Below are 55020 nucleotides of genomic sequence, written 5' to 3'. Positions count from 1 at the left end.
CGTGGGCGACCAGCAGTGCAAAGGGTCGCTCGCCCCATTGCGGATCGGCGACCCCGACCACTGCCACCTCGCGCACGCCGGGATGGCGACTGCATAGGTCCTCCAGCGCCAGCGAAGATACCCACTCCCCACCTGTCTTGATCACATCCTTGATGCGATCGCGAATATCGATGCCGCCCATGCTATCCAGGGTCGCCACATCGCCGGTGTGCAGCCAGCCTCCGGCCCACAGTTCGGCGCTCTTTTGCGACTCGCGATAATAGCTTTCAGTCAGCCAAGGCGCCCGCAGCACCAGCTCGCCCTGGGTTTCGCCGTCAGCAGGCAGGAAGTGACCTTCGCTGTCGACGATCGCGGCTTCCACCAGCACGCCGGGGGTGCCCGCCTTGATCCGTTGCGTAATGCGTTCGTCTTCGCTGCCAGCCATCAACTCGTCATTCAAATGCGCCACGGAGACCAGCGGGCCGGTCTCCGACATGCCATAGGCCGCGGTCAGCTGGATGCCCTTGGCCTTGGCCGCCTCATACAGCGAGCGATTGAGCGAGCTACCACCAATGAGAATATTCCAGCCCGTGAAGTCGGCATCCTTGGCGGCCTTCGCGTTGAGAACCATCTGCAGAATCGTTGGCACGCAATGGGAGAAATTCACCTTTTCCCTGCGCCACAGCTCCACCAGCAGTTCCGGGTCGTAGCGTCCGGGGTAAACCTGTTTGACCCCGAGCATGGTGGCGGCGTACGGCACGCCCCAGGCATGCACATGAAACATCGGCGTGATGGGCATATAGACCTTGTCGGTGCCCAGCAACCCTTCGACGCTCCCCAGGATCGTGGCGACCGCCAGGGTGTGCAGCACCAATTGCCGATGGGTGAAATACACCCCTTTCGGGTTGCCGGTGGTACCGGTGGTATAGAAGGTGGTGGCTACCGAGTGCTCGTCGAAATCCTCGAACCGATAGGTCGGGCTGGCTTGGGCCAAAAGCGCTTCGTATTCACCCACCAGGTTCGGCAGTTCGGCAGACCCGTCTGCCGTATCGGTAAGCAACAGTGTCTTGCCGACCGTGGCCAGTCTGCTGGCAATGCTGTTATAGAGCGGGACGAACTCGCTGTTGACCAGCACGAACCTGTCTTCGGCGTGATTCATGGTGAAGAGGATCTGGTCGGCCGACAGACGCACGTTAATGGTGTGGATGACGGCGCCGATCATGGGGATGGCAAACATGCATTCCAGATAACGGTGGCTGTCCCAATCCATGACCGCCACGGTATCGCCCGCCTTCACCCCTGCTTCGGTCAACACGTTCGCCAGCCTGCAGACCCGCTCGTTGAGCGTCAGATAGCAATAGCGCGATTGATCCCGGTAAACGATTTCCCGCGTTTTGTCATAGCGGCTGCCGGATATCAGCAAGCTTTTGATCAACAGCGGGTACTGGTACGCGCCGTCGGCTGGCGCAATGACGCGTGTCTGCAGCATGGGAATCCCTTTTCAAGATGCATGGCGGTGCTGAAAATATGCACTCTAGAGCCTTCCCTCGCCAGCCAAATCAGCCAAAGGAATGATTCGACCGTTGAGCGACAAGACAGCCATCACACAAGATGGAAGAGCACAACGGTCTCATGCGGCTTTGCGCAGCGGATCTCGAGGGACTTGTAGCGCCGATCCTTAGCAAGATCAATCAAGCCATGGGCCGACACTTGCAGCAGTCCGGTTTGCCGGAGGTGCCGTTCGACAAATTGCCTGCACCGGCAAACCGTGCTGCTACAGAGGTTGCACCGACGCCGGATCAATGCATCTCGGTCAACGCCAGTTTCACGCCCAAGGCCACCAGCACGCCACCCATCGCGCGGTCGAACCAATGGCCCATCCGCGCAAAACCGGCGCGCACGCGCTCCTGGCTGAACAGGCGTGCCACCAGGCAAAACCACAGCCCTGTTGCCAGCGCCAGGTACACCCCATAACCGGCCTGCACCAGCAGCGGCGTATGCGGGTTGATCACCACCGTGAACAGCGACAGGAAAAAAAGCGTTGCTTTGGGATTCAAGCCATTGGTGACGAAGCCTGCAGTGAAGGCGCCTCGAGCCGTGCGCTCACCTTTGGCCAGATCAACCGGCGCATCCGAAGCCTTGGCTGGCTTGGAGCGCAGGGCCTTAAAGCCGATGTACAGCAGATAAGCAGCTGCCGCCCACTTCAACGCATTGAACAGCACGATGGATTGGGAAACGATCAGGCCGATGCCCAGCAGCGAATAGCCGACGTGCAGGAAAATCGCCGTGCCCACGCCCATGGCAGTGTAGGTTCCGGCCTTGCGGCCATGGGTCACGCTTTCACGCACCACCACCGCGAAATCCGGGCCGGGGCTGGCAACGGCAAGCAGATGAATCAGGGCAACGGTAAAAAACTCCGTCCAGTACATCGTGGGTCTCCTGGCGTTTTGGCGAGCGACAAGCTCTGGTACGCTCGCTACCTTACGCCTCCCATTCACCGAGCAAAAGGTACAGCTGATGTCGAGTCAAAACAGAGCAGTCTTCCTGGATCACACCTCTTTGGATCTCGGCGATCTGGACCTTGCACCCTGGCGCGAAACCTTCAGCGAACTGGTGCTGCACTCCAGTACCCACCCTGATCAAGTGGCTGAACGACTGCAAGGCGCTCAGGTAGCGATCACCAACAAGATCATGATCAATGCCGCCACATTCGCCGCATGTCCTGAGCTCAAGCTGGTGCTGTTGACTGCGACAGGAGTCAACAACATCGACCTCGACTCGGCCCGCAAGCACGGTGTGGTAGTGAGCAACTGCCAGGGATATGGCACACCGTCGGTGGCGCAACACGCCTTGATGCTGCTGCTGGCGATGGCGACGCGCCTGCCGGATTACCAACAAGCCATCCACCAAGGCCAGTGGCAGAAATCGAAGCAATTCTGCTTGCTGGACTTCCCGATTGTGGAGCTGGAAGGCAAGACGCTGGGGCTACTGGGGCATGGTGAGCTGGGAGGAGCCGTGGCGAAGCTGGCCGAGGCATTCGGCATGCGCGTCGTTTCGGGGCAAATCCCCGGTCGCCCTGCCCGCCCTGACCGCGTGCCTCTGCAAGAACTGTTGCCTCAAGTGGACGCTTTGACCCTGCACTGCCCGCTCAACGAACACACCCGCGACATGATCGGTGCCCATGAATTAAGCCTGATGAAACCCAGCGCTTTCATTGTCAACACCGCCCGCGGCGGCCTGATCAACGAGCAGGCGCTGGCCGATGCCTTGCGCAACGGTCACCTCGGCGGCGCGGCAACCGATGTGCTGACGGTCGAACCACCGGTCAATGGCAACCCGCTGCTGTCCGGCGATATTCCGCGATTGATCGTGACCCCGCACAGCGCCTGGGGCAGCCGGGAAGCCCGCCAGCGCATCGTCGGACAGATCAACGAAAACGCCGAGGCGTTCTACGCCGGCAAGCCGATCCGGGTGGTCAGCTAAAGAGCGGGCCTTGCAACGTTCCTGCAGCGGTCCGGCCACACAACGTTCCGTTTGCCGATGGCGGCGTCATGAAAACGCTACCGTTGGCTAGCTGCGCCGCTGCAGCCCCACAAGCCACTGACCTGCTAAACTGCGCCCTTTTTTCAGGAGCCGATGATGGACCCGCGCAGTGAAGTGTTACTCCGTCAGGCCGATTTGTTTCAGGGCTCACTGCTACTGACCGGCCTGCCTGCCGACGATCTGCTGGGCACACTGCCCAATGCGCGGGGCTGGAGCTGGCATGCCGGGGATTTCGCCGCGCTGGACGCCCGCTTCAGCGAACGCACTCACTTCGGCACGCACGCGCCCACTGCGCCCTTCGACGCCGCCGTGCTGTTTCTGCCTAAAGCCCGCGACCTCACCGACTACCTGCTCAACGCGTTGGCTTCCCGTCTGGCGGGCCGCGAACTGTTTCTGGTAGGTGAAAAGCGCGCAGGCATCGAAGCGGCAGCGCGTCAACTGAGCGCCTTTGGCCGCGCACGCAAACTCGACAGCGCGCGCCATTGCCAACTCTGGCAAGTGACGGTGCAAACCCCCGCGTTAGCTGTAGACCTGACCACCCTCGCCAAGCACTTCGAGATCGAGATGGAAGGCGGGCCGCTGAAAGTCGTCAGCCTGCCGGGAGTGTTCAGCCATGGTCGCCTGGACCGCGGCACCGCTCTGTTGCTGGACAACCTCGATCGCCTGCCGACGGGCCACTTGCTCGACTTCGGCTGCGGCGCAGGCGTACTGGGCGCTGCGGTCAAGCGTCGCCACCCGGACATGAGCGTGACGATGCTTGATGTCGATGCGTTTGCCACCGCCAGCAGTCGCCTGACATTGGCTGCCAATGGCCTCGAAGGCGAGGTCGTCACTGGCGACGGCATCGACGCTGCGCCCCTGCATCTGGACGTGATTCTGACCAATCCGCCCTTCCATACCGGTGTCCACACCGATTACGCCGCGACGGAGAAGCTGCTGAGAAAATCGCGTGAACATCTGAAAAAAGGTGGCGAACTTCGCTTAGTCGCCAACAGCTTTCTGCGTTATCAACCGCTCATCGAACAGCATCTGGGCGTATGTGCCGTCATGGCCGAAGGTAATGGCTTTCGTATTTACCGCGCCAAACGCAGCTGAAATTAACGCTTGCCGAACTGCATTCCCGAAGGCAGAATCCGCTCCGTCCTAGGGGAGTAGTCTCCCACGAGCACCTCGCTCGTCCGGCACGCATCAACATACTTGGCCCTCAGGCCATGGTGCGTGCGACCCCAGATCTGCCCAGACGGATCGGTGGTTTGACAAGACCTATGACACGAACATCCTGACCCGGGGCGGGGAGGTTGTACGTGTCATAGCCGTGTTGACCCGCCCCTTAGGAAAATCCTGATGCTGGAATCCCTGCTGGTCCCTACCGCGGTCGTCGCACTGGCCGAAATCGGTGACAAGACCCAACTCCTCGCGCTCATTCTCGCCGCACGCTTTCGCAAGCCTTGGCCGATCATTGCCGGTATTGTCGCTGCGACCCTGGCCAACCACGCCGCCGCCGGCGCAGTGGGCGCCTGGTTCAGCAGTTTTCTCTCCGACGCCGTGTTGCACTGGATTCTGGCCGCGAGCTTCACTGCCACCGCGCTGTGGACCCTGGTGCCGGACAAGATGGACGACGACGAAGCCAGCACCGCGCGCAAATTCGGCCCCTTCATGACCACGCTGATCGCGTTCTTCATCGCTGAAATCGGCGACAAGACGCAGATCGCCACGGTGATGCTCGCGGCGCAGTATTCCTATCTGTGGCTGGTCATTCTGGGCACGACGCTGGGTATGCTGCTGGCCAACGTTCCGGTGGTACTGGCAGGTAATTTCGCAGCGGAAAAACTGCCGTTGACGCTGATTCGTCGCCTGGCGGCGGGCGCGTTTTTCATCTTGGCGATCGTCGCGGTGTACAAAGCGATGCAGGTGAGTGGGTGGGTTTAACACCCAATCACCGCACTCGCCTTAGCAGGCGGGCTTGCTGGCGGCAGCGTCTTCAGATACGTCGCCGCCGGTAAGCCAGGCTGCTACAGGTTCAGCGCCCGGACTGCGACCTCAGCCCTTCGGCGCCTGCTCATACAACGGCATCACCTTCGGAATCGCCGCCTGTAATGAGGCGATCCGGTTGGCTGAAGCCGGGTGGGTGCTCATGAACTCAGGCTGCGAGGCTCCGGCTTGGGCCTGCATCTTCTGCCATAGCGTGATCGCGGCATTGGGGTTGTAGCCAGCCCGGGCCGAGAGCTCCAGACCCAACAGATCCGCTTCGTTTTCGTTAGCCCGGCTGTTCGGCAAGGTCAGGCTGTAATTGACCACGGTATCGGCCAACGCAAGGCTGTCCTGGCCCAGCCCCAGCAGTGAACCCGCGCCGTTCCTGGCCATTTCGATGCCATAGGCCTTGGACATGGCTTCGCGACCGTGCTCGCGCAGGGCGTGAGCGATTTCATGGCCCATGACCGCAGCCAGCTCATCGTCGCTCAGCTGGAGCGTGTCGATCAGCCCGCTATAGACAATGATCTTGCCGCCGGGTCCGCAGTTGGCGTTCAGTTCATCACTCTTGATCAGATTCACTTCCCACTTCCACTGCGCAGCATCGGCACGCAGTTTCGGCGCCTGGGCGATCAAGCGGTTCGCCACATTCTGCACGCGCTTGGCTTGTGCACTGTCTTTGTCCAGCACGCCCTTGGTGGTGGCCTCGGTGACGGTCTGCTGATAGGACTGCGCGTACATCTGATTGACCTGATCGGTCGATAACATGCTGAACATGTATTGCTTACGTTCGACGCCCACCGAATCTCCGCTGGTGGTATTGACCGCCTGACAGCCCGCCAGCAAAGCCGCGCTCAAGCCACACAGAGCAAAGGTCTTGCGCATTATGTATCTCCCTGGAAACAAGGCGCCTATCCTAGGCGGTACGCCTGAGGAGCGCCAGATAGCAGCCGTTTGCCACATAAATGCGTGCCTGGAATCTGCACGTTTGTAACAGAGAGGAAATGTCCTGGATCGTTCATTCCGGATGTCCCAAGCCACAGGAAACGGTGAGCAAAAACACAACGAAATTGACTTGAGTGAATCCCGAATGGCCAGGCCGCCAGCCAGGTTGCCGGCGCAGCGAATGAGCCGAGCCGCGCCAGTGCCGAACGGACCAAACCGGCAGAACAGCCACACCGGTCGATCAATCTGTTCAGGCGTAATGAAAATGCTGAGGTGGGCACATAACGCTGAACACTAGCTTGTAACAGGCTTGCCGCTAGTAGCGCTTTTCACTGACCCACCCCGCCAAGAGACTACAAGAAACAGCTTGCGCAATTTAGAGGGGCGTCAGGCACTCTGGCGCATTGAGCTTGGGATCATTCACCAGGTTGGCCAGCGGCCGCTCGCGCAACGGCATCTGCGGCGCGGCAAGCAGGGACTGCAGGGTCGGCAGCGAACTCTGGGGATCGAGCCACGCGGCCTGGCCGTCGGCGTCAAGGATGAGCGGTCGGCGCTGACTCATGGCCGGCTGCGTGACTACCGCCACACTCAGATAGGTATGACCTTGCACCGGATACGCTTCCCATATCGCTGCAAAGTACAATGCCGAGCCTTCGCCGGGCGTCAACCAGAATGGCCGTTTGCGCACTGTTCCGCGCCACTCGTAAAAGCCGTTGGCGGGCAGCAGGCAGCGACGCTCGCGAAAGGCCTGCCGAAACATCGGCTGCTCGGCCAGTGTCTCGGCACGCGCATGGGCCGGTGTTCTCGACATATCGGTCAACCACGGGGGTGTCAGGCCCCAACGCGCCCGTGCCAGCGCCCGACCGCCTTCCTCGCCCGGTATCTGGCGCAATATCAGCACCGAATCGGCGGGGGAAATATTCCACTGTGCCTGCTGGTCCACAGGGAATCCGGGCAAGGCCGCGAATGCAGGCGTCCAACGAAACAGCGCATAACGTCCACACATGGGCTCAGGGCAACTCTTCTGAAAGGCGAATCGAGCGACGCCGCACCGGTTTCAGCACAACAACACATCGGGGTAACTGTCCGGCTCCTCGCCAGACAACACAAAAGCGCCATTGTACTCAGTGATCAGTTGCCGCGCCCGCTCAGCCTGATCGTCGTTCACTGCAAGCCCGAGCAGCCCGAACACTGGCAGCTCGCCGACGCCGCCCAGCAGATGACGGCCAGTGATGTGCGAGTCGATGCCTTCGCTGGCGAGCATCGACTGCAGCAGCTCGCCTTCCATCATGTTTTCCGGCTCATAGATTCTGCGCATCATTCGTTCTCGGCACGAACTTCCAAATCCCATTGCTCACCATTGGTTTCAAGGTGAAATTCGATCGGGCGACAGCACACGTGGCAGTCTTCGATGAAATGATTGTCACCTTCCGAAAGATCCAGCACGGTTTCCCCCGACTCGCCGCAGTAGGGGCACTCGTAAGGCGCTGCAGGTTGTATATCGTGCATCACAGTCTCCGAGTTCAGTTTTGCGTATAATCGCTGACTTGTTCGCAGGCCGGGTTTTCATTCTCAACTCCAGCTCGACCTGCCATTACCCTAGCCGTTTCCAACAAGAGAGCATGATGGGCGAATTCGATGCCATCCGACCGTACGACGACAGCGAAGTGAAAGCCGTACTCAATCGGCTGCTGGGTGACAAGGCCTTCCTCGCTATCCTGACGCACTTCCGATTTCCACGCCTGGCTGGCACATTGGGCTGGATCCTGCAGCCGGCAATCGCCCGCAAACTGCGCCGCCAGTTCGCTGGCATCGATTCGGTCGCGGCGTTGCAGGACAAGGTCGAACATTACGTGGACCATACGATCGAACGTGCCACAGATGGTGTGACCTACACCGGCGTGGAGCAGTTCAAGTCGGGCGTGGCCTATCTGTTCCTGGCCAACCACCGGGACATCGTGATGGACCCGGCGTTCGTCAACTACGCGGTTTACCACGCAGGCCTGCCGACACCGCGTATCGCCATTGGCGACAACCTGTTGCAGAAGCCCTTCGTCAGCGATCTGATGCGATTGAACAAGAGCTTCATCGTGCATCGCTCGATCACCGGACGCCGGGAAAAGATGGCGGCTTATCAGTTGCTGTCGGCCTACATCAACCACTCGATCCGCAACGACTGCCAGTCGATCTGGATTGCCCAGGCCGAAGGTCGCGCCAAGGACGGCGACGATCGTACTGAGTCGGCGATCCTCAAGATGTTCCACATGAGCCGCAAGGATGAACCGTTCGGCGAAGTCATTCAGTCGCTGAACCTGACCCCGGTATCGATCAGCTACGAATACGATCCCTGCGACCATGCCAAGGCCCGCGAGCTGTATATCCGAGCCACCACCGGCGGCTACACCAAGGTAGCCGGCGAGGACGACGTCAGCATCGCGTTGGGTATCACCGGTTACAAGGGGCGGGTGCACGTGAACTTCGCACCGCCGATTACTGAAATGTTTGAAGACACCAAGCAGTTAGCGGCGCAAATGGACCGGCAGATCCTCGGCGGTTATCGCCTGTTCCCCGTGCACTATCTGGCGTACGCGCAATGGACCGATGCTGATCCTAGCCTGAACGTGCCGACCGCCGCCGAGGTGTTCGCGGCCGATGAGCTGGAACGCGCGCAGGACGAATGGCAAAGACGGCTGGATGGCTGCCCCGAAGAGCATCGTCCGTATCTGGTGCTGCAGTACGCGACGCCGGTGCGTAATCAGTATCGGGTCAAGGCGGGGCTGGCACTTTAACCAGCGAATGCAAAACGGCGCCTGATACGCGCCGTTTTGCATCGCCCCACGCCAACCTTCGCGCGTTCAACGATCCGCGGCCGCATCAGATTTTCGTGCTCACCCACGACAACAGCAGCGCAAATGCCAGGCACGCGCTCCCGAGCCGGTAACTCTGGCGAATCATGCGCAACGTCGACACGTCCATCAGGTGCATCGGCTCATCGATCGGTGCCTGTGCGGTGAGGTGGTTGAGATGCTTGGTCTCGCGCTGCTCGTGACTGCGTGTGGTGTGCAGCACCCAGACACCGGGACCCGCCGCCAGCAGCGCGAACAGATTGATGATCATCCCGGGGGAATGCTGAATGAGCGACATGGAGCCTCGATAGTGCGGCATAGGAGCGCCGCGGATTCGGTGGGTCTGCCGAGCACGGTATCGCCTGTCACCTTAACGTCACCTGAACCGGTCACGGCGCAGCGCTTCATGAGCCCCGCAGACGACCAAAGCTCCCCTCCTGCACGCCCACCCCGGCGATCTGTCACGGGCCCCGAATCATGGCGCACAAAAAAGCCCTGACATCTCTCGATGCCAGGGCTCGGTCGAATGCTCGATTACTGGCCTAACGTACGGCCGATGGTCTGATCCTGGAAAACGCGGGTCAATGCATCACTAAGAACATCGCCGATGAGCTTGGTGTTGGTTTCCTCGTTCGGCGCCATACCGAAGCGCTGATCCAGGGAAGCGGCGTAACGCCCGCTATAGCTGCGGCCGTTGTTCTGGACATCAGCGCGGAAAGTCGAGCTGATGCTCGCCTCGGTCACGTACAGGCCTTCCTTGGGCGACTGATATTTCAAGTCCGCAAGGGTGACCGTCAACTGAGGACCGTTGCCCCCTTGAACCGGGGTAAAACCCAGCAGGCGCACAGCCGCTTCGGCCTGGGCCTGGAGCTGCGGAACCAACTGCTGCCCGTCAACGCTGATCGAACTGGTTTCAGGGTACAGACCGCCACGGGTGCCGAGGGTCGGCGAAGGGCGACCGTCAACGACTCGCACCACCACTTGCTGGCCGTGCCCGACAGCCGTCAGTTGGGCATTCAGCTTGGGTTGCGGGTTAAGTGATTGCGGACTGTGGGCACATCCCACCAGCGTCAGACTGCCGACTGCTAGCAAACCGAACAAAACACGACGCAACATGCTCATCTCTCCATGGGCCAAGGCACAAATTGTGCGGCAGTATAACGACCTCCCGAGGCCGCTCACTAGCGTAAAGATACGACAAAGTGCCGCTCCTCGCGTTCCCGGTCAGGCCGGTGGCCCAGATCATCGCTGCACCACCCATGCGCCTTTTTGACGTTAGCCAGAAACCGCAACGTCACGGCGATGTCATCACCGTCCGACATACTTTCACGACAGCCCAAACCCGGAGCGCTCGCTGTGCACTTTCTCTGGTCCTTATTCTCACCGCAAAGGCATCACCGTTATTACGCCTGTCTGGACGCACAGGGTATTTGTCTGTCGTTCAGGCACTGCCCCAAGGCGCCGCGCGGCCACGGATGGGTGGAAATCAGCAAACCAAATCTGAGCTGGCTGCACCAGCCTCTGCCTGCCGATGCCCGTGTCAGTTTGACGATAGGTTCGATTAGCGACCGGCAATTGCTCGGCATCTGACCGGATAGCGAATAAAAGTCATTTTTTCTGGATCATTTCTGCGCGTTTCATCGCTATAATCTTCCCCCGATTATAAGGACGTCTCCTGATCGGGCCTCGCAGCACCGCTGATACCGGGTATCAGCTCCTCCGTATCGCCCACAGAGAGCCTTCCACACAGACATGTGCAACCCGGTGTGGCCGCTTTGCAGGCGTGAAAAACCTCGACTCGCTCGAACCTTTCGCACCCACCATGGCCCACATTGAGTTCGAACCTGATCTGTCGGAGCTGCCATCGCGCAGCCCCTTTTTTGAGGTTCGCGTCTCCAAAAGAGCGTGAAAAAACGGGTTTTCACAACTTCACAAGAGTGTGGCAAGCAAATGAATAGTTACGCGTTTGTAAATGCACCGTTAGCGTCTGACCCAGCCCCCTTGCACAGGACCGACCGCAGCGCAGCCTCCACAACCAGAGCCTGAAGCCTGTCCACTACGGATTTGGTTGCATGACCGCACGTCTTGACGATGGTCGAATGGCTGTCTGGGCCGAAAAATGAGTTCATGCTTTCTACAAAAGCATCGACCAGGCCCTCTCAAGGCGTGCGCTGAAATGCAAAAAATTGCGAAGAATCGGACATGACGCTCCCGGCCGGGTGGTACGAGGCACTGCGCGAAAACGCGCCGCCCGCCCCCCGGCAACTGACCTCGGGAACCCATGCCGTCAATTTGGTGCTGCAGATTTTTTGGAGACGCGTTAATGGCGCATAACGAAGCAGTCGACGTAGTACTGGTCGGGGCAGGCATCATGAGTGCCACCCTCGCCGTACTGCTCAAGGAGCTCGACCCGAGCCTCACGATCGAGGTTGTCGAGCTGATGGACTCCGGTGCCGCGGAGAGTTCCAACCCCTGGAACAACGCAGGTACCGGCCATGCCGGCTTGTGCGAGCTGAACTACACGCCGGAAGCGGCCGATGGCTCGATCGACACCAAAAAAGCAATTCACATCAATACCCAGTTCGAGGTCTCGAAGCAGTTCTGGGCCTACCTCGCCCGCAAAGGCACCTTCGGTTCTTCGCGTTCATTCATTACACCGGTCCCGCACCTGAGCTTCGTGCAGGGCGAAAAAGGCATGGTGTACCTGAAAAAACGCTACGAGGCGCTGCACAAGCACCACGCCTTCGCGTCCATGGAATACACCGAAGACAAAGTCAGGCTCGCTGAGTGGATGCCGCTCATGATGCCGGGACGTCCGGCTGACGAACCGATTGCTGCGACGCGCGTCATGCACGGTACCGACGTCAACTTCGGCAACCTGACCAACATGCTGCTCAAGCACCTCTCCAGTGCACCCGATGCGCAGGTCAAGTACTGCAAGCGCGTCACTGGCCTTGCCCGTAAAGGCGCTGGCTGGAGCGTGACCATCAAGGACGTCAACAGCGGCGGCACGCGTGAGATCGACGCCAAATTCGTGTTCCTGGGCGCAGGTGGCGCGGCACTGCCGCTGCTGCAAATGTCCGGCATCGAGGAAGGCAAAGGTTTCGGCGGCTTCCCGGTGAGCGGGCAGTGGCTGCGATGCGACAACCCCGACGTGGTCAGGCAGCATCAGGCCAAGGTCTACAGCCAGGCGGCGGTAGGCTCGCCACCGATGTCGGTGCCGCACCTTGACACTCGCGTTGTCGACGGCAAAACCTCACTGCTGTTCGGCCCGTATGCCGGTTTCACCACCAAGTTCCTCAAGCACGGCTCACTCATGGACCTGCCGCTGTCAATCCGCGCCGCCAACATTGCGCCAATGCTGGCCGTGGCTCGGGACAACATGGACCTGACGAAGTACCTGATCAGCGAAGTGCGGCAGTCCATGGAGCAACGTCTGGAAGCCCTGCGTCGTTTCTACCCGCAGGCCAAAGCCGAGGACTGGCGCCTGGAGGTAGCCGGCCAGCGCGTGCAAATCATCAAGAAAGACCCGAAGAAAGGCGGTGTCCTGCAATTCGGCACCGAACTGGTTTCGGCGAAGGATGGTTCCCTCGCAGCATTGCTGGGAGCCTCTCCAGGGGCCTCGGTGACCGTTTCGATCATGCTCGACCTGATCGAACGCTGCTTCCCGGAAAAAGCCAAAACGCAATGGGCCGCCAAGCTCAATGAAATCTTCCCGGCTCGGGAGAAAGCGCTGGAAACCGACGCGCAGCTGTATCAGCGTGTCAGTGCCGAAAGCGATGAGAGCCTGGATCTGGTTTCAAACAGTCCGACGGCAAGCTTCGCCTGATTCAGAAAATGTTTTGAATCGGTGAAAAACTGAAAGCCCCGCCCACGCAGCGGGGCTTTCAGTTTCTGAAAGGCAGTCAGCCCATTTTGAAGCGTACCGTGTAGGCGGTCATGGACCGACGGCCTTTGATGACCGACGCGCTGCACTGCGCCGCCACGGCGCCTGAAGAACGCGCGCTGGCGAACTTTTCTGGCGACGGGTCCAGGCTAAACCATGAGAACGTTGCCTTATGGCCTAATGTGAACTCGCATTCTCGCGCACCGTCTCTCATGCGCATTAGAGCCCGATCGTTACGTGGGTTTTTTAATGCTAAACCGAACGATGTCGTTGGGAAGTCATGCGGCATGACAGCACCTGAAAAGTCAGTGCGCAACGGCAACCAGGATGCTGCTACCAGGTAGAGATCGGCGCCCGAGTCATTCCACATCTCCACGGTTACATCCATTTTTTTGGGGTATGCGGCCTGAGCCAGCAGAGCAGTGAACATCGTCGCTATTAGCAGCATCGTGCCGCTTATAAATCGTTGTACTTTGGTCATCTTGAATCCCTTTATTGATTGCCGACACGCACCCGCTCAGTAGATCGGCTTGCTGAGCGCAGTCAGTTCAGGCGGGTGAACGTCGGATGACAAAACGCATATCCATGCTTCTTTCGTAGTCCCAGTTATCCAGCTTCAAAGAGCAATCGGCTTGCCTCTTGCCTGCGCTCGATGCCTGGAGCGTTGCGCGCGGGCCTGTCAGCGTCACTGCACCTCTCACATAACTCTGAGTACCGTATTTGACGTCGTACAAACAGGCCACTTCGCCCTTTGTACGACCGGTCGACAGCACAAACTTCACTGCACCGCGGTAGGCGTGAGCAGGAAAGTTGAATTTAATGTGTCCCTTGGGATCGACCACCAGTTCATCTTCCGGGAAGTTCCCTACGTCCCAACTGGGCGACAGCAGCTGTACGGGGCGGCTAAGAAAGTTCTTGATCTGGCCGTTAAAAACCATTGTCTGCGAAGCGTGAGCGCCGCATATAAACAATGTTGACATGACGGTGATCAGTATTTTTCCATACATAATTTGAATTCCATTTCAGCGGTATTGTTAGAACCTGCACGTATCGTTAATAAACCTGCGCATCCTCAATTTCAGACACGCCGGTTATTTCATGGACACTCGAATATCGTAGCCCTTTCCTTCGGCCTTTTTTACGATACTGGCAAGGCAGACAGCGTGAAAGTTGCCCACAGAGCTCGCCTTTGACCAGGTATAGACTTCGTAACGGGATATGATCCATGCCCCCATCCGCCGCACGCCAAGGCCCCCGGAAAAACGGCAGGTCTTCTCGCCCGTGCTGTATTTGAAATTGATCCTGCCTTTGCGCTCGTCCCACACATGCACGCGAAATGCTCCGGTATGATGCTTGGGAATCATGTAGTCAGTCGCATTGAAACTGCCCAAGGGCCAGGTCGCTGCGGTGAGTTTAAGATCCTCCCGGGTCTCGTTCACGAGGGTAACATCGAATTTCAACGGGTCTGCAGCCTGCGTCCAGCTGGCACACAGTGTAAGGAGTACCAGCGAGGCAACGGGAGAGATATATTTATTCATCATAGAATTCCATTTCGACAAAACATCCATTAGTCACGCAAACATGCGCACCAGGAGTATGAATCGAACAGAAAATTTGAATGCAGTGAAGTTATAGATGGGAAGTGCAGGAAATTTCTGAAACAGATGTAATCGAGGCCATTCTATGGAGTGAAGCTGCAGATTGGATCTCAAGTGCCCGTCGCCAGGCACCGCTAGACTTAATCAGCCTCGAGACTTATTAACCAACTCAATGTATTCCTGCGAATTGCGCTGGTCTTTGATAAGTTCGACGAATGAGTTGCCGTGTTCGTCCTTGCCATCCAGATCGTAGCCAGCTTGCTTGAAGAACCCCAGAAATCGTTCGAAATCATCAACGCGCAGGCCGCGATAGGCCTTGATCAGTTTATGCAGCGACGGGGAAGTCGCATCGACCGGCTCGAAATCCAGGAACAATTTGATCTGGGCATCGCCGATCTCATCGCCAATCACCTGCTTCTTATCTTTACGCATTGCTGACTCCAACTGACTTCGCGGGACATTTCACGGGCAGGCAGTTTACCCTCCGCCCGGCTGCGGGCTCAACGCGCGCGTACGCTGGCGGTGTGCAGGTCGGCCCAGACGTGTCCATTGGCATAACTGAGGAACTGGCAATAAACCTTCTCGCTGCGCAGCAGATCGATCAGCACGCGGTATTGGCTTGCCGGGTAATACAAGGTCAGGGTTCGGCTGGGCTCATCATAAGCCGGCTTTTTCAGGCTTTTGCTTTCGCCATCGAAATGAATCATCACCTCGGAAATGGTCGCGCCCTTGTTCATGGGCTTGCCTTTGAGGCGCAGGCTCAGCGGAGAGGTGACGGGAATGGGTTGCTGGTTCGACTGGCGCTGGCTGCCAGCGACGATTGTGTAATCGGTGACCTGCAGCAGTTGCTGCTGCTCAGGCTCGCCTTCACGCACGGACAACTCGTCCGGCGGCAGATATTGAGCATGCATGGGTTCAGCGAGTGCGGGAAGCGGCAGGGCCAACAGCAACATCAACGCAGCTTTACTACGAAACGATAACCTCATGGGCGCCTCCCGAAAAAAGTGGAAAGCACTCTAGCACGTGAAAAGCCGTGCTCACGCACTGCGTCTAACGACATGGCATCTCTAGTGGCACGGCTTGCCTGCGCCAGCGTCCCCGCTGGCGTCGTTAGACAGGTTGCTACGGCGTGAATATGCGCGCGATCACATGCCTTTTACGGCAAAAATCCCGGCCGCATTACGCCAGTAGCCTTTGTAATCCATGCCATAACCGAAGATGTAGCGGTCGATGCACGGCAGGCCGACGAAATCCGCTTTCAGGTCAGGGCGCGCCTTGCGGTCATGATCCTTGTCTATCAGCACGGCAGTGTGCACTGCGCGGGCGCCTGCATGTTTGCAGAAGTCGATAATGGCGCCCAGGGTGTGACCTTCGTCAAGAATGTCGTCGATGATCAACACGTCGCGATCGATGAACGAGACTTCTGGCTTGGCTTTCCAGAACAGCTCGCCGCCGCTGGTCTGATTACGATAACGGGTCGCGTGCAGGTACGACGCTTCGAGGGGGAAGTTAAGGTGCGTAAGCAGTTTGCCTGCGAAGATCAGGCCGCCATTCATCACGCAAAAGACCACCGGGTTGCGGTCGGCCAGTACGCCGTTGATTTGTTCGCCAACGCGGGCGATCGATGCCTCGACTTCGTCGTTGGTGTAGAGGCAGTCAGCCTCGCGCATGACTTGACGGATATGCTCGAGATCGGCGGACATGGCGCGCTCCAGGGGGCTGTTTAAGGAAAAGCGGGCAAAGGTACGCATCCGTTTCCATCAGGGCAAGTTTTTCTGGACTAACGTTGCACAGAGCCTCCACGGCCAGTAGCGGTGCTGGCCCATGCGGCGCAAGAAACAGGCTCGGAACGCTCATTTGGACTCCGGATTCGATAGAGGTCAATGACCATTGCTCAGCTGTTTTATAACGCCGCTTCGCCCGCCGACATTATCGTAAAGACGCTGCGTCCCAATTAATGTAAGAAACGCGAACCTCACCGGTAAGACAAGTAACAGCTGAATAGATTAATCTAAGCCGTTTTTTTTGCCCGCCCGCTGGAGCCTTTCCTTTATGCCCATTCGTGAGATCCGCCATCCGCTGATCCGTCACAAGCTCGGTCTCATGCGCCGCGCTGATATCAGCACCAAGAATTTCCGTGAACTGGCGCAGGAAGTCGGCTCGCTGCTGACCTATGAGGCGACCAAGGACCTGCCGCTGGAAACCTATGATATTCAGGGTTGGGCCGGAACCGTTCAGGTTGAAAAGATCGCTGGCAAGAAGATTACCGTAGTGCCGATTCTGCGCGCGGGCATCGGCATGCTGGAAGGGGTCCTCAGCCTGATCCCGGGCGCCAAGGTCAGTGCCGTTGGTGTTGCGCGTAACGAGGAAACCCTCGAAGCGCACACCTACCTGGAAAAACTTGCACCCGAAATTGACCAGCGTCTGGCGCTGATCATCGACCCGATGTTGGCCACCGGTGCCTCGATGGTCGCCACCATTGACCTGTTGAAAAAGGCCGGCTGCCGCGATATCCGCGCCATGGTCTTGGTCGCTGCACCGGAAGGTATCGACGTGGTCGAGAAGGCTCACCCGGACGTTAAACTCTACACTGCCTCTATCGACCAGCGCCTGAACGAACACGGCTACATCATTCCAGGCCTGGGCGATGCCGGTGACAAGATTTTCGGCACCAAGCAGAAGGACGCCTGATGAAGCAGGATGAGTTCAACGATCCACTGTGGCGTACCGTGCTGTCAGGCGCGCAAATGCTGTTCGTGGCCTTCGGGGCCCTCGTGCTGATGCCGCTGATTACCGGCCTCGATCCTAACGTTGCGCTGTTCACCGCAGGCCTGGGCACGTTGTGCTTTCAACTGGTGACAGGCCGTCAGGTGCCGGTGTTTCTGGCTTCGAGCTTCGCCTTTATTACGCCCATCATTCTCGCCAAGGGCCAGTTCGGCCTGGCCGCGACCATGGGTGGGGTGATGGCAGCAGGATTTGTCTACACGTTTCTGGGCCTTGCGGTGAAGATCAAAGGCACCGGTTTCATCGATCGCCTGCTGCCACCGGTGGTGATCGGCCCGGTGATCATCTCCATTGGTCTGGCAATGGCGCCGATTGCCGCGAACATGGCGATGGGCCGGACCGGCGACGGCGCCGCGGAGTTGATCCCGTATCACACCGCTATCGTGATCTCGATGGCAGCCCTGTTGACAACGTTGATCGTGGCGGTGTTCGGTAAAGGTATCTTCCGTCTGGTGCCGATCATCTCCGGGGTGCTGGTGGGCTTTGCCCTTTCGTTCTATTTCGGCGTAGTCGACGTAGCGAAAATTGCAGCAGCGCCGTGGTTGGACATTCCGCACTTCACCGCGCCGGAGTTCAACTGGCAGGCGATTCTGTTCATCGTCCCGGTAGCCTTGGCGCCAGCGATCGAACACATCGGTGGGGTGATTGCGGTCGGCAGTGTGACGGGACGTGACTATCTGAAGAAACCGGGCCTGCATCGCACTTTGCTGGGCGACGGCATTGCCACGACGGTTGCCGGCGCCTTTGGCGGCCCGCCTAACACCACGTATGCCGAGGTGACGGGCGCGGTGATGCTGACCAAGAATTACAATCCGAAGATCATGACCTGGGCTGCGATCTTCGCCATCAGCCTGGCATTCATTGGCAAATTCGGCGCACTGCTGCAAAGCATTCCGGTACCGGTGATGGGCGGCATTCTGTGTCTGCTGTTTGGTTCCATCGCGGCGGTGGGGATGAACACGCTGATTCGCCATAAGGTCGACCTGACCGAAGCGCGCAATCTGGTGATTGTTTCGGTGACCCTGGTGTTTGGTATCGGTGGTGTACTGATCGGCACAGGCAATGGGCCTGATGATTTCGGGATGAAGGGCATTGCGCTGTGCGCGGTCACCGCCATCGTGCTGAATCTGATCCTGCCAGGCAACGACGCCTGGAAGAACAAGCACCTGGATGATCAACTGCCATAAGTTTGATGCTTTTTAAAAAGAAGGGCCTCTTGATGAGGCCCTTTTTTATGCTTAAGCACACCTTCTTCCAATACGGCTTGGCAACGCTGGCGCGCCGGCGGCAAGCCGTGCTGCTCAAGAAAAACGCTACGTCAGACCATCGCCGGCGCCCGTTCGCACAGCGTGTTCAACGCTTTGGCCCAGTTCGGGTCGTCGTTGAGGCATGGGATCAGCACCAGTTCCTCGCCGCCCGCTTCCTTGAATTGCTCCGCCCCGCGATCGCCGATCTCCTCCAGCGTTTCGATGCAGTCGGCAACGAACGCAGGGCACATGACCAGCAGCTTTTTCACGCCCTTCCCTGCCAGTTCGGCTAGGTGAGCTTCAGTGTAGGGTTCGATCCACTTGGCTCGGCCCAACCGCGACTGGAACGACACCGACCACTTGCCGTCAGGGATACCCATCAGCCTCGCGAACTCGGCAGATGAGCGCATGCACTGCGCGCGGTAGCACACCGCGAGAACCTCCGGCGGCGCCTTCGCACAACAATCGCCATCCTTGAAGCAGTGATTTGCAGTCGGGTCGAGCTTGGTGATGTGCCGTTCAGGCAGGCCATGAAAGCTCAGCAGCAGGTGGTCGTAATCCTGTGCCAGATAGGGCTGAACGCTCTGTACCAAGGCTTGCAGATACTCGGGCTGATTGAAGAAGGGTGGCAACAGGGCCAGCTCGAAACTGAGCTTTTTATCGCGAATCACACGTCTGGCTTCTTCAACGACCGTGGTCACGGTGCTGTCGGCGAACTGCGGATAGAGCGGGGCCAGGGTAATTTTGCGGATGCCCTGGGCGGCCAGACGCGTCAGCACCGTTTCGATCGAAGGCTCGCCGTAACGCATGGCCAACTCCACCGGTCCCTGCTTCCATTCCTGCGTCATGGCCTGCTGCAGACGCTTGCTCAGCACCACCAGCGGCGAGCCCTCGTCCCACCAGATCGAGGCGTAGGCATGGGCCGACTGCTCAGGGCGTTTGATCAGGATCAGCGACACCAGCAGACGGCGCACAGGCCAGGGTAGATCAATGACATAGGGGTCCATCAGGAACTGATTGAGGTAGCGGCGAACATCCGCAACTTCGGTGGAGGCTGGCGACCCGAGGTTAACCAGCAGCAACGCGTGATCGGTCATGCAACACCTTGATGTCAATGGCGGCCTAAAAGATTTTCCAGGGCCGCGTGCAGATCGGTGAATCGGAAAATGAAGCCAGCTTCCTGCAGCCGGTTAGGGTGCGCGCGCTGACCGCCCAGCAGCAGGATCGACAGCTCGCCCATCAAAAGGCGCAAAGCGATCGCGGGCATGGGCATGAACGCCGGCCTGTGCAGGATCGCCGCCAGGGTCTTGGCGAAATCGCGGTTACGAACGGGTGATGGCGCGCACGCATTATAAGGACCCTGAGCATCATCACGGTTCAACAGAAAATCAATCGCGGCGATTTGATCATCGATATGAACCCAGGGCATCCACTGGCGTCCGCTGCCGATCGGCCCGCCCATACCCAGTTTGAAGGGCGGCAACAGGCGCTGCAGCATGCCGCCTTCACTGGCGAGCACAAGACCGGTGCGCAGCAGCACTACGCGAATCCCCAGGACCTGGGCTCTCTGGGCAGTTTCTTCCCAGGCAATGCACAAGCGACTGGCGAAGTCTTCGCTGACAGGCTGCGAGGACTCGTCAAGATCGCGCTCGCCCCCGTCGCCGTACCAGCCCACCGCAGATCCCGAAATCAGCACGGCGGGTTTCTGTTCGCGGCGTTCGAGCCAGGTGATCAACTGCTCAGTGAGGGTGATGCGGCTATCCCATAGCAGCATTTTGCGCTTGCGGGTCCAGGGACGGTCGGCAATCGGCGCACCGGCCAGGTTAATCACAGCATCGACAGGTTCGGCGCCCAGGTCGTCGGGGTGGGCGATGCCGCGAACGCTGGAACCGCAAAGACGGGCCACTTGGTCAGGCTTGCGACTCCAGACCGTCAGTTGATGGCCCTGGTCGAGCCAGTGTTGACACAGGCGGCGCCCTATCAAGCCCGTACCGCCGGTCAGCAAGATGTGCATGAGTGAATTCCTCGCGTGGCGTCCAGCGCTAATCAGTAGTCTATTTCTTCACAAATAATGCGCTTGTGAGCCAAGCGTAGGCCACGCTCTGGAGAACGACGCAAGCGGTGTACGTTCGATTGATCCGTTCGCACATTTGAACGATTCTGGTGAAACGTCACACTCACGGTTAATCGCCAGGCGAACAGCGTCCTGCACGTCGAAGGACGATAAGTTATACCGAAAAACAGAATTGTACAGGTTTTAACGACGGCGTAGTCTGTGCAGACAAGGTAACGAGGCCCCTATGACTGTACCCATCGCAATCATCGGTACCGGTATCGCCGGACTCTCTGCCGCCCGCGCATTACAAGCCGCCGGGCATGGCATTCACCTATTCGACAAAAGCCGTGGCAGCGGCGGACGCATGTCAAGCAAGCGCAGCGATGCGGGCGCTCTGGATATGGGCGCGCAGTATTTCACTGCACGCGATCGCCGCTTCGCTGCTGCGGTTCAGCAATTGCAGGCCGAAGGCCATGTCGCTGAATGGAAACCCAGGCTCTACAACTATCACGCTGGCAGGTTGAGCCTTTCTCCGGACGAGCAAGTGCGCTGGGTCGGCACTCCGCGCATGAGCGCCATTACCCGCGCCATGCTCGCTGATATGCCGGTTACATTCTCGTGTCGCATTACCGAAGTCTTCCGTGGCGAAGAACACTGGAGCCTGCTCGACGCCGATGGCCGCAGCCACGGCCCGTTCAGTCACGTAGTCATTGCTATCCCCGCCCCGCAGGCAACCACGTTGCTTGCCGCCGCCCCGAAACTGGCCAGTGTGGTGGCAGGCGTCAAGATGGAACCGACCTGGGCTGTTGCCTTGGCATTCGACGCCCCACTGGACACCTCGCTGGAAGGCTGTTTCGTGCAGGACAGCCCTATCGATTGGTTCGCCCGTAATCGCAGTAAACCGGGACGCGACAGCAAGATGGACACCTGGGTGTTGCACGCCACCAGCGCCTGGAGCCGTCAGCACTTGGACATGCCCAAGGAACAGGTTATCGACCATCTTCACGGCGCCTTTGCCGAGCTTATCAACTGCGCAGTGCCTGCACCGGCATTCACCCTCGCCCATCGCTGGCTGTATGCACGACCGGCGGGCGGGCGGGAAGTCGGCGCATTGACCGACCCCGATCTGGGTCTGTATGTGTGCGGCGACTGGTGCCTTTCGGGCCGCGTCGAGGGCGCCTGGCTTAGTGGTCAGGAGGCTGCACGTCGCCTGCTGGAGCACCTCAAGTGAACCGTCTAAACCCGCGCAAACTGCTGCTGTCGAAATGGACGGCAGCATGCCCCCACAATCGCGAAAAGCATTTTCTGGTAACCGAACTGTACTGCGATGAAGAAGGCACAGTGCTGGAACTGGAACTACAGGCTGTGCTGACCAAGCGAAATGAACGGATAAGTTGGCAACTGCTGCAAGACGAGCAGAAATGGGTAATGGGCTGGAAATGATGCCGGCCCACCCACCCTGCAGGGACGACAACACCGCATGGGACGCTGAACAAATCTGCGCCCGCTGACAGCCGCGTTACTGGGCCATCCTCTCGTCTGCTCTGCTTACCTTTTCAGCATCGCGCTACAAAACTTATACAAATCATTTGACTTGTATAACTCCAAACCTATGATGAGTAGAAACCTGTACAGCCGTATGCAGTTGTACAAGACGTTCATCGAGGTTTGCCATGCCCCTGACCCCAGATCAATCGCCGGTACACCGTCCGAAACCTAAACTCGGCGTCAGCGCCTGCTTGATGGGCGTTGAGGTTCGGTACAACGGTGGGCACAAGGAATCGCACCTGCTGACTCGAGCCTTGAACGAACACTTCGATTTCGTGCCTGCCTGCCCTGAAGTCGCCATCGGCATGGGCATTCCCCGTGAAACGATCCGCCTGGTGGGCGATCCTGAATATCCCCAGGCAGTGGGCACGGTGCGCCCCGACATGAATGTCACGCAGCCTCTGGCTGAATATGGCAATCACATGGCTCGCGAGATGGATGATATCTGCGGCTACATTTTCATGCAGAAATCACCCTCCTGCGGTTTGGAAAGGGTCAAGGTCTACCGTGAAAACGGCGCGCCTTTCGACGGTGGAGCACGCGGTATCTATGCCCAGGCCTTCTGCGCCCGCCAGCCGGATCTGCCGGTAGAGGAAGACGGCCGCCTGAATGACCCGGTCCTGCGTGAGAACTTCATCACCCGCGTGTTTGCTTATGCCGCATGGCAGCAACTGCTCAAAGACGGCATCACCCGCCGTGCGCTGACCGACTTTCACTCTCGCTATAAGTACCAACTGATGGCCAACGACCCGATCCAGTACAAGGCGCTGGGCAATTTGCTGGGCAATATGGGCCGCAACGACCTGACCGACATCGCACCGCGCTATTTCAGCGAGCTGATGAGCGCGCTGAAGAAACCGGCCACCCGCCGCACCCACACCAATGTGTTGCAGCACATTTGCGGTTACCTGCGCGACACCATCAGCGGGGCCGACAAACAGGAAATCCAGACGGTCATCCATCAGTACCACGAGGGCATCGTTCCGTTGGTGGTACCGCTGACTCTGCTCAAGCATCACTTCCGACAGCACCCGGACCCCTATATCGCCTTGCAGGTGTACCTGCAACCGCATCCGGAAAACCTAAGCCTGCGTAATGCGATCTGACATGAAAAATACCCACTCCGAACCGTTCAATGAAGCGCAGGACTACGCTCACGCTCTCGAAGAAGGCTGGTTACCGATACGCGAAGTCGCCCGTCTCACCGGAGTGAACGCGGTAACCCTGCGCGCCTGGGAACGGCGTTATGGCCTGATCGTGCCTCATCGCACCCCCAAGGGGCACCGCTTGTACAGCACGGCCCATGTCGACCGGGTGTTGACGATTCTTACCTGGCTCAATCGCGGGGTATCGGTGAGCCAGGTCAAGCAACTGATCGATCACCAGCAGCCCCCGCCGCCAAGCCTGGAAAACGACTGGGATCAACTGCGCCAGAACTTGCTGGAAGCGATTACCACGCTCTGCGAACGGCGCCTGGATGACTCCCTTAATCAAGCCATGTCGCTGTATCCACCGCGCACCCTGTGCGAACAGCTGTTATTGCCGCTGCTGGCTGCTCTCGAACAACGCTGGCAGGGCCAGTTCGGCGCGCAACTGGAGCGCGTGTTCTTCTATTCCTGGCTGCGCAGCAAGTTCGGTGCACGGCTTTACCATAACAACCGTCAGCTCAAGGGCACGCCCCTGTTATTGGTCAACCAGTCCGATCTGCCACTGGAGCCCCACCTATGGCTGACCGCTTGGCTGGTAAGTAGCGCCGATTGTCCTGTGGAAGTATTCGACTGGCCATTGCCTGCCGGCGAATTGAGCCTGGCCTGCGAATACCTCCAGCCGCGAGCCGTGCTGCTGTATTCCAGCAAATCGTTGAATCTGAGCCAGTTGCCACGCCTGCTGAACAATATCGACTGCCCGAAGTTGATTATCGGCCCTACCGTACGCATCCATTCGGCCGAATTAGCCGTCTCTGTCCAGGAGATTGCCGGGCTTATCCTCGCCGAAGACCCTTTGCGCGCCCAGAGCGCGCTTCAGCGTCTGAACATCATCTGAGGATTTAAAAATGCAACTGATCTGGTTGCGCACCGACCTGCGCGTACATGACAACACGGCCTTGAGCGCTGCGATGGAGCAGGGCCCAGCGCTGGCCGTCTACATGATCACCCCCGCGCAGTGGCTCAGCCACGACGACGCTTCGGTCAAAGTCGATTTTTGGATGCGCAATCTCTCGGCGCTGAAAAACGAATTGCACGCCCTGAATGTGCCGCTGCTAATCGTGCAGGCCGACACTTGGGACCAAGTGCCCAGCGCCTTGCTTGAGCTGTGCAAGCGCCACGGTATCACGCATGTTCACGCCAACGAGGAATACGGGGTCAACGAAGAGAAGCGCGACCGGGCGGTCGAGATCGCACTGGCCGATCAGGGCATTGGCTTCACTCGTCAGCTGGATCAACTGTTCTTTAAACCGGGCACCGTGCTGACCAGAAGCGGGGGTTATTTCAAGGTTTATACTCAGTTTCGCAAGGTGTGCTACGGGCGCCTGCATCACTCGGTGCCAGCCCTGGTAAGACTGCCAAAAAAACAGGCGCCCTTGCAGGTTAAAAGTGATGACGTGCCCGAGTACGTAAAGGGTTTCGCGACGCCGCCCGAGGAGTTGAAAGCCCTCTGGCCGGCCGGTGAGCACGAAGCCCGCCAGCGTCTGGAGCATTTCACTGACGATGCAGTCCATTACTACAACGACGAACGCGACTTCCCGGCCAAACCCGGCACCAGTCAACTGTCGGCGTACCTTGCAGCAGGCGTGGTGTCTGCGCGGCAGTGCCTGCATGCTGCTTTACGCAGTAATAATGGCGAGTTCGAGACGGGAAATGTTGGCTCGGTGACCTGGATCAACGAGCTATTGTGGCGAGAGTTCTACAAGCACGTGCTGGTCGGCTTCCCGCGCGTGTCACGTCATCGTGCCTTCCGCCCGGAAACAGAAGCGCTGACGTGGCGCCACGCACCCGACGATCTGAAAGCTTGGCAACAAGGGCGAACCGGGCTACCAATCATCGACGCCGCCATGCGTCAACTTTTGGCAACCGGCTGGATGCATAACCGTTTGCGAATGATCGTAGCAATGTTTCTCACCAAGAACCTGCTGATCGACTGGCGCGAAGGCGAACGCTTCTTCATGCAGCATCTGATCGATGGTGACCTGGCTGCGAACAACGGCGGCTGGCAGTGGAGTTCTTCAACCGGTACCGACTCCTCACCGTATTTCCGTATCTTCAATCCGCTGAACCAGTCCGAGCGCTTCGACCCGCAAGGTGTTTTCATCAAAAAGTGGGTGCCCGAACTCGCTGGCCTGAACAAGCGTGACGTCCATGATCCGTCAGCACTGGGCGGTTTATTCGGCGTCGAAGGTTACCCGGCGCCGATCGTCGATCTCAAGTCCAGCCGCGAGCGCGCCTTGACCGCGTTCAAATCCCTGCCCCATCGGCAAGCAGAAACCCAACACCATGAGTGATCACCAGAACGATCGACTGGCTCAGCGGCGACCGGCATGAACCCGACGCCCGTCAGGCAGGCCCCCGACTGCAGGCTGGCTGCATTACACTGCGGCGCATGACTGTCATTCCCCTGCTGCAACTTCCCGTCGAATCCACAGAGTCTGCCGTCACCTGTTCCACCTGCGCGGCTTGTTGCTGCCAGCTGGAAGTGATGCTGATCACCGATACCGGCGTACCGGAGCGTTTCATCGATACCGACGACTGGGGCGGCGAAGTCATGCTGCGCCTGGACGATGGCTGGTGTGCGGCGCTGGATCGCAACACGATGATGTGCACGATCTATGACAGAAGGCCGTTGATCTGCAGGGAGTTCGAGATGGGTTCGCCGGAATGCATCACCGAGCGGGAAGGGATTGAGACGGCGTATTTATAAAAGTCGGTGTTTTATGACGCTTGGCATCACTCTGTAGCAGCAAGGTTTGCCGGCGGTGCCGCGCTCAGGAGCGCCACCTCCAGCAAACCGTCCTGCTACAGAATTTACATTGCCTACCTCAACGGGAGCAGGCTTGGTTGCGATTACATCGATGCATCTTGTCGCAGTAGAACTTAGAACGGCATCGTGTAATGGATAGCGTAGCTTTCGATACCGTCGTTATTGGTGGTCATGCCGCCGTTGGAGTAGTGAGTCGCGCGCAGGCCCACTTCATGACCACCGGCGAAACGCAGACCAAAGCCAATACGGTCTTCGAACTGAAAGGCGCTGCCCAGTTTGTTACCTTCAACTTCCGTGCGCTGGAATACAGCACCGCCGATACCGGCTTCCACATAAGGCTTCACGCTGTCACCGGCGAATTCATAAACGAATACCGGAGAGAACGACAAGCTATTGTTGCTGGAATTCTTGTCGCCTTCCCAATAGGTGTAAGCGCCGCTCCAGTAACCGGTCAGGCGACCTACACCGGTCTGCCACCAGCTTTTATCCCAATCAAATTGCGCGCCCAAACGATAGGTCATCGTCGATTCGCCGGTTTGCCCTACCGAAAACTCAACCCCATCAGCTTGTGCAATCGCACTCTGCCCCGACAACGCGGCCGCAATCGCAGCCAAACAAAACAGTCGCTTCATCTGAAACATCCCATTTACGAATGCAGTTAAAAATTTTTATAACAAAAGACTGGCTATAGAAATCTGCCGGTGAACGTTAGTTCAGCCGCGACCAGTGCAATTCACGTTTTTTTCACGAAACGAAGCTTCGCACACTGTCAGATTTTTTCCACAACAAAGGTAGGATTTTTCTGAAATTGTCCGTATCGCCGCTCGTCCAGAACTGGGTGGGATGGGGTCGGCCGCTCGCCAGGAGTTCGTGCTGACTGAGCAGCCGCTGCAACTGCCGGGCTACCGCGGCGCCGGTGTCAATCAGCGTGATGGACGCTGGAATCATGTCGCTGAGCAGCGGCTTGAGGAAGGGGTAATGGGTGCAGCCGAGAATAATGGTGTCACAGCCCGCAGCGAGTAACGGCTCGACGTAGCCCTGCAAAAGCTGGCGGATGGCCGGGCTGGCCAGATCCCCCGTTTCGATTAACTCCACCAGGCCAGGGCATGGCTGGGTAATCACCTGCACGTCGGCGGCAAAACGGTCCAGTAATGCGGCGAACTTGGCGCTCTGCAACGTGCCCGTCGTTGCCAACACACCCACCACGCCACTTCGCGTGGCCGCCGCTGCCGGTTTGACAGCGGGCTCCATGCCGACCAGCGGCCAGTCCGGGTAACGCTCGCGCAGGTCGGCAACCGCAGCAACTGTCGCGGTATTACAAGCCAGCACCAGCGCCTTGGCGCCTTGCGCACGAAAGAACTCGGCGATGGCCACGCAACGCTCGCGAATGAACGCCGGGGTCTTTTCGCCGTAGGGAATGTGACCGCAATCGGCAACGTAAAGCAGTGATTCTTTGGGCAGCAATTGATGAATCTCGCCCAGCACTGACAACCCACCGACACCGGAATCGAAAACCCCAACAGGCGCGTCGCTGTCTCTAGCCATGCTCGACCGTTCTATCATGGGCCGCGCCGCAGACGCTGCAACCCGGATCACGTTTGACTTTCAGCTCGCGAAATCGCGTACCCAGAGCATCAATCAACAGCAGACGGCCCACCATTGGCTCACCAAAACCGGCCAACAGCTTCATGGCTTCCAGTGCCTGCAGGCTGCCCACCAGCCCAACCAACGGCCCGATGACGCCCGCTTCGCTGCAGGTCAATTCGCTTTCACTGCCATGCCCGTATAAACAGTGGTAGCAAGGACTATCGGCTCGACGCGGGTCGAACACCGACAATTGCCCTTCCAGGCGAATCGCCGCACCGCTGACCAGAGGCTTGCCCGCCGCGACACAGGCCTCGTTCACCGCTTCGCGCGTGGTGAAGTTATCGGAGCAATCAAGCACCAGGTCCACTGCCTCGACGGCGCTCGCCAGAGAGTCCTGGTCCATTGCGGCCCGGTGGGCCACCAGCGTGACTTCAGGATTCATGGCGCTCAGGCGAGCGATTGCCGAATCGACTTTACGCTGACCCACGCTCTGGCTGTCGTGGATGATCTGTCGTTGCAGGTTGGTCAGGTCGACGGTGTCGAAATCCGCCAGATGCAACTCGCCAACTCCCGCAGCCGCCAGGTAAAGCGCCACAGGCGACCCCAGGCCGCCAACGCCGACGATCAACGCGCGACTGTGTTTGAGGCGCAATTGCCCGTCGATATCGACGTGCTGCAGAAGGATCTGCCGGCTATAGCGCAGCAGTTCTTCGTCAGTCAGCACGGCACTCGCCCGAACGTGATGCGCTCGTGATCACCCAGGTCGCGTCGGGTCTGGATCTGCTCGAAACCGTGATGGTTGAGCAGTTCGCGCACCGCTGGGCCCTGATCGTAGCCGTGTTCAAGCAGTAACCAGCCGCCCGCTTCCAGATGCTCGGGCGCCTGAGAGACGATCAGGCGCAAATCGTCCAGGCCGTCAGAGCCTGAAACCAGCGCGCTGCTAGGCTCGAATCGCACGTCACCTTCCGCCAGATGCGGATCGTCGGAGGCTATATAAGGAGGGTTGCTCAGGATCAAATCAAAACGCAGCCCTTGCACGGCGCTAAACCAATGGCTGGCCAGTACCTGCGCATTATCCAGATGCAATCGCTGACGATTGCGTTCGGCCAGGGCGACGGCTTGCTCCACCCGGTCAACTGCCGTCACCTCCCACTGTGGACGATCCTTGGCCAGCGACAACGCGATTGCCCCCGTGCCGGTACCCAGGTCGAGCAAGCGATGAGGGATTGCGCCAGGCAGCAACTCCAATGCGGTTTCCACCAGCATTTCGGTTTCCGGACGAGGAATCAACGTATGCGTCGCGACTTCAAGATCGATATTCCAGAACCCCTGCTGGCCCAGAATGTAGGCCACCGGCTCTCCGGTACGACGACGCTGCAGATAGCCCTCGAATGTCTGCGCCGCTTCGGTGCTGACGATACGTTCGGGCCAGGTGTGCAAAAAACTGCGCGGCTTGCCCAGGGCAGCTGCCAGCAGCAGTTCGACATCCAGGCGGGCTGTCGGAGAATCCGGTAGCTCAGCGTTTCTTAACAAGCTGGCGATGATGGTCATTTACTCACCCAGTGCCGCAAGTTGGTCTGCCTGATACTCGGCAAGCAACGGTTCTATCACTGCATCGACCCCGCCGGCCAAAACTTCATCCAGCGAATAGAGCGTCAGGTTGACGCGATGATCCGTCACTCGCCCCTGTGGAAAATTGTACGTGCGGATGCGTTCCGAACGATCGCCCGAACCCACCAGCAATTTACGCTCACTGGCGATCGCGTTGGCGGCCGCAGCGGTTTGCTGATCGTTGAGCTTGGCCGACAGCCAGGACATGGCCCGGGCGCGGTTCTTGTGCTGGGAGCGCTCTTCCTGACATTCGACGACAATGCCGGTCGGCAGGTGCGTGATACGAATCGCCGAATCGGTCTTGTTTACGTGCTGGCCCCCTGCGCCGGAGGAGCGATAGGTGTCGACACGCAAGTCTGCAGGGTTGATTTCGATGGCTTGCTGCTCGTCAGGCTCGGGCAACACCGCGACGGTGCAGGCAGAGGTGTGGATCCTGCCTTGGGATTCGGTCTCGGGCACCCGTTGCACACGGTGCGCGCCGGACTCGAATTTCAGCTTGCCGTACACGCTTTCGCCCTCGACGCGCGCGATGACTTCCTTGAAGCCGCCATGCTCGCCTTCATTCTCGGACAGGATCTCTACACGCCAGCCGCGACGCTCGGCGTAACGCGAATACATGCGGAACAGATCGCCGGAGAAGATCGCTGCTTCGTCGCCACCGGTGCCGGCGCGAATTTCCAGAAACACGTTGCGACCGTCGTTGGGGTCCTTGGGTAGCAGCATCTTTTGCAGATCGCTTTCCAGCACCGCCAGTTGATCCTTGCCCTCACGCACCTCCTCGACCGCCATTTCGCGCATGTCCGGGTCGCTGTCCTTGAGCAGCGCCTGGGCACCTTCGAGGTCGCGCTGCACCTTCTGCAGTTGCTTGTAGGTCTGGATCACGGGCTCGATTTCGGCATACTCACGGGAGTAGGCGCGGAATTTGGTCTGGTTGGAAATGACTTCGGCATCGCCAAGCAGTGCGGTCAATTCCTCGAATCGATCGCTGAGCACGTCCAGCTTATTGAGCAGTGAAGCTTTCATTGCGGGGGTTTATCCGTGGAGCCCTCATTGAGGGCAAAGAGTTCCTGGGCCATGGCCAGCGCATCGACGCGGCCTTCGGCGGACAGCTTTTTCAGTTGCACGCTGGGCGCGTGCATCAATTTATTGGTCAGACCCCGTGCCAGCGCCATTAAAACATCTTCGGCATTGGTGCCATTGGCAAGCATGCGTTGGGCTTTTTGCAGCTCTTCGTCGCGCAGACGTTCGCTTTGTTGACGATAGGCCCTGAGCACATCGACCGCCGCCAGCTCGCGCAGACGCGACATGAAGTCATCGACGCCGACGCTTACCAGCTCCTCGGCCGCCTGGGCAGCGCCCTGACGACTCTTGAGGTTCTCTGCAACGACTTCATGCAGATCGTCCACGGTATACAGGTAAACGTCGTCGAGCTCGCCCACTTCTGGCTCGATGTCACGCGGGACCGCTATATCGACCATGAAAATCGGTTTGTGCTTGCGCAGCTTGAGTGCGCTTTCGACGGCGCCCTTACCCAAAATGGGCAGCTGGCTGGCTGTGGAACTGATGACGATGTCGCTGTTGACCAGCTCTGCCGGGATATCGGCCAGCAGTACCGCGTGGGCGCCGAACTGTTCGGCCAGCATACTGGCACGCTCAAGGGTGCGGTTGGCGACCACGATACGCTTGACGCCCAGGTCGTGAAGGTGCCGTGCGACCAGCGTGATGGTTTCGCCAGCGCCGATCAGCAAGGCCTGGCTGCGCTGCAGGTCGCTGAAGATCTGCTTGGCCAGGCTGACGGCGGCAAAGGCCACCGAGACCGGGTTTTCGCCAATGGCTGTGTCGGTGCGCACTTGCTTGGCCGCGCTGAAGGTTGCCTGAAACAAGCGGCCAAGTAATGGACCAATGGTTCCGGCTTCGCGGGCCACGGCATAGGCCGATTTCATCTGACCGAGAATCTGCGGTTCGCCCAGCACCAGCGAATCCAGCCCGGATGCCACGCGCATCATGTGACGCACGGCTGCGTCTTCCTCATGCACGTAGGCACTGGCGCGCAGCTCGTCGAGGTTAAGGTGGTGATAATCGGCCAGCCAGCGCAGTACGACGTCAGAGGTGAGCTGATCCTGCTCTATATAGAGCTCGCTGCGATTGCAGGTCGACAGGATCGCTGCTTCGCGACTCTGGGTCAGGCGGCACAGCTGCTGCAATGCTTCAACCAGTTGCTCAGGCGTAAATGCCACGCGCTCGCGGACATCCACTGATGCAGTCTTATGGTTGATACCCAGTGCAAGAAAGGCCATTCAAGGTCGCTGATGGTGACGTGAAGCCGGCAATTGTCCTACTTCAATAGATTCAGAACAACCACCGCAATACATTCAGAACGTCCGCGACTGGCTATTGTCCCTATAGAGATTCGCTTTGCTGCCTTGGCGCTGCGACAAATTGTCCGGGCGCGGGCTATAAATGGCGGGTCCTGGTTTTCGAGTGGGCTGTGGGTTTGCTCCCTGCCTTGTGTCATGATGCCTTCAAACCGCAGGTAAGCCGCCCTTTCTCCTATATGAATAAATCCTCCGCGTTGTTCCTTGCCTTTGTCGTCCTTGGTGGTTGTCAGTCGACGGCCTCCGTTTCCCCGGAGCCTGCTGCTCCAGCGAAAGAAGCGACGCCCACGCCTGATGCCAAGCCGCAGGTTTACGCATCATTCACCCAGGAGACGGTCGTCAGCCTGCTGACCGCTGAGCTTGCCGGGCAGCGCAATCGATTCGACATTGCGCTGGACAACTACGTAACCCAGGCGATCCAGACTCAGGATCCGGGGATTTCCGAACGGGCGTTCCGTATCGCCGAGTACCTGGGCGCCGATCAGGCGGCATTGGACACCTCGATGATCTGGGCGAAAAACGATCCGGGCAACCTCGAAGCGCAACGCGCTGCGGCCATTCAGTTGGCACGTGCCGGTCGCTATGACGACTCGATGCGGTATATGGAGAAGGTGCTGCAGGGTCAGGGTGACACCCACTTTGACTTCCTGGCGCTGTCGGCGGCAGAAACCGATTCCAATACACGCAAGGGCCTGCTCAACAGCTTCGATCGCCTGCTCGCCAAATACCCGAAAAACGGCCAGCTGATTTTCGGCAAAGCGCTGCTGCTCCAGCAGGAAGGCGACAGTGCGGCGTCGCTCAAGCTGCTCGAAGACAACCCGCCGGGAGAAGGCGAGGTTGCACCGATTCTGCTGCGCGCACGGCTGCTGCAAAGCATGGACCGTGGCAAGGAAGCGATGCCGCTGCTGGAAAAGAGCATCAAGAAGTACCCGGATGACAAGCGCCTGCGCCTGACGTACGCCCGCATGCTGGTTGAGCAGAACCGCATGGAAGACGCCAAGGTGCAGTTCTCCAGCCTCGTCCAGCAGTACCCGGATGATGACGAGCTGCGTTATTCACTGGCGCTGGTCTGCCTGGAAAACAAGGCTTGGGACGAAGCGCAAGGTTATCTGGAAGATCTGGTAGCCCGAGGCAGCCACGTCGATTCGGCCCACGTGAACCTGGGTCGCATCTACGAGGAGCGCAACGACCCCCAGACCGCCCTGAGCGAATATGCTCAGGTTGGTCCCGGCAGCGATTACCTGCCGGCGCAGCTCCGTCAGGCTGACATTCTGATGAGCAATGGCAGCACGGCCGAGGCTTCGAAACGGCTGGCCCAAGCCCGTGCAGACCAGCCTGACTACACGATCCAGCTGTACCTCATCGAAGCCGAAACCCTGACCAACAATAACCAGAGCGACCGCGGCTGGCAGGTCCTGACCCAGGCGCTCAAGCAGTACCCGGACGATCTGAATCTGCTCTACACCCGCGCCATGCTCGCCGAGAAACGCAATGACCTGAAGCAAATGGAGACCGATCTGCGCGCAATCCTCAAGCGCGAGCCGGACAACGCCATGGCGCTGAACGCATTGGGTTACACCCTGTCCGATCGCACCACGCGCTACGCCGAAGCCAAGGAGCTGATCGAACGAGCCCACCAGTTGAACCCGGAGGATCCGGCCGTGCTCGACAGCCTGGGCTGGGTCAATTACCGGTTGGGCAATCTTGATGAAGCCGAGCGCCTGCTGCGCGAAGCACTGGAGCGTTACCCCGATCATGAAGTCGCCGCGCACCTGGGCGAAGTTCTTTGGGCCAAAGGCGAGCAACGCGAAGCGCGCAAAGTGTGGGGCAAAGCCCTCGAACAACAACCTGACAGCCCGGTCCTGCGTAGCACGCTGAAACGCCTGACCGGCTCCGAGACTCTTTGATTTATGTTATTGCGCCACGTACTTGCATTCAGTTTGATCGCCCTGCTCGCCGGCTGTGCCGGCATTACCTCCCACGAAGCCGTGCAGGGCAAGGGCGACGCCAGCAAATGGCGTGTTAACAAGGAACAGCTCGCCAGTCTCGATGGCTGGCAGATCAACGGTAAGGTCGGTATCCGGGCACCGAAGGATTCTGGCAGCGGCACCCTCTTCTGGCTGCAGCGCCAGGACTATTACGACATTCGCCTCTCCGGCCCCCTTGGCCGCGGTGCAGCTCGCCTGACCGGCCGCCCTGGCGCGGTCTCTCTGGAAGTCGCCAACCAGGGCCGTTACAACGCGCCGGACCCCGAAAGCCTGCTCAAGGATCAACTGGGCTGGAAACTGCCTGTATCGAATCTGGTCTGGTGGGTCCGCGGGCTGCCTGCCCCGGACAGCAAGAGCAGCGTGACCCTGGACGGCGACAGTCGCTTATCGAATCTGGATCAGGACGGCTGGCAGATCGAATACCTGGGCTACACCGAACAAAATGGTTACTGGCTGCCTGAGCGGATGAAACTGCATGGACAGGATCTGGACGTCACGCTGGTCATCAAGGATTGGCAACCGCGCAAGCTGGGGCAATGACCCATGCCCCGTCCACTGTTGACCCTGCCAGCGCCAGCCAAGCTGAACCTAATGCTGCATATCCTCGGCCGTCGAGCTGACGGCTATCACGAGTTGCAGACCATTTTTCAGTTTCTGGATTACGGCGACGAGTTGAGTTTCGCCCTGCGAGACGATGGAGATGTCCGCCTGCAAACGCCAGTTGCTGACGTTCCCCACGACAGCAATCTGATCGTCAAGGCCGCGCGCGCACTTAAAGAGCATTCCGGTTCGCCGCTGGGTGTCGATATCTGGCTTAAGAAAGTGCTGCCCATGGGCGGCGGTATCGGCGGTGGAAGTTCGGATGCGGCCACCACGCTACTGGGTCTCAATCATCTTTGGCAACTGGGCTGGGATGAAGACCGCCTCGCAGCGCTGGGGCTCAAGCTTGGGGCTGACGTGCCGGTTTTCGTGCGTGGACATGCCGCATTTGCTGAGGGTGTGGGCGAAATTCTCAGCCCTGTAACCCCTGAAGAACCGTGGTATGTCGTGCTTGTTCCGCAAGTATCTGTAAGTACAGCAGAAATTTTTTCAGATCCGCTGTTGACACGTGACACTCCGCCCATTAAAGTGCGCCCCGTTCCCAAGGGAAACAGTCGAAATGACTGCTTACCGGTTGTAGCAAGGCGTTATCCAGATGTTCGTAACGCATTGAATTTGTTAGGTAAATTTACCGAAGCAAAATTAACCGGAACTGGAAGTTGTGTGTTTGGGGCCTTCCCAAACAAAGCTGAAGCTGATAAAGTCTCGGCCCTTCTTACAGAGACCCTTACAGGGTTTGTAGCAAAAGGCAGCAACATCTCGATGTTGCACCGAAAGTTACAGACACTGCTCTAAGAGAACCGAGTGCCAGGCACTCGTGCAACAGATACAGGGGCGTCGCCAAGCGGTAAGGCAGCAGGTTTTGATCCTGCCATGCGTTGGTTCGAATCCAGCCGCCCCTGCCATTTTCCTATAGTCATCCAGGCATACCCTAAGCCTCCAGGTACTGCGCGTGTCCAAGATGATGGTCTTTACGGGGAACGCCAACCCCGATCTGGCTCGGCGTGTCGTACGTCAGCTGCATATCCCTCTCGGTGACATCTCTGTCGGTAAGTTCTCCGACGGCGAGATTACCGCTGAGATCAATGAAAACGTTCGCGGTAAAGACGTCTTCATTATTCAGCCGACCTGCGCTCCGACCAACGATAACCTGATGGAACTCGTCGTGATGGCAGATGCCTTCCGTCGCTCCTCGGCTACTCGTATCACCGCTGTTATCCCTTACTTTGGTTATGCCCGTCAGGATCGCCGTCCGCGTTCTGCACGTGTGGCTATTAGCGCCAAAGTGGTCGCGGACATGCTCACCGTCGTCGGTATCGACCGTGTGCTGACCGTTGATCTGCACGCTGACCAGATTCAGGGCTTCTTCGATATTCCAGTGGATAACATCTACGGCTCCCCGGTTCTGGTGGATGACATCGAAGACCAACGCTTCGAAAACCTGATGATCGTTTCCCCGGATATCGGTGGCGTCGTGCGTGCACGTGCCGTTGCCAAATCCCTGGGCGTGGATCTGGGGATCATCGACAAGCGCCGCGAGAAGGCCAATCACTCCGAAGTCATGCACATCATTGGTGACGTCGAAGGTCGTACCTGTATTCTCGTCGACGACATGGTCGATACCGCCGGCACGCTGTGCCATGCGGCCAAGGCATTGAAAGAGCATGGGGCCGCCAAGGTCTTCGCCTACTGCACACACCCTGTGCTGTCGGGCCGCGCGATTGAAAACATCGAAAATTCCGTACTGGACGAACTGGTGGTTACTAATACCATCCCGTTGTCCGCTGCCGCACAAGCCTGTGACCGTATCCGCCAACTGGATATCGCACCGGTAGTCGCTGAAGCGATGCGTCGCATCAGCAATGAAGAATCGATCAGCGCGATGTTCCGATAAGGGCCCTGCCCTTTCGAATCATTCGTTGACGAAAAGCGCCCCGCCCCAACAGTCACTGTTGGGGCGGGGCTTTTTTGCCCATACCGTGTTGGCGCTGGTCGCAAACGCCACTCGGGAATGGCTATTTTGGAGATACAACATGACCGATTTTATTCTGAACGCCCAAGCGCGTACCGACCTGGGGAAAGGTGCGAGCCGCCGCCTGCGTCGTCTCGCTGCCTCTGTCCCTGCCGTTGTCTATGGCGGTGACAAAGAAGCAGCTTCGATCACCATCGAAGCCAAGGAAATGGCCAAACTGTTCGAAAACGAAGCGGCTTTCAGCCACGTTATCGAACTGAACGTTGATGGCGCCAAGCAGAACGTGATCGTGAAAGCGATGCAACGTCACCCTGCCAAGCAGTTCATCATGCACGCCGACTTCATCCGCGTCATCGCGGGCCAGAAGCTGACTGCAACCGTCCCTGTGCACTTCATCAACGAAGAAGCCCCGGTCAAGAAAGGCGGCGAGATCTCGCACACGACCACTGAGCTGGAAGTGTCCTGCCTGCCTAAAGACCTGCCTGAGTTCATCGAAGTCGACCTGGGCGCGCTGGAAATTGGCGACAACGTTCACCTGTCCGACGTCAAGGCACCTAACGGGGTTGAGTTCGTCGCTCTGGCGCACGGCAAGGACCTGGACATTGCTAACGTCCACGCTCCTCGCATTGTCCAGGACGAAGAAGGCACCGCAGAAGGCGAAGCAGAGTAATCATTACTCGCTAGCCGGTTGAACCCGTGATGATGCCCGGCATCATCACACTCGACCCAAGGAAGAGCCCCTGACGTGACCGCCATCCAACTGATCGTCGGCCTGGGAAATCCAGGCCCCGAATACGAACAGACCCGGCATAACGCAGGGGCTCTTTTCGTTGAGCGTATTGCCAGCGCCCAGCGCGTCAACCTGACCGCTGACCGCAAGTATTTCGGCCTGACGGCTAAATTCAGTCATCAAGGCCAGGACGTTCGTCTGCTGATCCCCACCACCTACATGAACCGCAGCGGCCAGTCCGTCGCGGCGCTGGCGGGCTTCTTCCGGATTGCACCCCAGTCCATCCTGGTGGCCCACGACGAACTCGACCTGCCTCCCGGCGTCGCCAAACTCAAGCTGGGTGGCGGGCACGGCGGGCATAACGGTCTGCGCGACATCATTGCGCAGCTCGGCAACCAAAACGGCTTTCATCGCCTGCGGCTCGGCATCGGCCACCCTGGCGATGCCGGCCTGGTGTCCAATTTTGTACTGGGTCGTGCGCCACGCGTCGAACAGGAAAAACTGGACGCCAGTATCGACTTTGCCCTCGGCGTGCTGCCGGATGTCCTCGCAGGCGATTTCGCCAAGGCGATGCGTGTCCTGCACAGCCAGAAGGCCTGACATCACTCGAGGGGAAACACCATGGGATTTAACTGCGGCATCGTCGGCCTGCCCAACGTCGGCAAGTCCACCCTGTTCAACGCCCTGACCAAATCCGGTATTGCGGCGGAGAACTTTCCCTTCTGCACCATCGAACCGAACAGCGGCATAGTGGCCATGCCCGATCCACGCCTTCAGGCGCTGGCCGATATCGTCAATCCGAAACGCATCCTGCCGACCACGATGGAGTTCGTCGACATCGCAGGTCTGGTGGCAGGCGCGTCGAAAGGCGAAGGCCTGGGCAACAAGTTCCTGGCCAACATCCGCGAGACCGATGCTATCGCCCACGTGGTCCGCTGCTTCGAAGACGAGAACGTGATTCACGTCTCCAACAGCGTCGACCCGAAACGCGACATCGAAATCATCGACCTGGAGCTGATCTTCGCCGACCTCGACAGCTGCGAGAAGCAACTGCAGAAAGTTACGCGCAACGCCAAGGGCGGTGACAAGGACGCGGTGGCTCAGAAAGGTCTGCTTGAACAACTGATCGCCCACTTCACTGAAGGCAAGCCTGCGCGCAGCCTGATGAAGAGCATGGGTGCCGATGAGAAAGCCGTGATCAAGGGCTTCCATCTGCTGACCACCAAGCCGGTCATGTACATCGCTAACGTCGCTGAAGACGGTTTCGAGAATAACCCGCACTTGGACGTGGTTCGTGCCATCGCCGAAGAAGAAGGCGCCATGCTGGTACCGGTCTGCAACAAGATCGAAGCGGAAATCGCCGAACTCGACGACGGCGAAGAAAAGGACATGTTTCTCGAAGCCCTGGGCCTTGAAGAACCCGGCCTGAACCGTGTGATCCGTGCGGGCTATGAAATGCTCCATCTGCAGACCTACTTCACCGCCGGTGTGGAAGAAGTTCGCGCCTGGACCGTCCGCGTCGGTGCCACTGCGCCGCAAGCGGCTGGCGTGATCCACACCGACTTCGAAAAAGGCTTCATCCGCGCCGAATGCGTCGCCTACAACGACTTCATCCAGTACAAGGGCGAGGCCGGTGCCAAGGAAGCAGGCAAATGGCGTCTGGAAGGCAAGGACTACATCGTCAAGGACGGTGACGTGCTGCACTTCCGCTTCAACGTCTGATTGGCGTTTGCGGTTTCAGACTTTTCGCCGAAATATCGAGACGCCTTGAACCTCATAAAACCGCGCATTGCGCGGTTTTATTGTTTCTACTCCTTCTGACTGAAAAATGAGTTTAATGACCTCATTCACCTCGATAGCCGGTTCTCGGTATCGGCTGCACGGATCAGCCTTTGAACGTTTTATTCCAAACCTCAAGCATCGCCGACTGGTTTTCGATGATGTACGCGTACTCCGGTTTGAGCATTCGCTCACGTTCGGCGTCCATGGAGTTGATTTGCTTGTTCAAGGCTTCAGGTAATACCGCATTGGTGACTGTAGGCACGTATCCCATACGTTCGGCAAATGCGAGCTAGGCGCGGGAGTCCAACACGGTGTTCAGGTAGCCGCGCTAACGTCGAGCGCCTCGGCTCAACCCAACTGGAACCGGGAAGTGTTGGCACTCAGCGCCCGACTCCCTTGGCTCAAGGCGTCTGCGGCAAGGTTCACTGCCCGCGCGCCATCGAGCAGGCGTCCGGCAGCCTGGTCAACCTGCTGGATGTTACCGCTGACTTCATCGGCCGTTGCCGCCTGTTCTTCCACGGCTGTGGCGATCTGTGCCAGCGTGTCGGTGACGACTTGCACCGCGGTGGCGATTTCGCCCAGTCGCTCGCCAAGACCGGTCACCGATTGCGCGTCGGTGATGGCCTGACCACACGCCGCCTCCATCAGACTGACCGCCTGACTCACGGTGGAACGCAAGCTGTCGACGGTCCCGGCAATCTGCGCGGTGGAGGCCTGGGTTCGCTGCGAAAGGCTGCGCACTTCATCGGCCACCACCGCAAAGCCGCGGCCCTGCTCGCCAGCCCGTGCAGCTTCGATGGCCGCGTTCAGCGCCAGTAGGTTGGTCTGCTCGGCGATCCCGCGAATGGTGTCGACTACCGACTGGATCTGTTGCCCCTGTTCGCTGACCTTGCCCAGCGCGTTGGCGGTGTCTGTGAGCTTCTGGTTGAGCTGCTGAATGCTGGCCGTGGTGCGCTGACTGTCGCGACTGCTGTCCTGGGCAATACGCCGTGTGTGCTGCGCGCTGCCGGAAGCTTGCTCGCAGCTTTTGGCGACACCCAGGGACGTCGCGGCCAATTGTGTCGCGGCGGCGGCAATCTGGCTGATCTGATGCTGCTGGTCTTCAACCTCGTTGAGCGTGCTGCCGGACTGCGAATTGAGGGCCAGCACTGTCGAACCCAGTTGCTGAGTCTCGTGATTCACGTTCAGCAGGCTGGTGCGTAGCTGGACAACGGCCACGTTCAACGCGTTACTGATTGCAGCCAGTTCGTCGCGCCCTTCAACGGCTACCTCGACACACAAGTTACCGTCACGCAGGGACTCGGCCAGGGTAGTGATGCCCTGGGCACTGCGACGGATAGAGGTCTGCAGGCACATGAACAGATACAGCGCCGCCAGCGCCAGGACGCTGAACGTCACTGCGACGGGGATGAACTCCTTGATCGCAAGGTCATGGTAGTGCTCCAGGCGCTTGTCCAGTGCGATCAGCGACTGATTACGCAGTGCAGAAAGCGCCTCCAGGGTACCGTCCACGCTGCGTTCGAACGCTGCGGCATCCAGCTTGATCGAGCCAGCAAAGACGCCGTCGTCCAGCACCTTCAATTCGCTGTCCAGACGTTGAAGGCTCTCGTTGTACTGCACGGTCCAGGTTTCCATGCCGGGATAGGCCTTGGCTTGCAGCGAAGCCACGGCTTTGACCAGTTGATCGCGAGCATCGGTGATACGGCCGCGCAGATCGCGCATCTGCAAACGGCTCTGCAGCGAGAATTGTCCGGAGGCGAGGGATGATTGACCGACGCTGGCCATACGGCCGACGCGCTCGATCAGGTCGGGCGTCTGTTGCGTCGCGATCTGCATCAGCAGATAGGTTTCAAGCCAAGGATCGAGAATCAGCCCATTGTCCATGGCGATCTGGTCCCGCAGGCTCTGCAACGCCGTCAGCGCGCAGGTAAACCGATCGTAGCCATCCGGCCACCAGCCGATGGTGCGCAGCGACTCGGAATCCATGCCATGTACCTGCCCCTGCAACGCTTGATAACGAGCCATGGTGTCCGGGCCGGCATGACGTGCCTTGAGTTCATCACCCAGCTTGGCGAGCGTCTGCTTTAGGGTTGGATTGGCGGCATCGAGTGCAGCCATCGCCGCTTTTGCGGCAGGCGTTGGGTCATGCAGGATATCGGCCGCCTTCCAACGGGCAGCCAGATTGCGTTGCGAGGTCAGCTGATCATCCAGAGCGTCCAATGCCAACAACTGATGGGCGCCAGACTGCTCGCCGGAAATCACCTCGAGCTTGTTGCGATAATCCTGTCCGATCATCCACAGGCTGCCTGCCAGCGGCAACATGAAAAGAAAGAAAAGCACCTGAAACTTGCGTGCGAACCCAAAACGTCCGAGCAGGCGGATTCCTGGCGACAAAAGACTTTGCATGTCCGACTACTCCTCACGGACAACCCGCCGCCGCAGCTTGTGACCCAGGCGGATGTTGCCTCACATTGATACCGGCAAAATGCCATGTCTTTGTTTCGAAAACGACAACCATCTGTCCTTTTATGCCGCAGAGCATTCTGGAGGGGTTGCTTCATGCCCATGCGCCGGGACGCGCGAAGAGGCCTGTGGCTGGGTCATAAGCAAGAAACGGACCGAGGACACAAAGCCATATAAACGGGCGCACGGGCAAGAACGGTGCACAGAAACTGCACAAAAATGAGACAGAATCACTCAACACGCACAGAAAAATCTGTCACTGGGGTCACACAGATGGAAAGCTGAAGTAGGAGAAAAGAGTCGAAAAGGCTAACCAATTGATCGCACGGATATATTTTCTACGGAATGCTTGACACATCTTCGATCTGAGCGAATAATGCGCGCCACTTGGCTACATAGCTCAGTTGGTTAGAGCATAGCATTCATAATGCTGGGGTCCGGGGTTCAAGTCCCTGTGTAGCCACCAAGTACCGATCCATAGATGTCTACAGCAGTCTATGAATCACTTCAAGAAGCCCGCCTCGTGCGGGCTTTCTTGTTTCTGGGTGTCCAACAGACCCCCACATTCTTCACATCCCGTATGCCCCCTGAATGCCTCAATGTGGCGACCGAACGAAGATCGGATGCGGCAGAACGCACGAAACATGCCCCCGGCTCCTGGAAGCACTTCCCGCCCTGCTCGGAGCAGTACGAACATGCCCGCCCGCCAAAAGTATTCAGCCGGGCCTTTGCCCACCTTCGTGGCGGTCCATCCGGCAAGCTTCAAGAGGCGCATGGGCTTGAAGAACAATCGGGTTCAATCCTGAGCGTCACCCGTCACAAGCGCATGGGCCATTGACGCTCGATGGAGTGCCTTAACTCGTCCGCTCGGAAAGTCGATCAAGCGCATATTGGGTTATTCGCCGCCCTTCGTTGCTGGACCTGGCCCCACCTTCATACACCCTTTCTGCAGGCCCTCCCGCAACCGAAAGACGCGTGCATGTCTCGCGCGTCTTCCTCAGTTACGTCAGTTTGCGGCAAAGTAGATTTCCGCAGGGCGGCCCGCTGAGCTGCTCGCCCGTCTCGAGGCTGAAAACCGAGAAGTGCAGCGGGCACGTGATGGTGCGGCGGTTGTGATTGATGGTCCCGTGCTCCAGCCAGCCCTCGCGATGAGGACACAGGCTTGGTACTTCATATTCATCTTGTCCGGCCTGAATCACGAACGTCGGCGGCCTGAGCGCGACTTCAGCCTCGTCAAGCATGAGCGACGCCCTCGCCGACCTTGCTCGCCTGCGCCTTGTACACCGCTTGGTCGAACGCATGGTTGGTAATCAACCGGCCCATGCAGATCCCCTGCCAGGCGTTGACGTGATTGAGCTGCTGGTCATTGTCCATGGCTTTAAGCAGGCGTTGCCCTTCCAGCGCATGAAAGACGTCAATGTGGACATGCTCGCTGTAGTAGGTGTGCGCCTTGATCCCGAGCCTTTGGCACAACGCGGTGTAGCAACCGAAGAAGAACGGCACCACCGTTTCGAAGTAAGTGATGACACCCGCGAAATAGGAAGGATCATGTGCGCGCATGGTTAGCCAGCAAAACATGTTGGGAAACATACAACCCGCTTCGGCGTTCGCCTGAATATTGCTTTCCAGATCGGTCGGCATGTTCAGTTCATCAAGCAGCACTTTGTAGAGCGTGGTATGCGAACGTTTGATGTTTCCCGACCCGAACTCATCGATCATCATCCGCAGCATGGGCATCTGTGCTTCAAGGCTCAGACGCGGCATGAGGTGGTAAAAGACCTGAGCTTCGGTGAGGCCGTCGAGCGCGAACTCCTGAACGAGTATCTTGAATTCATTCAGGGTCATTTGCTCAGCAACATATCGTGCAGTCGCAGGTTCCTCAGCCTTGTCCTGCTCGACAAGCGCCGCGAGCATCGTGCGCAACTCGCCCAGACTGGCGGGCTGCTCCTTTGTCATGCTTTCGCTTATCGCGGCGTCCAGCCATTGCTGTTCGAATTGCAAGAGCTCGCTCGGGATCGGCTGCAGGTTTTCGATAAGCGCTCGGTTCGCGCGAAACAAGGCTTTCTGTGAAACGATCATTTAGGGTGCTCCTGAGTCGTGAGTGCCGAGCGTAGAACGCCGCGGGCCGCAAGCTCTCGCTTCACGTGGGCATACCAGTCATCCTCGCCAAGCATGAATGTTTCGTTCAGCCGACCGACGATGCCCGCGACTTCAGGCTGCTGCGCGCGGCAGGCAACGCGACACAGCGCCGGCTCAAGGTTGGCCAGGGAGACGACGTTTCCATCGCTCACAAGCGCACCGGCCAATTCACGCTCCCAGCCGATGTAGTAGTCCACGCCCTCCCCGCGTATACGGTCTACCTGCGCCTGCGTCCGTCCCTGACTCGGCGAATCCTTAAGACCCGTCACGCGCTCCAGCCGCGCGATTTTCAACAGCGTGTCGAAGCTCTTTTCGTTACCCGACAGCGCTGATTCGTTGTAGATCAGCAGATCCAGCGGCGTGTGTGCATGGACCGCTTGATAGTGCTCCAGGATCTGCTCTTGGCTCGCGCCGTCTGCAAAAGGGGACGTTACGATGATTTCGCGGGCCCCTAGCGCCTGCGCCAACTCGCAACGGTCAATGACGTCGCGGGTAGTGGGAAGCTCTATGCCAGCAACCACCCGGTGCGTGTCGCCAGCAAATTCCAGGGCGTACTCGAGCATGTCAGTCCACTGCGAAAGCGATAGATTCCAGCCCTCGCCTGACGTAAGGCAAGGGATAAACCCGTCCACCAGGGGACCACAGGCATGCATGAGCTGCTTCACGCTTTGCCGGCAGACCTTTGCGTCCGCATCCAGAGGCGTCACCAGGGGTACTAGCACTTGATGCCTAGACATGCTGGTAATCCTCCTCGGCAACGACCAACGCAAGAGAGGCGTAGTACAGTCGCTGCAGCCCCTCCGGGAAACCGTTGGCCGCAGGCGGGTCATCGAATGAGGCCAAGTGCGGTTTCAAGGCCGCGCAGTTCTGGTAATCGCGGTCATGGGTGTAGAACAGACAATCGGCTTCGAGCACCTGCGCGGCCTGCAGACGCTTCTCCGCAGACAGCCCGGACAACGCCGGGCTGGTCGCCGCACGGGTCAGCGCCGCGTCGCTGTAACCCGCACGCAGGATGTTCATGTCTGAGTGAAGGACATCCATGAAAGGGTAATAGACGTCCTGAAGCTGGCGAGCCTTCTTCCAGATAATGGCATCGCAGACACCAATCTGGCTGAAGCTCATGCGCACATTGCTATGGAAGCGATGAGTGAAGAACGCGAGCGACCTGTCCCGTATGTCACTATTTTGATGGTGCATGCCCATGAACACAGTCGCATCGATCATTGGCGCCTCTTTAAGCATCGTAAGCCTCCAGCGCTTGACGGATAACCTGCAGGGCGCTTTGGAAAGCGTCAGGGTCGCGTGCCAGGGCCAGGCGAACGAAGGATCGACCCTGTTCCGGATGGCTCCAGAAGAAATAGCGCCCTGGCAGGACGTAGGCCTGGTGCGTAAGCAAGTAGGCTTGCAGGTCATCGCCCGAAAGGTCATCGCGCTGGATTTCAAACCAGGCGACGCTGGTCTCGATCGCAGGCTCGACGTAACGCAGCATCGTGCCCTCAAGGTATTCGCGTGCAATCCTGCGGTTGGTTTGCAGCACATCGCGAACGGACGCGAAGCCATCGGCCTGGCTGTCGTTGATGTATTCGGTGACCACTTGAAGGATGAACGGCGAGACGTTGAGCAGCACGCTGGTGACGATGCTATAGATCTCTGGGTTGAGCCGTCGGCTGCTCATCAAGGTGGCGCACTTGGTGTCCTGAAGGGGCCAGGTCTTGCCCGTGTCTTCCATTACAAGGTAGTCGGTGCCGATCTCATCGAGAGTGGCGTAGGCATCGACACGTTCGCCGCCGGCGACTTTCAAAAAGGAGGCGAAGCAGAAGTCCAGAATCAGGATTTTCCCGTGATCGCGGCAGTACTTCGCAACCTCGATAAAGGTTTCCGGGCCCTCGGCGAACATCGAAGTCCCGGTTGGATTGTTCGGATCGACCAGAAAAATCGCATCAACCCCCGCGGCGTGCTTCTCCAGCAGCCGGTAGACCTGAGTAGGATCAGCCAGGACGCCCTCTGGAAGCGGCGTCATCGGGACTTCCATGTGCTTAAGCAAGTCGTGGAGGTTGTCAAAGCAGGGCTCGATCAGTGCGACGCTCATGTCGTGCTTACGCAGGAACGTGGCGGTGATGTGCATCGCAACCGAAGCTGCGTAGACAAGGTAGATCTCGTCGCTGCGCTGCAGCACGTGGTGCTGGCCGTGAAACTCAAAGAACGCCTTGATGAACGCTTGTTCGCTCTCGTATTGGGTTAGCGTTTGAGCACGTTGCCACAATTGGGGGAGCTTTCGAACGATCTCGGCCTGGGTGCGGCTCTGATTCTGATGCGTATGGGCGTCGGCGAGATTGTGCCGGGTTTTAAGGGCAGTAATTTCGTGTTGAGTAATGTCTTCCAGGACACGAGCTTCATGCGTACTGACAGGCTGGGCAGAGAACGCCATGAGGAATCCCTCTCATTGTGAGTTGTTATAGAGGTAACTCCCTAATCATTCTGTCTTCCTTCCCCCCACGAAACTGTACCTAGGTACAGGGCGGCGCTGCCTTTTCAGCGCCGTCGAATACGTCCGAGCAGAAGGTACGGGGCCAACGGTCAAGCAATGCCCAGCCTTGAGGCGGCGAAAACCGCTTGCTTGGCGGTGTCGACCTCCAGCTTGCGAACGATATTGGCCATGTGGAATTTCACCGTCCGCACACGGATATCGCAGATGCAGGCAATTTCGCTGTAGGACTTGCCGAGCGACACCCAGCTCAAGATCGTGTGCTCGCGGACAGTCAGGGGCTGGTCTGCGGCGTTCTGGGCCGTCAGGCCAGCGTTCATCCCGCTGTGAAACGCCACTAATGCCAATTGCAGGGTCGCTTTTATGTGCTGGATCTGTTGGTGAAAATGCGGATTGCGCTCGCGGTTGACCAGGCTCAACAGCCCTATGCGCTGTTGCGGATCATGGACAACGAAGGTGTAGCCGTCCTGCATGGAAAACTCGCGGCTGAGCTGTTCGAACGCCCCCTGCCCCTGCACGGGTTGGCGCCTGTAGGCCTCGGTCCAATGAAAGGGAGCGACGCTTTGTACTCCATAGGAGATGATCGGGTCGACGCGGTGCAGCGCCTCGCCGCAGTATTTGTGCTGCCATGCAAGGGGGAAGCTTGAAAGGAAGTTCGACAGGCTGAATGTGCGCTTATCTATCGTGGCGTAAGTGAACGGGCAGTCTATCTCGGAAGGCAAATGCTCAATTAGGGTGGCCAGGTTTGGATCCTGGCCGGGCCTGACGAGAGGCGCAGCATTGAAATGCATGATCAACATCTTCTTTTTATCGTTATCAGGCTGATGGGCTTCAAGCTTCTTGACGGGATTTTGCCAGACCTCGTTTGACGGCCGGCCGTTGCGCGAGCTTGTTCAGCCAGGCGCGTACCGCCGGAAACGGCGAAATATCGAGGTCCAGCTCTTCGTAGGTGCGCAGCCAGGTGAACAGCGCGATATCGGCGATGGTATAGCGCTCCCCGGCGATGTAGTCGCGACTGACAAGCTGGCTGTTTACAACCTCGTAGAGCCGCATTGACTCGCGACGATAGCGTTCCAGTGCCTGCTCGTTGGCGGTGGGGGGTACATGGCGGAACCACCAGAGCTGTCCAAGCATCGGCCCCACGCTTGCGATCTGGAAAGCCAACCACTGTTGGACCAGCAGCCGCTCGGCCTGTCCCTCGCCGCCGAGTGACCCCCGCTGATCGGCCAGGTACGTGAGAATCACGGCTGATTCGAACAGCGTGACGCCGTTTGCGCTGTCAATCAGGACCGGGATTTTCCCGTTTGGGTTGAGTGCAAGGAAGTCAGCAGTTTTTTGCTCGCCCTTGTTCAGATCGATGTGGGTCAGGGTGTAACCCAACCCCAGTTCTTCGAGCGCGATCGGGATTTTTTGACCGTTGGGCGTATCGGCGGTGTAGAGGTGCAGCGAGGCAGCATTCATCAAAGGTTCCGTCCTTGTGGTTGCATTTGCAATGAGTCTGCATTATTCCTTTAGCATCCCGCAAGACAGTCAGAGGAGTTTCATCTTTATGGATAGCCTTCGTTTACAACGCACCGCCAAAACCGGCTCAGCGGCCCAGGCGTGTATCGAGTGTATTGAGCGAAATGACCCCACGGGAGTGGTTCCTCAGAGTTCTCCCCTCTTTACTGTTGTCGATCTCATCAAGCGGCTGGAGAGCGACAAGCGCTCCAACGGGCAGTTCTGGTGGATCAACGATCGCGCGTCGAAGCCCTCTACAAGCGCGGCGATCAGCGCATGGCCCCTCTGGTTCAGCGAACAATCGCGCAACGATGAGCGGCCGCTGTTTTACATGACGCAGTCAGCAACGTCCGCGCACCTCTCGATGCTGACCTCTCAGACGGGGCAACGGGGCATCATTCTCAACGACATCGAATCTTCGCCATCGCGATGGGCAAAGGGCGCTCATCCCTGGTTGCCGCTGTGGCTGGCCTCCAATCGGCAGTGCACCCCCTTCGATCCGGCAAGCGGTGATGAGGCCAGGGCCATCCTGGCAGGCGCGCTTAACGAGCTCTATGTGCAAGGCGCGCCCGGCTTTTGCTACATGACCCTGCACGATGAATCAGGCGATGGCATTGCCTGTGACCGTAAGCAAACCTACTTAGGGATGTATCGCTTGGATACACCGGCCCAGGGCAAGCAGCAGGTCCGGCTTCTTGGGGCAGGGCTCATGCTGCGGGAGGTGCAGGCAGCCGCACAAATTCTGCAGGATGAATGGGGTATCGCCGCCGAAGTGTGGAGTTGCCCCAGCTACACCAAACTTGCGCGGGACGCGGATGCCCATTCCCGACACAAGCGCCGTTCGCGAGGGGAAACCCCTGCCAATAGTCATCTCCAGGACTGCCTCAACACTTCCGAGACGCCGGTGATCGCGGTCACCGGGTATGCGGAGTTTGTGGCTGCACAACTGGCGGCGCATGTACGTGCGCCGTTCAGGGCGCTGGGCGCTGACAGCCTGGAGCCTCATCAGCGCCTGAACCGGCACTGGATCGCACTGACGGCCCTGCGCGAACTGGCGAGTCAGGAGCAAATCAACACGTCGCTGATCAGCAAGGCAATGAAACGTTACCGATTGGTCTGAGACGTTTTCCGGGATTGGCGAGCATTGCGGCTGGCATTTTCGAGTGCAGCCGCAAACAGGCGCTTTTGCTCCTCGTCGAATTCCACGAGAAACAATTCTTCCACGGCTTGCTTGTACACCTGCCAGATCTGTTTTCGAAGCACCCGGCCAGCCTCGGTAATCCGGGCAATGGCGCCCCGGCCATCGTCGAGCGACTTTTCCCGGGTAACCAATCCTTCTTTTTCGAGGCGGTCAACCAGCCGCGTAAGGTTGTAGCGTTCGATGGCCATGACGTCAGCGAGCTCGTGCATTCTTCGGGCGCCGTGCTGCCCGCTTTCTATACCCCAAAGTGCGTCGTACCAGTCGTACGGAGGCAACTGCTCTTCGGCCAGGCGCCGCTCGATTTCCTTGATAAGGCAGCGGTGAGCCCGAATGAAGTTGTACCAGAGGTCGGGCGATGGGGTGGCCATGGTAACTCCAAATCCTAGGGTTAATTGCAGTTGCAATCATAACGGGAAAAACGCTAGATTCAATTGCAATTGCAACAATGAGCGGGTTGGACAGACACCTGCTGACGACTCATCTAGGAGATGCACCGATGGAACAGAGCTACCTGGTTCGCGACGAGGATCCACAAGAAACCCGCGAATGGATTGACTCAATTGCATCGGTCGTTGAGGCTGAAGGCCGCCCCCGGGCCCACTTCCTGATCGACCAATTGCTCGATTTCGATGTCTCCGTCCATGGAGACTTCCACGGACGGGTCACCACCCCCTACGTGAACAGCATTCCACCGGAACGCGAGCTGCCCTACCCGGGCGATCTGGGCATTGAGAAGCGCCTCAACGCGTACATCCGCTGGAACGCCCTGACCATGGTGCTACGCGCCGGGAAGCATTCAGGCGTCGGTGGCCACATTGCCACGTACGCCTCGGCGGCAGTTCTCTACGACGTGGGCTTCGACCATTTTTTCCGCGGGCGGACAGATACCTTCGCCGGCGATCTGATCTACATCCAGGGCCACTCGGCTCCAGGGATATATGGCCGGGCGTTCACCGAGGGACGCCTCACCGAGGACCAGCTCGATAACTTCCGCCGTGAAACCGATCGTGATGGCGTGTCGTCCTACCCCCATCCTCGATTGATGCCTGACTTCTGGCAGTTTCCGACCGTTTCGATGGGCCTGGGACCCATCACCGCGGCCTACCAGGCGCGCTTCATGCGTTACCTGGAGAACCGTGGACTCAAAGAGCATCAAGGCCGCAAGGTCTGGGCATTTCTGGGTGACGGGGAGATGGACCAGCCTGAATCACTCGCAGCCATCTCTCTGGCCGGGCGAGAGAAGCTCGACAACATCATCTTCGTCGTGAACTGTAACCTGCAACGCCTCGATGGGCCGGTGCGCGGCAACAGCAAGGTGATTCAAGAGTTCGAGAGCCTGTACCGTGCCGCTGGCTGGAACGTAATCAAGGTGATCTGGGGAGGGGGTTGGGACGAGCTGCTGGCCAAGGACAAATCCGGCCTGCTGCGCCAGCGCATGATGGAGTGCGTCGACGGCGAGTACCAGACGTACAAATCGCAGGACGGCGCCTACGTGCGCGAGCATTTCTTTGGTAAATACCCCGAACTGCTAGAGCTGGTCAGCGACATGACCGACGATCAGATCTGGAAACTTAGCCGCGGCGGTCACGACCCGGTCAAGGTTTACAACGCCTACGCTGCGGCGTCGCGCAAAAGCGGTCGTCCCACGGTGATCCTGGCCAAAACGGTGAAGGGTTTCGGCATGGGTGAGGCTGGCGAAGGCCAGAATATCAACCATCAGCTCAAGAAAATGGGTAACGATGCAGTCAAGGCGTTCCGGGACCGCTTCGGGCTTGAGCTGACCGATGATCAGTTGGGCGAGATGCCTTACCTGCGGCCGGACGAAGACAGCGCCGAAGCCCGCTACCTTCGAGCCCGACGCGCGAGCCTGGGGGGCCAGGTTCCCGCTCGGCATGCTCAGGTCGAACCCTTGCAGATACCGCCGCTGTCGGCGTTGGAGGTGCAACTCAAGGGCACCGGCGATCGCTCGATTTCCACCACCATGGCTTTCGTTCGCATCCTCGCCACCCTGCTGAAAGACCCTAATATTGGCCGGCTCATCGTGCCTATCGTGCCGGACGAATCACGCACCTTCGGCATGGAGAACCTGTTCCGCCAGATCGGCATTCATTCCCACGTAGGCCAGCTTTACACGCCTCAGGATGCCGGCACGCTGTCCTACTACAAGGAAAGCGTCGACGGGCAGATCATGCAGGAAGGCCTCAATGAGTCCGGGGCGACGTCATCCTGGATCGCGGCCAGCACCTCATACGCCAACCATGGCGTGATGACCCTGCCCTTTTACATCTTCTATTCGATGTTCGGCTTCCAGCGTGTCGGCGATTTGCTCTGGGCTGCGGGTGATGCGCGGGCCAGAGGCTTCCTGCTCGGCGCAACGTCTGGACGCACGACGCTGATGGGTGAAGGGCTGCAGCATGACGACGGGCACAGCCACGTGATGTCGGCAACCGTCCCGTGCTGCGTCTCCTACGACCCGACTTATGCCTACGAGCTTGCGGTTATCGTCCACGATGGCATGCGTCGTATGTACGTCGAGCAAGAGGACATTTATTACTACATCACCTTGCTCAACGAGAACTACCCTCATCCCGACCTTCCTGAGAGTGCCGAGCAGGGAATTCTTAAGGGCCTCTATCGTTTGCCGATCGAGCGCGACGCCAAGGGAAATCGCCATGTTCAACTCATGGGAAGCGGTTCGATCCTCCCAGAGGTGATTGCGGCTTCGGAAATACTGGCGCGGGATTATGACGTCAGCAGTGAAATCTGGAGCGCCACCAGCCTCACCGAGGTGCGCAGGGACGCGCAGCAGATCGAGCGGTGGAACCTGCTGCATCCGTTGGATGAGCCGAAAATACCGTATTTGACGCAAGTGCTTGAAGGGCACCCCGGCCCCATAGTGGTTGCGACGGACTATATGAAAATCCACGCAGACCAGATCCGCCCCTGGACCGGGAATCGCAAGTTTATAGCACTGGGCACTGATGGGTTCGGGCAGTCGGATACGCGCGAAGCATTGCGCCGACACTTTGAGGTAGACCGCCAGTTCGTCGTGATTGCCGCGCTGAAGGCATTGGCTGACGAAGGGGTATTAGGCCGAGAAGTGGTAGCCAAGGCGCTTGCCGACATGCAGATCAACGTAGAGAAAGTAGACCCGTTTAGCGTTTGATTGAGCGGCAGATGAAGCAGAGCAGGCCCAGGCCTGCCTCTGCTTCCTGCGCGCGTGCCACGAGCGTAAAGGCCCAAAAGGTTGTCTTCGCAGCTCCAGCACGTCTTGAAATAGGTTCGCCTGAGACGACGTGCGCCGCGCAGCGATAAATGGATTGGGTTGATTAAGGCATCAAGTGAGCGCCACCCTGCGGGGCGAAGCCGTGCTTGACTCACAGACACGTTGGGGTGGCTGCTCCAATACGCGTGGGATATTCTTGAGCCATTAATCTCAAAACAAAAGGATGTGCCCAATGAGAAAAATCTCGATTGCTTTACTAACCGTTCTGTTCCCTCTCGGCGTACAGGCGGCCGGCTGTGCACAGCCTCGCAATGCGTTCGATCAGGTTTACTGCGTGAGCAACCTGTTCTCACAAGCCGACAGAGATCTGAACCAGGAATACACCGCCCTGCGTAAACACCTCAATCCAACCCAGCAAAGTGCTCTCAAGGCGGGCCAGGTTGCCTGGATCAAACAGCGCGACAATGATTGCAGCGAAGAGAAATCATCCGGCTACTTCGTCAACCTGGCGTGCGCGGTCGAGACGACTCAGCAACGCATGGCCTTCCTGCAGGAACGGGAACGCGAATGCACGAGCACCGGCTGCGTCGACTCGAAGCTCGGCCAGTAATCCCTCGACGCAGCAACGAGGGGCGCAGAGACCTGCTCTCGGCGCCCACCACGCACACTCTAAGGTTGCCGATATCAGAAAACGCTACAGGCGTTACCTGATCGGCACCTACCCGCGAATGGATTCAGTCCGGTCTTTTCGCCTCTGGCGCACTATCCCCCTAACGCAACCCCTCCAGGCCGACGGCCACCACTGGCCATTATCTCCTTGCACTGGGCCAGGCTGGGGCGACGCCCGGTCCAGCGTTTGAACGCGCGGGAAAAGGTGCTCGCATCGGAGAACCCGAGCATCGAGGACACTGTCTGCACCGTGACATCCGAACTGCGCAGGTACTCGTAAGCCAGCTCCTCACGCAAGCGATCAAGCACTTCCTGGAAGGTGGTGTTCTCGTCCTTCAAGCGGCGCAACAACGTGCGCTCTGTCATGTGCATCAGCTCGGCCGTGCCACGCCGTGAGATCTCGCCTTCGGAAAACTGCTTGACCAGGCAGTCGCGCACCTTCTTTGAAAACCGCTCGGACAACTGAGCCATCTGCGTCACCGCCATGCTGTCGAGCAGCGCGGCCAGTTGCTCATCGGCGGAGAGAATCGGACGGGTCATGTCACAGCTGTTGAACACGATGCAGTCATCAGCTTGCTCGAAGTGAATCGGGCATTTGAGTATCTTGGTGTACGCCTTCATATTCGCCGGGCGCTCGTGCCTGAAATGCACCTCGTGGGGCACCACCTGCTTGCCGGCGATCCAGCTGCTGAAGCACACCAGTCCGGCCATCACAGTATCGACCGTGTGGAAAATAGGCGGGGCACCTCCGGTATCGAAGTTGAAGCTCAGGGACAATTTGCCGGGACCCTCGGTCAGGGTCACCGTCGCGGAGTTGGAGATCAGCTTGGCGTAGCGTGCGAAACGATGAAGGGCGTTGCCCAGAGTGGCGCTGCAACTCATCGCATAGCCCACAACGCTGAAGGTCGAGGGCCGAATTTGCGAGGCTACCTTTAGCCCGAAATAAGGATCTGCCGTTTCCCGCACCGCGGCCCGCCACAAGCGGCTGACCATTTCCTGGGAATAACGGTTGCTTCCTGCGCTGAGACCGGCGGGGTCCATGCCCACCTGTTGGAAAATCTTTTCGTGGGGTATGCCGGCGACATCCAGCGTGCGTGCAATAGCCAATACCCAACCTGAAATTCCCGATTTCATCGCGCCTCCTCAGGGGCCTACGGCTAATCGCGCCATGGCCATATCTTATTTTTGTCCGGCGAATTAGGCACACGCTTTGGCGCTTGTCAACAAACGTCTGTGCAAGGCTTGAGGCAGAGCCGTCCGCGTTTTTACAGGCAGTTTTCCGGCCATGTCGGGCCTCTGTCGACATTGTCACGTTCGGCCATGGGCTGGCATTGCGCGCCATCGCTGCGACGGTTTTGCGCGAGTAAAGTGGGGAGGTTTTCGACAACCAGCTGCATCCCGATAACAACAATCTCAATGCCAGGAGTAGCTCAGCATGAACCTGCAATGGTCACAGTATTGGATCGGCCTTTTCGCCAACGGCACGGACGAGTTGATGACGCTGTACTCAGACACATTCGAATTCGAGGACATCAACTTCGATTTGCGCATCAACAGCAACCTGCCCGCCTTGCGCACATTCTTCGAAGGCTTCGAGATCGCCGACCCGACCCAGTCCTATAACCGCTTCGAGGTGTTCGACTACGTGGGTGATCAAACCCTGGGCTCGTTTCAGTGGACATGGGAAACCAAGCACGCCGGTGACTTCCTCGGCGTACCGGCCGCCGGCAAGATCACCAAAACCCGTGGCGTCACGGTGATGGGCTGGAAGGACGGCAAGATCATCCTCGAGCGCAGCATCTGGGATGCGATCCCGGTGTTGCGCCAGTTGGGCGCTATTCCAGGCTGATCAGCTCAACCCCATCACTCGTTCGGGAAATTGATCATGGTTGCGGATATCTACCACGAGCTGTTTTCACTCAAAGGCAAAACAGCGCTGGTCACCGGCGGCGCCAAGGGCGTGGGGGCATTGATCAGCACGACGCTGGTGCGTGCCGGTTGCCGCGTCTTTATCAGCGGCCGTTCGCGAGAGGCTGGCGAACGTCATGCCGAGCAACTGGCCGCGTATGGCAGCTGCACGTTTGTGCAACACGATCTGGCTTCGGCTGAGCAGGTTCAAGCCTTGGCCCTGGATCTGGCGCAGCACAGCGCGTCGCTGGATATCCTGGTCAATAACGCCGGGACGTTCAACGCCGAGCCATTGGGCAGTGTCAGCGAGCAGCGCTGGGACGAGCTGATGGGGCTGAACCTGCGCACGCCGTTTCTGTTGATCCAGGCGTTATTGCCGCTGTTGGGCGCGCAGGCGAGCAACGCA

Annotated in this window: 59 protein-coding genes, 2 tRNA genes and 1 riboswitch (2 of these 62 cut by a window edge); of the genes, 28 read left to right on the top strand and 33 right to left on the bottom strand. The window is 58.7% G+C overall.

The window, feature by feature from the left end:
• Window positions 1–1468: the 5' portion of a fatty acid--CoA ligase gene (locus B3I26_RS11980; RefSeq protein ID WP_296257892.1), read on the bottom strand. It extends 209 nt beyond the left edge of the window; only the first 1468 of its 1677 coding nucleotides appear in the window; it begins with the start codon at window positions 1466–1468; its stop codon lies beyond the left edge, outside the window.
• Window positions 1469–1778: 310 nt separating this feature from the next.
• On the bottom strand, window positions 1779–2408 hold the full coding sequence (locus tag B3I26_RS11975; RefSeq protein WP_296257891.1) for a LysE family translocator: 630 nt from the start codon (window positions 2406–2408) through the stop codon (window positions 1779–1781).
• Between the two features lie 88 nt (window positions 2409–2496).
• Here B3I26_RS11975 and B3I26_RS11970 point away from each other — a divergent pair, with 88 nt between their 5' ends.
• The 3 genes from B3I26_RS11970 to B3I26_RS11960 all read left to right on the top strand — a co-directional run bounded on the left by B3I26_RS11970 (window position 2497) and on the right by B3I26_RS11960 (window position 5451).
• Window positions 2497–3462, top strand: coding sequence for a 2-hydroxyacid dehydrogenase (locus tag B3I26_RS11970; protein ID WP_296257890.1), 966 nt, complete (start codon window positions 2497–2499; stop codon window positions 3460–3462).
• Between the two features lie 156 nt (window positions 3463–3618).
• Window positions 3619–4617: a class I SAM-dependent methyltransferase gene (locus B3I26_RS11965; RefSeq protein ID WP_296257889.1), complete on the top strand. Its 999-nt coding sequence runs from the start codon at window positions 3619–3621 to the stop codon at window positions 4615–4617.
• A gap of 38 nt (window positions 4618–4655) precedes the next feature.
• Window positions 4656–4777: riboswitch (yybP-ykoY riboswitch) on the top strand.
• Window positions 4778–4866: 89 nt separating this feature from the next.
• Complete coding sequence (locus tag B3I26_RS11960) at window positions 4867–5451, top strand: TMEM165/GDT1 family protein (protein WP_296257888.1); 585 nt, start codon at window positions 4867–4869, stop codon at window positions 5449–5451.
• 111 nt (window positions 5452–5562) lie between these two features.
• Here B3I26_RS11960 and B3I26_RS11955 read toward each other — a convergent pair whose 3' ends face one another.
• The 4 genes from B3I26_RS11955 to B3I26_RS11940 form a co-directional block, all read right to left on the bottom strand.
• Window positions 5563–6378: a M48 family metallopeptidase gene (locus B3I26_RS11955; protein ID WP_296257887.1), complete on the bottom strand. Its 816-nt coding sequence runs from the start codon at window positions 6376–6378 to the stop codon at window positions 5563–5565.
• A gap of 436 nt (window positions 6379–6814) precedes the next feature.
• Complete coding sequence (locus tag B3I26_RS11950) at window positions 6815–7444, bottom strand: SOS response-associated peptidase (RefSeq protein ID WP_296257886.1); 630 nt, start codon at window positions 7442–7444, stop codon at window positions 6815–6817.
• Between the two features lie 51 nt (window positions 7445–7495).
• Window positions 7496–7756, bottom strand: a complete 261-nt coding sequence (locus B3I26_RS11945) for a DUF2007 domain-containing protein (protein WP_296257919.1) — start codon at window positions 7754–7756, stop codon at window positions 7496–7498.
• Window positions 7756–7947: a CPXCG motif-containing cysteine-rich protein gene (locus tag B3I26_RS11940; RefSeq protein ID WP_296257885.1), complete on the bottom strand. Its 192-nt coding sequence runs from the start codon at window positions 7945–7947 to the stop codon at window positions 7756–7758. The genes B3I26_RS11945 and B3I26_RS11940 overlap by 1 nt, the downstream gene beginning before the upstream one ends.
• Before the next feature lie 116 nt (window positions 7948–8063).
• Here B3I26_RS11940 and B3I26_RS11935 point away from each other — a divergent pair, with 116 nt between their 5' ends.
• Window positions 8064–9227: a 1-acyl-sn-glycerol-3-phosphate acyltransferase gene (locus tag B3I26_RS11935; RefSeq protein ID WP_296257884.1), complete on the top strand. Its 1164-nt coding sequence runs from the start codon at window positions 8064–8066 to the stop codon at window positions 9225–9227.
• Window positions 9228–9312: 85 nt separating this feature from the next.
• Here B3I26_RS11935 and B3I26_RS11930 read toward each other — a convergent pair whose 3' ends face one another.
• Entirely contained in the window at window positions 9313–9582 is a 270-nt protein-coding gene (locus tag B3I26_RS11930) for a hypothetical protein (RefSeq protein ID WP_296257883.1), read from the bottom strand.
• A 236-nt stretch (window positions 9583–9818) separates the two neighbouring features.
• Window positions 9819–10400 carry a YajG family lipoprotein gene (locus B3I26_RS11925; protein WP_296257882.1) on the bottom strand — a complete coding sequence of 194 codons (582 nt, stop codon included), beginning with the start codon at window positions 10398–10400 and terminating at the stop codon, window positions 9819–9821.
• Window positions 10401–11607: 1207 nt separating this feature from the next.
• Here B3I26_RS11925 and mqo point away from each other — a divergent pair.
• Window positions 11608–13113 carry a malate dehydrogenase (quinone) gene (gene mqo, locus B3I26_RS11915; RefSeq protein WP_296257880.1) on the top strand — a complete coding sequence of 502 codons (1506 nt, stop codon included), beginning with the start codon at window positions 11608–11610 and terminating at the stop codon, window positions 13111–13113.
• A 76-nt stretch (window positions 13114–13189) separates the two neighbouring features.
• On the opposite strand, the gene B3I26_RS11910 is transcribed toward mqo, so the two are convergent.
• The 6 genes from B3I26_RS11910 to B3I26_RS11885 all read right to left on the bottom strand — a co-directional run bounded on the left by B3I26_RS11910 (window position 13190) and on the right by B3I26_RS11885 (window position 16471).
• Window positions 13190–13651, bottom strand: coding sequence for a hypothetical protein (locus tag B3I26_RS11910; RefSeq protein WP_296257879.1), 462 nt, complete (start codon window positions 13649–13651; stop codon window positions 13190–13192).
• Window positions 13652–13718: 67 nt separating this feature from the next.
• Window positions 13719–14177, bottom strand: coding sequence for a hypothetical protein (locus B3I26_RS11905; RefSeq protein ID WP_296257878.1), 459 nt, complete (start codon window positions 14175–14177; stop codon window positions 13719–13721).
• 84 nt (window positions 14178–14261) lie between these two features.
• Window positions 14262–14708: a hypothetical protein gene (locus tag B3I26_RS11900; protein WP_296257877.1), complete on the bottom strand. Its 447-nt coding sequence runs from the start codon at window positions 14706–14708 to the stop codon at window positions 14262–14264.
• Window positions 14709–14912: 204 nt separating this feature from the next.
• A complete protein-coding gene (locus B3I26_RS11895) occupies window positions 14913–15200 on the bottom strand; it encodes a PA4642 family protein (RefSeq protein ID WP_296257876.1) in 288 nt (95 codons plus the stop codon).
• 68 nt (window positions 15201–15268) lie between these two features.
• Window positions 15269–15754: a hypothetical protein gene (locus tag B3I26_RS11890; RefSeq protein ID WP_409522051.1), complete on the bottom strand. Its 486-nt coding sequence runs from the start codon at window positions 15752–15754 to the stop codon at window positions 15269–15271.
• Between the two features lie 159 nt (window positions 15755–15913).
• On the bottom strand, window positions 15914–16471 hold the full coding sequence (locus B3I26_RS11885; protein WP_296257875.1) for a hypoxanthine-guanine phosphoribosyltransferase: 558 nt from the start codon (window positions 16469–16471) through the stop codon (window positions 15914–15916).
• 349 nt (window positions 16472–16820) lie between these two features.
• On the opposite strand from B3I26_RS11885, the gene upp reads away from it, so the two are divergent.
• Complete coding sequence (gene upp / locus B3I26_RS11880) at window positions 16821–17459, top strand: uracil phosphoribosyltransferase (protein ID WP_296257874.1); 639 nt, start codon at window positions 16821–16823, stop codon at window positions 17457–17459.
• Window positions 17459–18739 carry a uracil-xanthine permease family protein gene (locus tag B3I26_RS11875; protein ID WP_296257873.1) on the top strand — a complete coding sequence of 427 codons (1281 nt, stop codon included), beginning with the start codon at window positions 17459–17461 and terminating at the stop codon, window positions 18737–18739. Before upp ends, B3I26_RS11875 begins: the two co-directional genes overlap by 1 nt.
• A gap of 131 nt (window positions 18740–18870) precedes the next feature.
• Here the strand turns inward: B3I26_RS11875 and hemH are convergent, their stop codons facing one another.
• Window positions 18871–19896 carry a ferrochelatase gene (hemH, locus tag B3I26_RS11870; protein WP_296257872.1) on the bottom strand — a complete coding sequence of 342 codons (1026 nt, stop codon included), beginning with the start codon at window positions 19894–19896 and terminating at the stop codon, window positions 18871–18873.
• A 14-nt stretch (window positions 19897–19910) separates the two neighbouring features.
• Complete coding sequence (locus B3I26_RS11865) at window positions 19911–20813, bottom strand: TIGR01777 family oxidoreductase (protein ID WP_296257871.1); 903 nt, start codon at window positions 20811–20813, stop codon at window positions 19911–19913.
• Between the two features lie 286 nt (window positions 20814–21099).
• On the opposite strand from B3I26_RS11865, the gene B3I26_RS11860 reads away from it, so the two are divergent.
• From B3I26_RS11860 to B3I26_RS11835, 6 genes are all read left to right on the top strand, one after another.
• Window positions 21100–22086: an NAD(P)/FAD-dependent oxidoreductase gene (locus B3I26_RS11860; protein ID WP_296257870.1), complete on the top strand. Its 987-nt coding sequence runs from the start codon at window positions 21100–21102 to the stop codon at window positions 22084–22086.
• Complete coding sequence (locus B3I26_RS11855) at window positions 22083–22298, top strand: TIGR02450 family Trp-rich protein (protein ID WP_296257869.1); 216 nt, start codon at window positions 22083–22085, stop codon at window positions 22296–22298. Before B3I26_RS11860 ends, B3I26_RS11855 begins: the two co-directional genes overlap by 4 nt.
• Window positions 22299–22528: 230 nt before the next feature.
• Window positions 22529–23509, top strand: a complete 981-nt coding sequence (locus B3I26_RS11850; RefSeq protein ID WP_296257868.1) for a YbgA family protein — start codon at window positions 22529–22531, stop codon at window positions 23507–23509.
• Between the two features lies 1 nt (window position 23510).
• Window positions 23511–24446 (top strand): MerR family transcriptional regulator, encoded by a 936-nt coding sequence (locus B3I26_RS11845; protein WP_296257867.1) that lies wholly within the window; start codon window positions 23511–23513, stop codon window positions 24444–24446.
• A 10-nt stretch (window positions 24447–24456) separates the two neighbouring features.
• Entirely contained in the window at window positions 24457–25902 is a 1446-nt protein-coding gene (phrB, locus tag B3I26_RS11840; protein WP_296257866.1) for a deoxyribodipyrimidine photo-lyase, read from the top strand.
• A 98-nt stretch (window positions 25903–26000) separates the two neighbouring features.
• Window positions 26001–26318, top strand: a complete 318-nt coding sequence (locus tag B3I26_RS11835) for a YkgJ family cysteine cluster protein (RefSeq protein ID WP_296257916.1) — start codon at window positions 26001–26003, stop codon at window positions 26316–26318.
• A gap of 173 nt (window positions 26319–26491) precedes the next feature.
• On the opposite strand, the gene B3I26_RS11830 is transcribed toward B3I26_RS11835, so the two are convergent.
• From B3I26_RS11830 to hemA, 6 genes are all read right to left on the bottom strand, one after another.
• Entirely contained in the window at window positions 26492–27010 is a 519-nt protein-coding gene (locus B3I26_RS11830; RefSeq protein WP_296257865.1) for an acyloxyacyl hydrolase, read from the bottom strand.
• Window positions 27011–27122: 112 nt separating this feature from the next.
• Window positions 27123–27923, bottom strand: a complete 801-nt coding sequence (gene murI, locus B3I26_RS11825; protein WP_296257864.1) for a glutamate racemase — start codon at window positions 27921–27923, stop codon at window positions 27123–27125.
• Window positions 27916–28689: a molybdopterin-synthase adenylyltransferase MoeB gene (locus B3I26_RS11820; protein ID WP_296257863.1), complete on the bottom strand. Its 774-nt coding sequence runs from the start codon at window positions 28687–28689 to the stop codon at window positions 27916–27918. The genes murI and B3I26_RS11820 overlap by 8 nt, the downstream gene beginning before the upstream one ends.
• Window positions 28683–29516 (bottom strand): peptide chain release factor N(5)-glutamine methyltransferase, encoded by an 834-nt coding sequence (gene prmC / locus B3I26_RS11815; protein WP_296257862.1) that lies wholly within the window; start codon window positions 29514–29516, stop codon window positions 28683–28685. Before prmC ends, B3I26_RS11820 begins: the two co-directional genes overlap by 7 nt.
• On the bottom strand, window positions 29517–30599 hold the full coding sequence (gene prfA, locus B3I26_RS11810; RefSeq protein WP_296257861.1) for a peptide chain release factor 1: 1083 nt from the start codon (window positions 30597–30599) through the stop codon (window positions 29517–29519).
• Window positions 30596–31873 carry a glutamyl-tRNA reductase gene (gene hemA, locus B3I26_RS11805; protein WP_296257860.1) on the bottom strand — a complete coding sequence of 426 codons (1278 nt, stop codon included), beginning with the start codon at window positions 31871–31873 and terminating at the stop codon, window positions 30596–30598. The genes prfA and hemA overlap by 4 nt, the downstream gene beginning before the upstream one ends.
• Window positions 31874–32130: 257 nt before the next feature.
• Between hemA and B3I26_RS11800 the strand changes: the two genes are divergently transcribed.
• The 8 genes from B3I26_RS11800 to ychF all read left to right on the top strand — a co-directional run bounded on the left by B3I26_RS11800 (window position 32131) and on the right by ychF (window position 38963).
• Window positions 32131–33858, top strand: coding sequence for a tetratricopeptide repeat protein (locus B3I26_RS11800; protein ID WP_296257859.1), 1728 nt, complete (start codon window positions 32131–32133; stop codon window positions 33856–33858).
• A gap of 3 nt (window positions 33859–33861) precedes the next feature.
• Window positions 33862–34479, top strand: a complete 618-nt coding sequence (lolB, locus tag B3I26_RS11795; RefSeq protein ID WP_296257858.1) for a lipoprotein insertase outer membrane protein LolB — start codon at window positions 33862–33864, stop codon at window positions 34477–34479.
• A gap of 3 nt (window positions 34480–34482) precedes the next feature.
• Entirely contained in the window at window positions 34483–35334 is an 852-nt protein-coding gene (gene ispE, locus B3I26_RS11790) for a 4-(cytidine 5'-diphospho)-2-C-methyl-D-erythritol kinase (RefSeq protein ID WP_296257857.1), read from the top strand.
• Window positions 35335–35369: 35 nt separating this feature from the next.
• Window positions 35370–35444 (top strand) — tRNA-Gln (locus B3I26_RS11785).
• A 47-nt stretch (window positions 35445–35491) separates the two neighbouring features.
• On the top strand, window positions 35492–36433 hold the full coding sequence (locus tag B3I26_RS11780; RefSeq protein WP_037018241.1) for a ribose-phosphate pyrophosphokinase: 942 nt from the start codon (window positions 35492–35494) through the stop codon (window positions 36431–36433).
• A 139-nt stretch (window positions 36434–36572) separates the two neighbouring features.
• Entirely contained in the window at window positions 36573–37181 is a 609-nt protein-coding gene (locus B3I26_RS11775) for a 50S ribosomal protein L25/general stress protein Ctc (protein WP_296257856.1), read from the top strand.
• Between the two features lie 75 nt (window positions 37182–37256).
• Window positions 37257–37841: an aminoacyl-tRNA hydrolase gene (pth, locus tag B3I26_RS11770; protein ID WP_296257855.1), complete on the top strand. Its 585-nt coding sequence runs from the start codon at window positions 37257–37259 to the stop codon at window positions 37839–37841.
• Between the two features lie 21 nt (window positions 37842–37862).
• A complete protein-coding gene (gene ychF / locus B3I26_RS11765) occupies window positions 37863–38963 on the top strand; it encodes a redox-regulated ATPase YchF (protein WP_296257854.1) in 1101 nt (366 codons plus the stop codon).
• 163 nt (window positions 38964–39126) lie between these two features.
• On the opposite strand, the gene B3I26_RS11760 is transcribed toward ychF, so the two are convergent.
• Both B3I26_RS11760 and B3I26_RS28880 read right to left on the bottom strand, forming a co-directional pair.
• Complete coding sequence (locus B3I26_RS11760) at window positions 39127–39285, bottom strand: hypothetical protein (RefSeq protein WP_296257853.1); 159 nt, start codon at window positions 39283–39285, stop codon at window positions 39127–39129.
• 86 nt (window positions 39286–39371) lie between these two features.
• Window positions 39372–40379: a methyl-accepting chemotaxis protein gene (locus tag B3I26_RS28880; protein WP_409522055.1), complete on the bottom strand. Its 1008-nt coding sequence runs from the start codon at window positions 40377–40379 to the stop codon at window positions 39372–39374.
• A 1496-nt stretch (window positions 40380–41875) separates the two neighbouring features.
• On the opposite strand from B3I26_RS28880, the gene B3I26_RS11750 reads away from it, so the two are divergent.
• Both B3I26_RS11750 and B3I26_RS11745 read left to right on the top strand, forming a co-directional pair.
• A tRNA-Met gene (locus B3I26_RS11750) sits at window positions 41876–41952 on the top strand.
• Between the two features lie 15 nt (window positions 41953–41967).
• Complete coding sequence (locus B3I26_RS11745; RefSeq protein WP_296257851.1) at window positions 41968–42324, top strand: hypothetical protein; 357 nt, start codon at window positions 41968–41970, stop codon at window positions 42322–42324.
• A 163-nt stretch (window positions 42325–42487) separates the two neighbouring features.
• Here the strand turns inward: B3I26_RS11745 and B3I26_RS11740 are convergent, their stop codons facing one another.
• The 7 genes from B3I26_RS11740 to B3I26_RS11710 all read right to left on the bottom strand — a co-directional run bounded on the left by B3I26_RS11740 (window position 42488) and on the right by B3I26_RS11710 (window position 47571).
• Window positions 42488–42727 carry a Rieske (2Fe-2S) protein gene (locus B3I26_RS11740; RefSeq protein WP_296257850.1) on the bottom strand — a complete coding sequence of 80 codons (240 nt, stop codon included), beginning with the start codon at window positions 42725–42727 and terminating at the stop codon, window positions 42488–42490.
• On the bottom strand, window positions 42720–43565 hold the full coding sequence (locus B3I26_RS11735) for an iron-containing redox enzyme family protein (protein ID WP_296257849.1): 846 nt from the start codon (window positions 43563–43565) through the stop codon (window positions 42720–42722). The genes B3I26_RS11740 and B3I26_RS11735 overlap by 8 nt, the downstream gene beginning before the upstream one ends.
• The gene (locus tag B3I26_RS11730; RefSeq protein ID WP_296257848.1) at window positions 43562–44362 is read right to left on the bottom strand and encodes a dihydrodipicolinate synthase family protein; all 801 of its coding nucleotides are present in this window, start codon (window positions 44360–44362) and stop codon (window positions 43562–43564) included. The genes B3I26_RS11735 and B3I26_RS11730 overlap by 4 nt, the downstream gene beginning before the upstream one ends.
• Window positions 44355–44849 carry a DUF6190 family protein gene (locus tag B3I26_RS11725; RefSeq protein ID WP_296257847.1) on the bottom strand — a complete coding sequence of 165 codons (495 nt, stop codon included), beginning with the start codon at window positions 44847–44849 and terminating at the stop codon, window positions 44355–44357. The genes B3I26_RS11730 and B3I26_RS11725 overlap by 8 nt, the downstream gene beginning before the upstream one ends.
• Before the next feature lie 10 nt (window positions 44850–44859).
• The gene (locus B3I26_RS11720) at window positions 44860–46053 is read right to left on the bottom strand and encodes a pyridoxal phosphate-dependent aminotransferase (protein ID WP_296257846.1); all 1194 of its coding nucleotides are present in this window, start codon (window positions 46051–46053) and stop codon (window positions 44860–44862) included.
• Between the two features lie 149 nt (window positions 46054–46202).
• Window positions 46203–46901 (bottom strand): LuxR family transcriptional regulator, encoded by a 699-nt coding sequence (locus B3I26_RS11715; RefSeq protein WP_296257845.1) that lies wholly within the window; start codon window positions 46899–46901, stop codon window positions 46203–46205.
• A 40-nt stretch (window positions 46902–46941) separates the two neighbouring features.
• Window positions 46942–47571, bottom strand: coding sequence for a glutathione S-transferase family protein (locus B3I26_RS11710; protein WP_296257844.1), 630 nt, complete (start codon window positions 47569–47571; stop codon window positions 46942–46944).
• A gap of 88 nt (window positions 47572–47659) precedes the next feature.
• Here B3I26_RS11710 and B3I26_RS11705 point away from each other — a divergent pair, with 88 nt between their 5' ends.
• Complete coding sequence (locus tag B3I26_RS11705) at window positions 47660–48730, top strand: transketolase-like TK C-terminal-containing protein (RefSeq protein ID WP_296257843.1); 1071 nt, start codon at window positions 47660–47662, stop codon at window positions 48728–48730.
• Here the strand turns inward: B3I26_RS11705 and B3I26_RS11700 are convergent.
• Window positions 48715–49179 (bottom strand): MarR family winged helix-turn-helix transcriptional regulator, encoded by a 465-nt coding sequence (locus B3I26_RS11700; protein ID WP_296257842.1) that lies wholly within the window; start codon window positions 49177–49179, stop codon window positions 48715–48717. The two genes, B3I26_RS11705 and B3I26_RS11700, sit on opposite strands and share 16 nt — an antisense overlap.
• A 128-nt stretch (window positions 49180–49307) precedes the next feature.
• Here B3I26_RS11700 and aceE point away from each other — a divergent pair, with 128 nt between their 5' ends.
• Together aceE and B3I26_RS11690 are read left to right on the top strand one after the other, a co-directional pair.
• On the top strand, window positions 49308–51977 hold the full coding sequence (gene aceE, locus B3I26_RS11695) for a pyruvate dehydrogenase (acetyl-transferring), homodimeric type (protein ID WP_296257841.1): 2670 nt from the start codon (window positions 49308–49310) through the stop codon (window positions 51975–51977).
• Window positions 51978–52269: 292 nt separating this feature from the next.
• Window positions 52270–52647 (top strand): lysozyme inhibitor LprI family protein, encoded by a 378-nt coding sequence (locus B3I26_RS11690; protein WP_296257840.1) that lies wholly within the window; start codon window positions 52270–52272, stop codon window positions 52645–52647.
• 152 nt (window positions 52648–52799) lie between these two features.
• Here B3I26_RS11690 and B3I26_RS11685 read toward each other — a convergent pair whose 3' ends face one another.
• Window positions 52800–53840: an AraC family transcriptional regulator gene (locus B3I26_RS11685; protein WP_296257839.1), complete on the bottom strand. Its 1041-nt coding sequence runs from the start codon at window positions 53838–53840 to the stop codon at window positions 52800–52802.
• 301 nt (window positions 53841–54141) lie between these two features.
• Here B3I26_RS11685 and B3I26_RS11680 point away from each other — a divergent pair, with 301 nt between their 5' ends.
• Complete coding sequence (locus B3I26_RS11680; protein WP_296257838.1) at window positions 54142–54555, top strand: ester cyclase; 414 nt, start codon at window positions 54142–54144, stop codon at window positions 54553–54555.
• A gap of 36 nt (window positions 54556–54591) precedes the next feature.
• Window positions 54592–55020, top strand: partial view of an SDR family oxidoreductase gene (locus tag B3I26_RS11675; protein ID WP_296257837.1) — the 5' portion only. It continues 366 nt past the right edge of the window; the window shows 429 of its 795 coding nt (coding positions 1–429); its start codon is at window positions 54592–54594; its stop codon lies beyond the right edge, outside the window.

Source organism: Pseudomonas sp. UBA5706 (assembly GCF_002419965.1).
Lineage (GTDB): Bacteria > Pseudomonadota > Gammaproteobacteria > Pseudomonadales > Pseudomonadaceae > Aquipseudomonas.
Note: the sequence above shows the minus strand (reverse complement) of the source record. Positions and strands in the feature narration are given on the sequence as shown.

Excerpts from the sequence above, each read along its gene's own strand:
- B3I26_RS11975 (WP_296257891.1), bottom strand. The coding sequence starts at position 2,408 with ATGTACTGGACGGAGTTTTTTACCGTTGCCCTGATTCATCTGCTTGCC.
- B3I26_RS11970 (WP_296257890.1), top strand. The coding sequence starts at position 2,497 with ATGTCGAGTCAAAACAGAGCAGTCTTCCTGGATCACACCTCTTTGGAT.
- B3I26_RS11965 (WP_296257889.1), top strand. The coding sequence starts at position 3,619 with ATGGACCCGCGCAGTGAAGTGTTACTCCGTCAGGCCGATTTGTTTCAG.
- B3I26_RS11960 (WP_296257888.1), top strand. The coding sequence starts at position 4,867 with ATGCTGGAATCCCTGCTGGTCCCTACCGCGGTCGTCGCACTGGCCGAA.
- B3I26_RS11955 (WP_296257887.1), bottom strand. The coding sequence starts at position 6,378 with ATGCGCAAGACCTTTGCTCTGTGTGGCTTGAGCGCGGCTTTGCTGGCG.
- B3I26_RS11950 (WP_296257886.1), bottom strand. The coding sequence starts at position 7,444 with ATGTGTGGACGTTATGCGCTGTTTCGTTGGACGCCTGCATTCGCGGCC.
- B3I26_RS11945 (WP_296257919.1), bottom strand. The coding sequence starts at position 7,756 with ATGCGCAGAATCTATGAGCCGGAAAACATGATGGAAGGCGAGCTGCTG.
- B3I26_RS11940 (WP_296257885.1), bottom strand. The coding sequence starts at position 7,947 with ATGCACGATATACAACCTGCAGCGCCTTACGAGTGCCCCTACTGCGGC.
- B3I26_RS11935 (WP_296257884.1), top strand. The coding sequence starts at position 8,064 with ATGGGCGAATTCGATGCCATCCGACCGTACGACGACAGCGAAGTGAAA.
- B3I26_RS11930 (WP_296257883.1), bottom strand. The coding sequence starts at position 9,582 with ATGTCGCTCATTCAGCATTCCCCCGGGATGATCATCAATCTGTTCGCG.
- B3I26_RS11925 (WP_296257882.1), bottom strand. The coding sequence starts at position 10,400 with ATGTTGCGTCGTGTTTTGTTCGGTTTGCTAGCAGTCGGCAGTCTGACG.
- mqo (WP_296257880.1), top strand. The coding sequence starts at position 11,608 with ATGGCGCATAACGAAGCAGTCGACGTAGTACTGGTCGGGGCAGGCATC.
- B3I26_RS11910 (WP_296257879.1), bottom strand. The coding sequence starts at position 13,651 with ATGACCAAAGTACAACGATTTATAAGCGGCACGATGCTGCTAATAGCG.
- B3I26_RS11905 (WP_296257878.1), bottom strand. The coding sequence starts at position 14,177 with ATGTATGGAAAAATACTGATCACCGTCATGTCAACATTGTTTATATGC.
- B3I26_RS11900 (WP_296257877.1), bottom strand. The coding sequence starts at position 14,708 with ATGAATAAATATATCTCTCCCGTTGCCTCGCTGGTACTCCTTACACTG.
- B3I26_RS11895 (WP_296257876.1), bottom strand. The coding sequence starts at position 15,200 with ATGCGTAAAGATAAGAAGCAGGTGATTGGCGATGAGATCGGCGATGCC.
- B3I26_RS11890 (WP_409522051.1), bottom strand. The coding sequence starts at position 15,754 with ATGAGGTTATCGTTTCGTAGTAAAGCTGCGTTGATGTTGCTGTTGGCC.
- B3I26_RS11885 (WP_296257875.1), bottom strand. The coding sequence starts at position 16,471 with ATGTCCGCCGATCTCGAGCATATCCGTCAAGTCATGCGCGAGGCTGAC.
- upp (WP_296257874.1), top strand. The coding sequence starts at position 16,821 with ATGCCCATTCGTGAGATCCGCCATCCGCTGATCCGTCACAAGCTCGGT.
- B3I26_RS11875 (WP_296257873.1), top strand. The coding sequence starts at position 17,459 with ATGAAGCAGGATGAGTTCAACGATCCACTGTGGCGTACCGTGCTGTCA.
- hemH (WP_296257872.1), bottom strand. The coding sequence starts at position 19,896 with ATGACCGATCACGCGTTGCTGCTGGTTAACCTCGGGTCGCCAGCCTCC.
- B3I26_RS11865 (WP_296257871.1), bottom strand. The coding sequence starts at position 20,813 with ATGCACATCTTGCTGACCGGCGGTACGGGCTTGATAGGGCGCCGCCTG.
- B3I26_RS11860 (WP_296257870.1), top strand. The coding sequence starts at position 21,100 with ATGACTGTACCCATCGCAATCATCGGTACCGGTATCGCCGGACTCTCT.
- B3I26_RS11850 (WP_296257868.1), top strand. The coding sequence starts at position 22,529 with ATGCCCCTGACCCCAGATCAATCGCCGGTACACCGTCCGAAACCTAAA.
- B3I26_RS11845 (WP_296257867.1), top strand. The coding sequence starts at position 23,511 with ATGAAAAATACCCACTCCGAACCGTTCAATGAAGCGCAGGACTACGCT.
- phrB (WP_296257866.1), top strand. The coding sequence starts at position 24,457 with ATGCAACTGATCTGGTTGCGCACCGACCTGCGCGTACATGACAACACG.
- B3I26_RS11835 (WP_296257916.1), top strand. The coding sequence starts at position 26,001 with ATGACTGTCATTCCCCTGCTGCAACTTCCCGTCGAATCCACAGAGTCT.
- B3I26_RS11830 (WP_296257865.1), bottom strand. The coding sequence starts at position 27,010 with ATGAAGCGACTGTTTTGTTTGGCTGCGATTGCGGCCGCGTTGTCGGGG.
- murI (WP_296257864.1), bottom strand. The coding sequence starts at position 27,923 with ATGGCTAGAGACAGCGACGCGCCTGTTGGGGTTTTCGATTCCGGTGTC.
- prmC (WP_296257862.1), bottom strand. The coding sequence starts at position 29,516 with ATGACCATCATCGCCAGCTTGTTAAGAAACGCTGAGCTACCGGATTCT.
- prfA (WP_296257861.1), bottom strand. The coding sequence starts at position 30,599 with ATGAAAGCTTCACTGCTCAATAAGCTGGACGTGCTCAGCGATCGATTC.
- hemA (WP_296257860.1), bottom strand. The coding sequence starts at position 31,873 with ATGGCCTTTCTTGCACTGGGTATCAACCATAAGACTGCATCAGTGGAT.
- B3I26_RS11800 (WP_296257859.1), top strand. The coding sequence starts at position 32,131 with ATGAATAAATCCTCCGCGTTGTTCCTTGCCTTTGTCGTCCTTGGTGGT.
- lolB (WP_296257858.1), top strand. The coding sequence starts at position 33,862 with ATGTTATTGCGCCACGTACTTGCATTCAGTTTGATCGCCCTGCTCGCC.
- ispE (WP_296257857.1), top strand. The coding sequence starts at position 34,483 with ATGCCCCGTCCACTGTTGACCCTGCCAGCGCCAGCCAAGCTGAACCTA.
- B3I26_RS11775 (WP_296257856.1), top strand. The coding sequence starts at position 36,573 with ATGACCGATTTTATTCTGAACGCCCAAGCGCGTACCGACCTGGGGAAA.
- ychF (WP_296257854.1), top strand. The coding sequence starts at position 37,863 with ATGGGATTTAACTGCGGCATCGTCGGCCTGCCCAACGTCGGCAAGTCC.
- B3I26_RS28880 (WP_409522055.1), bottom strand. The coding sequence starts at position 40,379 with ATGTGCCTGCAGACCTCTATCCGTCGCAGTGCCCAGGGCATCACTACC.
- B3I26_RS11745 (WP_296257851.1), top strand. The coding sequence starts at position 41,968 with ATGTCTACAGCAGTCTATGAATCACTTCAAGAAGCCCGCCTCGTGCGG.
- B3I26_RS11740 (WP_296257850.1), bottom strand. The coding sequence starts at position 42,727 with ATGCTTGACGAGGCTGAAGTCGCGCTCAGGCCGCCGACGTTCGTGATT.
- B3I26_RS11735 (WP_296257849.1), bottom strand. The coding sequence starts at position 43,565 with ATGATCGTTTCACAGAAAGCCTTGTTTCGCGCGAACCGAGCGCTTATC.
- B3I26_RS11730 (WP_296257848.1), bottom strand. The coding sequence starts at position 44,362 with ATGTCTAGGCATCAAGTGCTAGTACCCCTGGTGACGCCTCTGGATGCG.
- B3I26_RS11725 (WP_296257847.1), bottom strand. The coding sequence starts at position 44,849 with ATGATCGATGCGACTGTGTTCATGGGCATGCACCATCAAAATAGTGAC.
- B3I26_RS11720 (WP_296257846.1), bottom strand. The coding sequence starts at position 46,053 with ATGGCGTTCTCTGCCCAGCCTGTCAGTACGCATGAAGCTCGTGTCCTG.
- B3I26_RS11715 (WP_296257845.1), bottom strand. The coding sequence starts at position 46,901 with ATGCATTTCAATGCTGCGCCTCTCGTCAGGCCCGGCCAGGATCCAAAC.
- B3I26_RS11710 (WP_296257844.1), bottom strand. The coding sequence starts at position 47,571 with ATGAATGCTGCCTCGCTGCACCTCTACACCGCCGATACGCCCAACGGT.
- B3I26_RS11705 (WP_296257843.1), top strand. The coding sequence starts at position 47,660 with ATGGATAGCCTTCGTTTACAACGCACCGCCAAAACCGGCTCAGCGGCC.
- B3I26_RS11700 (WP_296257842.1), bottom strand. The coding sequence starts at position 49,179 with ATGGCCACCCCATCGCCCGACCTCTGGTACAACTTCATTCGGGCTCAC.
- aceE (WP_296257841.1), top strand. The coding sequence starts at position 49,308 with ATGGAACAGAGCTACCTGGTTCGCGACGAGGATCCACAAGAAACCCGC.
- B3I26_RS11690 (WP_296257840.1), top strand. The coding sequence starts at position 52,270 with ATGAGAAAAATCTCGATTGCTTTACTAACCGTTCTGTTCCCTCTCGGC.
- B3I26_RS11685 (WP_296257839.1), bottom strand. The coding sequence starts at position 53,840 with ATGAAATCGGGAATTTCAGGTTGGGTATTGGCTATTGCACGCACGCTG.
- B3I26_RS11680 (WP_296257838.1), top strand. The coding sequence starts at position 54,142 with ATGAACCTGCAATGGTCACAGTATTGGATCGGCCTTTTCGCCAACGGC.